Source organism: Pseudarthrobacter sp. H2, assembly GCF_050157045.1.
Classification (GTDB): Bacteria; Actinomycetota; Actinomycetes; order Actinomycetales; family Micrococcaceae; genus Arthrobacter.
The window spans coordinates 2,892,782-2,950,098 of record NZ_CP189594.1 but is presented as its reverse complement, the minus strand read 5'-3'; the positions used below and the strand labels follow the sequence as shown (position 1 = coordinate 2,950,098).

The window sequence follows — 57,317 nt, the reverse complement described above, 5'->3', positions numbered from 1 at the left end:
GGCAACCGCGGGTCCCCAGGGCATCCCTGCACCTGACGAGGCCGGCGCGGGCAACACCATCCAGGACGCCCACCTGCCGGGCGGCACGCCAGGCCGCCACGGCGCGCCCCACAACACCGGTGTTCCGGGCAGCGATGCCGGACGGGACGCCGGAGCCTGACCCGAAGAAGGAGACTAGTTCGTGAATACCCTTGAGAGCCTGCCCGTCACGCTGGACGATGTCCTGGAGGCGCAGAAGCTGCTCGACGGGATTATTACGCGGACGCCGATCGAGTCCTCGCGGGCCCTCGGCGCCATGGTGGGCGGCGAGGTGTTCCTCAAATGCGAAAACCTCCAGCGCGCCGGCTCCTTCAAGGTCCGCGGCGCCTATGTGCGGATGGCCAAGCTCTCCGCCGAGGAGAAGAAGCGCGGCGTCGTCGCTGCCTCGGCCGGAAACCATGCCCAGGGCGTGGCGGTGGCCGCGAAGAGCCTGGGCATCAAGGCCCGCATCTACATGCCGCTGGGCGTCGCCCTGCCCAAGCTCGCCGCCACCCGCAGCCATGGCGCCGAGGTGGTGCTGCACGGACACAACGTCGACGAGGCCCTCGCGGAGGCAAAGCGCTACGCCGATGAAACCGGCGCGGTGTTCGTCCACCCGTTCGACGACGTCGACATCGTGGCCGGCCAGGGCACCGTCGGACTCGAAATCCTCGAGCAGGTGCCCAACGTCGACACCATCCTGATGGGCGTCGGCGGCGGCGGGCTGCTGGCCGGCGTCGCCGCGGCCGTCAAGGCCCGCGCGAAGGAACTCGGCCGCGAAATCCGCATCATCGGCGTCCAGGCCGAAAACGCGGCCGCCTACCCGCCCTCACTGGCCGCCGACGCCCTGGTCCCGCTCAAGCGCGTCTCCACGATGGCCGACGGCATCGCCGTGGGCCGCCCGGGCCAGCTGCCCTTCAGTATCATCCGCGAACTCGTCGACGACGTCGTCACCGTAAGCGAGGACGCCCTGGCCCGGGCGCTGATCTTCCTGCTGGAACGCGCCAAGATGGTCGTCGAGCCCGCCGGGGCCGTGGGCGTCGCGGCGCTGATGGAAGGCAAGATCGAAAACCCCGGAACCGTCGCGGTGGTCCTCTCCGGCGGCAACATCGACCCGATGCTGATGCTCAAGGTCATCCAGCGCGGCCTCTCCGCCGCCGGCCGCTACATGACCGTGCGGATGATGCTGGACGACCGCCCCGGCTCGCTGGCCACGATCGCGCGCATCATCGCCGAAAACGACGCCAACGTCACCGGGCTGGACCACACGCGCGTCGGCGGCTCCATCAGCATGGGCGACGTCTCCATCACGGTCAACCTGGAAACCAAGGGCCACGAACACTGCGAGCAGGTCCTCGCGGCGCTCCGGGCCGAGGGCTTCCAGCCGATCGTGGTGCACTGACGCCATGGCACTGGACGCGTTCAGGGGGGAACGGCGCGGCGCCGGCGATACGCCTGCCGTCCGCGCCCGACGGGGCCTGCTGGTGGTGGGCTCGTTCGTGGCGCTGCTGTACCTGATCGAGATCATCAACACGCTCATGTTCCATTCCCTGAACCGCACGTTCGGCCTGCGCCCGCGCAGCCTGGACGGGATCCTGGACATCCTGACGTTCCCGCTGCTGCACGCCAACCTGGCCCACCTGCTCTCCAACACGCTGCCGCTGATCATCTTCGGATTCCTGGTGTTCCTGTCCGGGCTGCGGGTATTCGTCACCGCGCTGGCCTCCAGCTGGCTGGGCTCCGGTGCCGTGGTGTGGCTGATCGGCCTCAACGTCACCGTGGGTGCGTCCGGGCTCGTCTTCGGGCTCTTCGCGTTCCTGCTGGTCCGCGGCTTCATCAACCGCAACTGGTGGCAGATCCTGCTCTCCGTGGTGCTGTTCATGGCCTACGGCAGCATCCTGTTCGGCGTCCTGCCGAGCGTGGCAAGCTTCGTGTCCTGGCAGGCGCACCTCGGCGGGGCGATCGGCGGCGTCGCGGCGGCGCTCCTCCTGGGCTCCGGCCGGGAGGGCCGGCTGCGCACCCGCCGCTAGGCTGTCGGCCCGCCGCTTGTATGGGTTGGGTTTTTCCTGGCGCCTGCCGCCGTCCGGGGGGACTTTGGAGCCGATCCGGGCACCTGGGCGGCTGAACGACGGCGTGTCCGCGCCAAAGTGCCCCCGGACCGCGCCCCGGGCCGCGCGGGGCCGGCCCTGGGACCGCGCGGGGCCGGCGCGAGGGTGCCGGAACAACAAACGACGCCGGCCCTCCCGCTGCAGGGGAGGGCCGGCGTCGTGGTTAACCGGTGCGCTGAATCCGGGTCTTAGCCGGTGTACGGCTTGGCCGAGATGATCTCGACGGTGATGACCTTGCCGTTGGGGGCGGTGTAGCTGAGCGACTCGCCCTCCTTGTGGCCCACGATGGCTGCGCCAAGGGGGGATTTTTCGCTGAAGACGTCGAGGTCCGAGTCTCCGGCGATTTCACGGGAGCCGAGCAGGAACGTCTCTTCGTCGCCGGCGATCCTGGCCACCACGAGCATGCCGGGCTCGACGATTCCGTCGTCGGCCGGGGATTCGCCCACGTGCGCATCCCGGAGCAGCGCGGTGAGCTGGCGGATGCGGGCTTCGATCTTGCCCTGCTCCTCCTTGGCCGCGTGGTAGCCGCCGTTCTCCTTGAGGTCGCCTTCCTGGCGCGCAGCCTCGATCTTCTGGACGATATCCGCCCGGCCGGGGCCGGAAAGGTGGTCCAGCTCTGCCTTCAGGCGGTCAAAAGCTTCCTGGGTAAGCCAAGCTGCAGTTGCGCTGTTGGTGGTAGACACGGACTTCTCCTTTTTGTGGTCAAACAAGCAAAGACCCCGCCACGGTGGCCACTTTTCAGACTCAGTAACCAGCTCAGCGGGGGAAACGTATTGGTCCATTGTAGTCAATCCTGTGGATAAACCAAAGGTTGCAGCGGCGTGGGTCACACCGCGTTATTCCGCGTTATCCCGTGTACGCCGCGCTCCGCGGATTATCTTTCGGGGCCCGGGACCCAGCAGCCGTCCACGACGCCGGTTACGGCCTGCGACTCGGTGCGCACCAGTGCCCGCTGCACTGTGGTCCGGCCGCCGTCCTCGCCGGCGCCGGCGGCGTTGGGCCCCACATCCACCACTTTCCAGCCGACGACGGCGAACTTGGCATCGAGGGCCTTGACCGCGCATCTGGCATCCGTTGCGGGGTCCTTGGTGACCTGGAAGTCGATTTCCGCGAGGGTGGCGTCGGGGGTGCTGTAGCCGATGTCCTTGAAGCTGACCGCGGGGGTGGCGGACGACGTCGAGATCCACGCCATGAATCCGATGCCGGCCGCGAGGGCAGCGATCAGGATGCTGCGTTTGGCCGTGCGGGTCAGGGCACGCTTCTGGCCGCCGTAACGATTGGCTAGGCTGGTAGAGCCCGGCTCGGGCGCGGCAGGCTGATCCTCGGAACTCACCAACCCAGTTTAGTGTGGATCCGGCGGGGAAATTTCCGCGCCCCCGCCGAACGAAACCTGTAGAAGAAAGAGGAGCCGTCCCACGATGACAGCGTCCCCCAGCCCGTCAGCGCCGCTCCGGCTGCTGGCTGTCCATGCGCATCCCGACGACGAATCCAGCAAGGGCGCCGCCACGATGGCCCTGTACGCGGCCGCGGGCGTGGACGTCCTGGTGGCGACCTGCACCGATGGCTCCCGCGGGGACATCCAGAACCCGGCGGTGGCGGGCCAGCCGCACCCTGCGCGTGACATGGCAGGCGCCCGCCGGCTGGAGATGAACCGGGCGGCCCGGATCCTCGGGGTCCGCCAGCGCTGGCTGGGCTTCGTGGATTCCGGGCTGCCGGAAGGCGATCCCCTGCCGCCCCTGCCGGCCGGCTCCTTCGCGGTGCAGCCGCTGGAACGGGCGGCCGCACCGCTGGTCAGGCTGGTCCGCGACTTCCGGCCGCAGGTGATCGTCAGCTACGACGAGAACGGCGGCTACCCGCACCCGGACCACATCATGGCGCACCGGGTGGCGGTCGAGGCCTTCGAAGCCGCCGGGGATCCCGCCCGGTACCCCGGAACCGGCGGGCCCTGGGAGCCCGCCAAGCTCTACTACGACCGCGCCTTCAGCCCGGACCGCCTCCGGGTGCTCCACTTCGCGCTGGAGGAAGCCGGCCTGCAGTCCCCCTACGCCGGACGCCTGGCGGCCCGGCTTGAGGCGGACGCGGAAGGCCACATCCCGCCGGCACCCTCGCACCCCACCACCACCCAGATCGAGTGCGGGGACTTCTTTGAAGCCCGCGACGACGCGCTCCGGGCGCACCGCACCCAGGTGGACCCGGAGGGCTTCTTCTTCGCGGTGTCCTCGGCGATGCAGCGCCGGATCTGGCCGTGGGAAGACTACTTCCTCGCCCAGTCCCGGATCCCCGCCGAACTGCCCGAAACGGACCTCTTCGCCGGGCTAAGATAGAGGCAACCCAGTAGACGAAGCCCCGCCACCAGTTCCCACAGAAGGTTCCCCAGTGCATTCCTTGTTCCTCGCCCTGACCACAGCCCCGGCGCCGGCCCCGTCGCCGTCGCTGCGTCCGGGACTTTCCCAGGACCAGGTCACCCCCGGCCTGCTGGGCTTCCTGCTGACCGCCTTCATCGTGGTGCTGACCGCGCTGCTGATCGTGGACATGGTGCGGCGCATCCGCCGGGTCCGCTACCGTGCGCAGGTGGAGGAAGAACGCGCTGCTGCCGACGCGGTGACGGACGACGCCGGCCAGGACCCGCCGGCCGGCGGCGCCCCGGGTGCTGCCAACGCCGCCGATTCCCGGCCGGAAACGAACGGCCATGCAGGGCCCGGAAACCGCTGACGGCGGCACATCGCAATCCCTCCCCGGGGGGGCCTTCCCCCAGGCCGCCAACGCCCTGGGCGGAGAACCGTCTGCCTACCTCCGGCAGCACGCGGGCAATCCCGTCCACTGGCGCCCTTTCGGCGACGAGGCCTTCGCCTTCGCCGCCGCCCGGGATGTCCCGGTGTTCCTCTCGATCGGTTACGCGGCCTGCCACTGGTGCCACGTCATGGCCCATGAATCCTTTGAGGACCAGGCCACCGCGGACTTCCTGAACGCGAACTTCGTGGCGATCAAGGTGGACCGCGAAGAGCGCCCCGACGTCGACGCCGTCTACATGGCGGCCACCCAGGCGATCAGCGGCGAAGGCGGCTGGCCGATGTCCGTCTTCCTCCTGCCGGACGGCAGGGCCTTCCACGCCGGCACCTATTATCCGCCCCGGCCGATGCCGGGCCGGCCCTCGTTCCGCCAGGTCCTCGATGCCGTCCATGACGCCTGGCTGGACCGCCGGGACGACGTCGAAGAGAACGCCGGGACGCTGGCCCGCGGCCTCGCCGGTTCACAGCTTGGCCCGGCCGTCCGGCTCGACGGGCCGCCGGAGCCCGTGGACGCCGCGCTGCTCCCGGAAGCCGTGCGCGTGCTGGCCGGGACGGAAGACCCGGGGCACGGCGGCTTTGGCGCCGCGCCGAAGTTTCCGCCCTCCGCGGTCCTGGAGTTCCTGATCCGGCATGCCTCCGCGGCTCCGAAGGCTGCGCCGTCAGCAAGCCCGCCGCCGGAATCATCGGCGGCGGAAACCGCGGCGGTGGCCCGGGACATGGCGGCGCGCACGCTCGCCGCGATGTCCCGGTCGGCACTGTTCGACCAGCTCGACGGCGGCTTCGCCCGCTACTCGGTGACGCAGGACTGGTCCGTTCCGCACTTCGAGAAAATGCTCTACGACAATGCCCAGCTGCTCCGCGTCTACGTGCACTGGGTCCGGCTCGGAGGCACGGAGCACTACCCCGCAGCGGAGGCCGCGGACGTCGCCGAGCGCACGGCCCGCTGGCTCCTGTCCTCGCTGGGGCTCGTGACCCACACAGGGGACGCCGCAGGGGAGGGTCACGACGCCGGGCCGGGCACCGGGGACGCCGCAGGGGAGGCCCCAGGGGAAGGTCATGACGCCGGCGTCGAAGCCCTGGCCTCGTCCCTGGACGCCGACACGGTGCTGGACGGCGTGCACACCGAGGGTGGCACCTATCTCTGGACCCGGGCGGAACTGACCGGGCTGCTGGGACCGGCGGACGGGGCGGCCGTGGCGCAGCTGATGAACGTCCACGCCCGCGGGAGCGTCTCGGCGGACGGTTCCCCGCTGCACCCCGGACGGGCGCCGCGTGCTACGGAGGCCGCCTTGTGGCAGCGGGTCCGGCCGCTGCTGCTGGAGGCCCGGAACCGCCGGCCGCAGCCGGCCCGCGATGACAAGGTCGTGGCCGGCTGGAACGGGCTCGCCGTCGCGGCGCTGGCCGAGGCCGGGGCCGTGCTGGACCGCCCGGAGCTGCTCGCCGCCGCCGAACGGATCGCGGCGTACCTGGAGCGGGTGCACTGGAAGCCAGCCACCGGCGGCGGGGCCGGCACGCTCGTGCGGGTGTCCCACGCCGGGGCATCCCGGGGGATCGGGGGCCTGCTGGAGGACTACGCGTTCTGCGCCGAAGGCCTGCTCGCCCTTTATGGCGCCACCGGCCGCACCCGCTGGTATCAGCTCGCCGAGTCCATCGTGCAGGCCGCGTGCGTGCGGTTCGTGGCCGGCGGAGCCCTGCGGGACACCGCCGGGGAGTCCGAGCAGGTCTTCAACGCCCAGGGCCGGCGTGCGGCGCTGGATCCCTTCGACAACGCCACACCCAGCGGCGCGGCAGCCTTCGCGGGCGTGCTGCTGGCCTACTCGGCCCTCTCCGGCTCCAGCGGACACCGCGCCCTGGCCGGCAACATCCTGTTCCTGCTGCCGCCGCTGGCCACCCGGGCGCCCCGGGTGGCCGGCTGGCTGCTCGCGACGGCGCAGGCCGCGCTGGCCGGCCCGGTGGAGGCCGCCGTCGTCGGTCCGGACACGCCGCAGCGGGCCGCACTGCACCGGGAGCTGCTGCTCTCGACCAGCCCGGGGCTGGTGGTTGCGCCGGGCGAGGGGGCCGCCGGGGAGGCGGTGCCCCTGCTGCGCGGCCGGCAGGCGGCCCCGGACGGCGCGCCGCAGGTCTTCCTCTGCCGCGGCATGGTCTGTGAGCTCCCGGTGGGTTCTGTCGCGGCGGTGCGCGAACGCCTGGCCGCCATGTCCCGCTGAGCCTTCGTGCCGGACCCGGGAAGCCTCAGCCCGGCCCGGTCCAGCCCGGTCCAGCCCGGTTCAGCCCAGGACGGCGATGGCAATCGCGATGAAATGGGCGGCAAAGGCGAACACCGTGAACGCATGGAACAGTTCGTGGAAGCCGAAGTGCTCGAAGCTGAAATTCGGCTTCTTCAAGGCATAGAAGACGGCACCCGCAATATAGAGGGCACCGCCGACGCAGATCAGCACCGCCGACGCGACGCTGGCGGCGAAGAATTCCGGCAGGTAGAACAGCGAGCCGCAACCCAGGGCGATGTAGATCGGCACGTAGAGCCAGCGGGGCGCATGCGTCCACAGCAGCCGGAACAGCACGCCCAGGATGGCCCCGGACCAGATGATCCACAGCAGCACCACCGCCTTGGGCCGGTCCAGCAGGGCCCAGGCCAGCGGCGTGTAGCTGCCGGCGATGACCAGCATGATGTTGGTGTGGTCGAGCCGCTTCAGCACCATCTTCACCCCCGGGGACCAGTTCCCCCGGTGGTAGACGGCACTCACCCCGAAGAGCAGCACCCCCGTGAGGGCATAGACCGCGGAGGCGGCCTTCAGATCGGGCGTGGGGGCCAGGATCACCAGGGCCAGGCCGGCGGCCAGGGCGAAAGGCGCCGCGACGGTGTGGATCCAGCCGCGCCATTTCGGCTTGATCATCAGGAGTTCAGCAATCCGGACCGCAGCACCGTCCACAGCACCGTTTCCGCGCTCCGTGTGCCGGTCAGTGTTCCGGTCAGTGTGCCGTTCCGGCACGGGCTCACGGCTGTTGCTTTGCATGCCGCCATCCTAACTTGCGCGGCCGTAAGTTACCCCTGAGTAGGCAGTGTCCGGGTGGAAAGGGGCGCAGCCGTGCACGCCGCCCAGCCTTCCGGAAGGTAGCCTAGGATCTGCACTGAGTCGTACTTCAAGGAAGCCAGGTGAATCTCCGGATGGAACTGCCCGGGTTCCTTTATGGCTTCTACGAGGGCAGGATCCAGCGCTCGCTGGACCCCGGCCGCATCCCGAAACACATCGGCGTCATGGTGGACGGGAACCGGCGCTGGGCCCGCCAGTTCAACGCCCCCACAAGCCAGGGGCACCAGGCCGGTGCCGACAAAATCCACGAGTTCCTCGGCTGGTGCCAGGAACTCGGCGTGAAGGTCGTCACGCTCTACATGCTGTCCACGGACAACATGAACCGCTCCGGCGAGGAGCTGGACCTGCTGATGGGGATCATTGCCAACACCCTGGACCGGCTGGACGACGACGCCGACATCTCCGTCCACGCCATGGGTGCCCCGGAACTGCTGCCGGACTACCTTGCAGAGCGGCTCAACCACCTGACGGCCCGCACCCCCGTCCGCGAGAAGATCCACGTCAACGTCGCCGTCGGCTATGGCGGCCGCCGCGAGATTGTCGACGCCGTCCGCGAACTGCTGCACGACGCCGTCGCCCGCGGGGAGGACATCGGGAAACTGGCCGACGGGCTCACCGTGGACGACATCTCGCGGTTCCTGTACACGCGGGGCCAGCCCGATCCGGACCTGGTGATCCGCACCTCGGGGGAGCAGCGGCTTTCCGGGTTCCTGATGTGGCAGAGCGCGTACAGCGAGTTCTACTTCTGTGAGGCCCTCTGGCCCGCGTTCCGCAAGGTGGATTTCCTCCGGGCCCTGCGCGACTACGCCGGACGGCAGCGGCGCTTCGGCACCTGACCTCCGCCCCGCAGGGGCATCCGGCCCCCGTTCATCACGAGTTAACGTGCTTGCAACGAGAATCGCCGGAAAATGGCCGCGACAACACCGCGCCGGGGATCTACGTTTGATTCATTGGCAGGCAAACCGCCGGCCAATCGGGGAGGCCAGTACATGGAGCGGATTTTCGCACCGGGTGTATGGGGGGCCGCGTCCGGCCTCCGGGCCGAGCCGCCTCACCCATAACAATTCCGGGCATGCGCCCCGGGGCTGGAGTCGATGTGGCTACTTCTGAACAACTTCCCGACGTCGTTTCGGATCAGGGACGGAAAGCTACCTCTCGCGCCAAGCGAGCCATCCCACAGGCCGGTGCAGCGGATTCTGACGCTGTCGCCGGCCGTGCTGTTTCCGGGGAAGGAACGGCACGCGGGGAAACGGCCCGGAGCTTCGTGATCGACACGTCGGTGCTGCTCTCGGACCCGCGCGCGCTGCTGCGCTTCGCCGAGCACGAGGTCATCCTGCCGATCGTCGTCATCACCGAACTCGAGGGCAAGCGCCACGATCCGGAGCTCGGCTATTTCGCCCGCAAGGCGCTCCGGCTCCTCGATGAGCTGCGGGTGGAGCACGGCGGGCTGGACCGGCCCATCCCGCTCGGCCACGACGGCGGCACGCTGGTCGTGGAGCTCAACCACGTTTCCGCCGAGGTGCTCCCGGCGGGCTTCCGCGGCGGGGACAACGACAGCCGGATCCTCGCCGTCGCCAAGAACCTGGCGAACGAGGGCCGGGACGTGACCGTGGTGTCCAAGGACCTGCCGATGCGTGTGAAGGCCTCGGCCATGGGTCTGCTGGCCGACGAATACCGCAACGAGCTCGTCAAGGATTCGGGCTGGACCGGCGTCGCCGAAGTCGAGGCGAGCGAAGAGGAGGTTTCCACCCTGTACGGGCACGAGCCGGTCTTCATCCCGCAGGCGGCGGAGCTGCCGACCAACACCGGGCTGGTCCTGCTGTCCGGCCGCGGCTCGGCCCTGGGCCGGGTGGGGGCGGACAAGCAGGTGCGCCTGGTGAAGGGGGACCGGGACGTCTTCGGACTGCACGGGCGCTCGGCCGAACAGCGGCTTGCGATCGACCTGCTGATGGATCCGGCCGTGGGCATCGTCTCCCTCGGCGGCCGGGCCGGCACCGGCAAGTCCGCGCTGGCCCTGTGCGCAGGCCTCGAGGCCGTCCTGGAGCGCCGGGAGCACCGGAAGGTGATTGTGTTCCGTCCGCTCTACGCCGTGGGCGGCCAGGAGCTGGGCTACCTGCCGGGCTCCGAGGCGGAGAAGATGAACCCGTGGGCCCAGGCCGTTTTTGACACCCTCGGTGCGCTCGTCAGCCAGGAAGTGGTGGAGGAGGTGATGGACCGCGGCATGCTGGAAGTCATGCCGCTGACCCACATCCGCGGCCGCTCGCTGCATGACGCGTTCGTGATCGTGGACGAGGCGCAGTCGCTCGAGAAGAATGTGCTGCTGACCGTGATGAGCCGGATCGGCCAGAACTCGAAGATCGTGCTGACCCACGACGTCGCCCAGCGCGACAACCTGCGGGTGGGCCGGCACGACGGCATTGCCGCCGTCGTCGAGACGCTCAAGGGACACCCGCTCTTCGGCCACATCACGCTCACCCGCTCGGAGCGCTCGCCGATCGCGGCTTTGGTGACCGAGCTGCTGGAGGGGGCGGAGGTCTAAGTCCCGGTCACCTTCGCGGAGGGCCGTGGCCGGGTTGTCCGGGCCGCGGCCCTTCGCTTTTGCTTGGTTCGCGCGATTCGCCGGGGTTGCGTTCGTCGTGGTTGGGTTCGCCGGACCACGGCCCCTTCGCCGTCGCTTAGACACGACCCATCGGCCCCCACGGTCGCTGGGCGACCTTTGGGGGCCGATGTGCCGCGATGCGCTCCTACGCGAAGGACGCGCGGACCCGCTTGCGCGGTCGTCCCCACTTGCAGGAAGGGCCGTGGCCCGGCGGGTGCATCCGTCACCTTGTGCGCTGTCTTTAGAGCTGCCCTCCGGAGCTGGGCTTCTGCTGGAACCGGAGGTAGCCCGGTCACACGCCCGGGGACACGTCCCAGCTGATGTGCCGGCGCACGTCGGTGAGGTTCATGGATTCGGCGAGGAACAGGTCATCGAGCATGTACTCGTCCACGGCCAGGATCCGGAGCCAGTGGCCGTAGCCGGCTGACGCGTCCTCCAGCCAGCGGCTCGCCACGCACACTCCGGTGCCAGCGTCGATCCTCAGCAGGCTGCGTCCCGGGCGGCACAGCGGCGCGCCGGGGTCGCTGGGGCGGTAGCCGGGGTTGGGGATGACTGTGGTTTCCAGGGCCGGCCTGCCCTCGTGGTCCACCTCGGCGATGGGGCCCAGTTCCACGGCGTTGGAGTTCGGGAATTCGAGCGGGACCGGGGCGTTTCCTGCCAGCTCCACCGGGTCCAGGGCGGCGGCGAAGCGGCCGTTGCCGAAGCCCGGTTCACCGTAGGCGGCCGCCGGGCGCCGGCGGACCAGGCCGCCGTCGTCGTAAACGGGAGTGACCAGCTGCGGGGGCAGGAGCCACGATGTCCTGGTGGACTGGACATAGAAGCCGTCCCGGGAGTCGTTGATGCCAGTGGTGCTGTGGAGGACCAGTCCGTCCGCCGTCTCCAGCCGCAGCGCTCCGGGGCGCCGCAGCCAGGCCCGCACGAGGTCGGGTCCCGTGGCAGGGCCGGCGGAAGCAGCCGGGTCAGCGGCGGTGGCGGGCCGGTCCAGGTATTCGAACCGCAGCGACTGCCACTTCCAGGGCGAGGAACGGCACAGGTTCCGGAACGCTGAGGCCTGTTCCGCCGGGCCTGCGGGGGTGCGCGGCTCACGCCGGTTCCTGCTGTCCCATGCTGACATATCCACAGTTTACGCGCGGGGAAAGCCGTGGCCGGGGAATGTCCAGTAGCATCCGAGGGTGATCCAACGACTCGGCGAACTCTGGGCAGCCCATCCCGTGGCCTTCTGGCTGGTGCTGGCAGCCTGCGCCTATTTTGCGCTCATGGCCGCGCGGCTGACCGTCATCGACGTCCGCCACCATCTGCTGCCGAACCGGATCGTCTTCCCCTCCTACGCCGTTGCGGGGGCCCTCCTGCTGGGCGCCGCCGTCAGCGTCGTGGTGGCCGGCGGCCCGGGCCCTGCGGCCGCTTCCGACGTCGGCGCCGGGCTGTTCGGGGTGCCCGGACTGCGCATCCTGGCCGGGGGCGCGGTGCTGTGGCTGTTCTACTTCTTCCTGCGGGCCGCCTATCCGCCGGGGATGGGCTTCGGCGACGTGAAGCTCGCCGGCGTGCTGGGGATGTATCTGGGGTTCCTGGGCTGGCCGCACGTGTTCGCCGGAACCTTTGCCGCGTTCCTGTTCGGCGGCCTCTGGAGCCTGGCCCTGCTGGCCGTGCGGCGCGGCACCCTGAAATCCAGCATTCCCTTCGGGCCCTTCATGCTGGCCGGTGCCGCCGCCGCCATGATCCTGCTGCCGGGGTCCTGACGCCCCGGTACCCGCCGGGACATGCCCTGCCTTGTCCGCGGCCGGTTTCCCGCGCACACTGGGCTTCGAGGCGCGCCGGGCGCATCAGGGCGAAGTGGCCGCAGCCCGAACACAAGCAGGACGGGGACGCATGATGGGACGACGGGGACCGCGCCCACCCGGAAGGCGCGGCAAGATGCACCAGGTTCTGGCGCTTCCCTTGCTGGCGGCGGTCCTTGCCGGCTGCGGCGGGATGCCGGGTGCGCCGGCTCCCGTGCCGGAACCCGCACCGACTCAAAAAGTGCCGACTCAAGAAGTGCCATCGGCCATCCCGGACGGCCCGGCCAATCCGGGCGGCCCTTCCGGCCCGTCCGCCCCTGACTCGCCGGCGGGCTCCCCGTCCCCGGACAGCTCGGCGCCCCCGACACCGGTCTTGCCGGCCCCCTATTGCGAAGGTGGCCCGCTGGACTGCAGGGTCTACCGCTCGGTCAGCGGGCGGGACTCCTCGGGCGAGCTCGGCTGGCTGAATAAGCAGCCGCTCGTGGTGTCGAGCGTGTTCGTCAACGGAACGTGGACGATTGGAGTCAAGACCCCGTGCAACCAGCTGGGGGTCGAGGTGGAAGTGCGGGCCGGCCAGCTGATCCCGGGCCGGACTATCGCGACGGCTATGGCCTGCCTCGGCCCAGAAAGTGGCTACGAGGAATGGGCCACGCAGCTGTTCAGGCAGCCGGTCACCCTGACACGGGACGGACGCGATCTCGTCCTTCGCAACAGCCACGGGACGGTGGAATTCGAGGACGCCGGCCCAAACCTGCTCTAGCCTCCGCCGCCAGGCCGCTGGCGGCCGGCGCGCGGACAACGGGCAGTCCGATACCGGCTCTGGCGCCGCCGGACCAACAACAGGGCAGGGCGCCGCACCCCAAGGATTGCGGCGTTCCTGCCCTTGCCAGGGTCCGGCCGGCGGGCGCCGGCGGGCGCCGGCGCCCGCCGGCGGTCAGCCGCGCAGGCGCGTGCGCCCGTCGTCGTTCGTCAGCGCGGCGTCCCCCGCATCCCCGGCGCCCCCGGCATCCCCGGCGTCCCCCGCATCCCCGGCGTCCCCCGCCGCGCGGGCGGTGTCCCCGGCGTCGTGCCGTGCGGCGAGGCGTTCGGCTTCGAGTCGCTCGGCTTCTTCGCCGCCCACCGCTTCGCCCCGGGCCACCATGCCGGCGGTGTCCGAGAGCGGAATCTGCTTCAGGGTCAGCGCCAGGACAAGCGCGATTCCGAGAAACGGCAGGAGGTACCACAACACGGGAGCCAGGGAGTCGGCGTAGGCGGTGACAATCGCGTCCTTGAGCTGCGCCGGCAGCTGGCTGAGCGCCTGCGGATCCAGCGTCCGGGTGGACTGCGAGGCCTGGTCGGCCGACGCCCCGGCGCCGGTGAACGCCTTGGTCAGGGACTCGGAGAGCCGCGACGTGAAGATCGAGCCGAACACTGCGACGCCCAGCGAGGCACCCACCTCGCGGAAGTAGTTGTTGGTGCTGGTGGCAGTGCCGATCTGGTCTGCCGGCACCGAGTTCTGGACCACCAGGACGATCACCTGCATGATGGATCCGAGGCCCGCGCCGAAGATGAACAGCTGGACGCAGATGACCCAGATGGGGGTTGCGGCGGTCAGGGTCGTCAGCCAGAGCATGGCGGCGACGGTGAGGATGCCGCCGAGGATGGGGAACATCTTGTACTTACCGGTCTTGGAGATCCGGATGCCGGAGAAGATGGCCATGCCCATCAGGCCCACCATCATGGGGAGCATCAGCAGCCCGGACTCGGCGGCCGACGTGCCGGAGGACATCTGCAGGAACGTCGGCACAAAGGCGATGGCGGCGAACATGCCCAGGCCCAGGGTGAAGCCGATCGCCGTGGAGTTCACGAAGATCCGGTTCTTGAACAGGCTCAGCGGGATGATGGGGTCCTCGGCCCTGCGTTCCACGAGCACGAAGGCGGCGGCGGCCAGCACCATCCCGGCGCCGAAGGCCCAGGTCAGCGGCGAATCCCAGCCTTCGTCCTTCTTGCCGCCGAAGTCGGTGAAGAAGATCAGGCACGCGGTGGCCGCGGACAGCAGCAGCACCCCGGGGATGTCGATGCGCTTCGCCGCCTTCTTGTTCGGCAGCGTGAGGGTGAACCAGGCGGTCGTGAACGCGGCGATGCCGATCGGGATGTTGATGTAGAAGGCCCATTCCCACGTCAGGTGGTCCACGAAGAACCCGCCCAGCAGCGGCCCGGCGACGGCGGAGAGGCCGAAGATGGCGCCCAGCGGCCCCATGTACTTGCCGCGGTCCTTGGCCGGGACAATGTCCGCGATGATGGCCTGGGAGAGGATCATCAGGCCGCCGCCGCCCAGGCCCTGGATGGCGCGGAACGTGACGAAGCCCCAGAAATCGGTGGCGAACGCGCAGCCGACCGAGGCGAGCGTGAACAGTGCGATGGCCACGAGGAACAGGTTCCGGCGGCCCAGGACGTCGCCGAATTTGCCGTAGATGGGCATCACGATGGTGGTGGCGAGCAGGTACGCCGTGGTGATCCAGGCCTGGTGCTCCACGCCGCCCAGCTTGCCGACAATGGTGGGCATGGCGGTGGACACGATGGTCTGGTCCAGGCTGGAGAGAAGCATGCCCGCGATCAGGGCGGAGAAGATGATCCAGATGCGTTTCTGGGTCAGCAGCAGCGGTGCGGCTGCTGCCGGGGGACTGGCGGCGGTGCTCATTGGGGTCCTTCGGGGGAGGGCGAGAGGGAGGGCGTGAAAGGCTGGGAAAAAAGGGTGCGGGCGGCGGCGATGTTCTCCAGCAGCAGGTCCCGGTGCGGGCGGGTGTTGCCCGCGGAGAAGTAGGCCATGCTGGACTTGCGGGCGATCCCGCCGACCAGCGCCACGGCCATCCGGACCACCGGATGGTCCGGGGGGACGCCTTCCCGGGCCGCCAGCAGGCGGGAAAAGTCGGCCTCGCGTTCCTCCGAGACGCCGATGACCCGGAGCATGAGCTGTGGTTCCTTCTGGATGACCCGGATCAGCTGGCGGGTTTCCTCCTCGGAGGAGCTCATCCTCTCGGACATCCGCAGCATCAGGGTCACGAGGTCCTGGAAGAGTGTGGCGGAGATTTCTCCGGGCGGGGACGCGGCGGCGCGGAGGAAGTCCGCGACGACGTCGGCCGGGAACGCGTCGTCGGCGTGGCCGATGATGGCGTCTTCCTTGGACGGGAAGTAGTTGAAGAAGGTCCGGCGGGAAATCCCGGCCCGTTCGCAGGCCTCTTCCACGGTATAGCCGTTGAGTCCCCGCTCGGCGGTCAGGGACCGGGCGACGGCGGTGATCGCCGTCCGCGTGGCGGCGCGCTTCCGCCCGCGGAGACCGCCCTCAATAATTGCACTGTTGCTCACAGAGTGAAGTTTTGCACTTCATTCCAGAAAGTGCAAAATTCTTCGGTTCCCTCCGGTGCCCCTATTGCCTCTTATTGTCGCTGCCCGGCTGTAGCCTGCTCCTGTCCAGCCATCCGCTGGGAACAGTTGGCCCGGGGTGACCGGGCCGGAAATGGGGAAGCATGACCGACTCAGCGCTGACGCACGTTTACGTTCTCCTGGACCGCTCCGGATCCATGAGCGCCATTGCCGACGACACCGTGGGCGGGTTCGCGGCCTTTGTCCGGGAACAGCGGACCGTGGCCGGCCGCTGCAGGCTGTCCCTGGCACAGTTCGATGACAGCTATGAGCGGGTCTACGCCGCGGTGGACATCGCGGACGTTCCGCCCCTTGTGCTGCAGCCCCGCGGCAGCACGGCCCTTCATGACGCCATGGTCCGGCTGATCGGCGAAGCCGGCGAGGAACTGGCGGCGCTGCCGGAACACGAGCGTCCCGGCACGGTGCTCGTGGCGGTCCTGACCGACGGTCATGAGAATGCCTCGCGCGAAGCCACGGGAGCGGCGGTGAAGGCCCTGGTGGAAAGGCAGCAGAGCCAGTGGGGCTGGCAGTTCACCTATCTGGGCGCCAACCAGGATGCCGTGCTGACCGCCCGGGGCCTGGGGATCCGGGCCGAAGACGCCCTGACCTATGCTGCCGGCAACGTTGACGCGGCCTTCTCGGTCCAGTCGGCGAAAACCCGCCGGCTGCGGGAGGCCCGGATCGGCGGGGCAAGCCTGGCGGACGCCTCGGCGGCGGCGGCCTACACGGCGGAGGAACGCCGGGCTGCCGGCGGCGGGCCGGGCGGGAGCTAGGCGCAACGGACGACGGCGGCCGACGCCCTCCGCTGGGAAGGTGCCGGCCGCCGTCGGACGGGAGCGGGCCCGGGGGACCTGGCTCCCTGGGTCCCGGGGTCCCGGGGTCCCGGAGTGCTACGCCTTGTGCGGGGGACGCGTCATGGACATGACGTCCAGGGCCGTGTCCAGCTGCTCTTCGGTCAGTTCGCCGCGCTCGAGGAAGCCCATGGCCACCACGGTCTCGCGGATGGTCAGGCCCTCGGCCACGGCCTTCTTGGCGATCTTGGCGGCGTTCTCGTAGCCGATGAACTTGTTCAGCGGCGTGACGATGGACGGCGAGGCCTCGGCGAGGAAGCGGGCGCGCTCGACGTTGGCGGTGATGCCGTCGATCATCTTGTCCGCCATGACGCGGCTGGTGTTGGCCAGCAGGCGCACGGACTCGAGCAGGTTCGCGGCCATCACGGGGATGCCGACGTTCAGCTCGAAGGCGCCGTTGGTGCCGGACCAGGCGATGGCGGTGTCGTTGCCGATGACCTGGGCGCAGACCATGATGGAGGCTTCGCAGATGACCGGGTTGACCTTGCCGGGCATGATCGAGGAGCCCGGCTGCAGGTCCGGGATCGAGATCTCGCCGAGGCCGGTGTTGGGGCCCGAACCCATCCAGCGGAGGTCGTTGTTGATTTTCATGAAGGAGATCGCGATGTTGCGCAGCTGGCTGGAGGCCTCGATCAGGCCGTCACGGTTGGCCTGGGCCTCGAAGTGGTCGCGGGCCTCGGTCAGCGGCAGGCCGGTGTCGGCCGCGAGCAGCTCGATCACGCGCTCCGGGAAGCCGGCAGGGGTGTTGATGCCGGTGCCCACAGCGGTGCCGCCGAGCGGAACCTCGGCAACGCGGGGGAGGGAGGCGTTAATGCGCTCGATGCCGTAGCGGACCTGCGCGGCGTAGCCGCCGAACTCCTGGCCCAGGGTCACGGGGGTGGCGTCCATGAGGTGCGTGCGGCCGGACTTCACGACATCCTTGAACTCGACGGCCTTGCGGCTGAGCGAATCGGCCAGGTAGCCGAGGGCCGGAATCAGGTCGTTGATCAGGGCGGACGTGGCGGCGACGTGGACCGAGGTCGGGAAGACGTCGTTGGAGGACTGCGAGGCGTTGACGTGGTCGTTCGGGTGGACCACCTTGTCGCTGCCGGCGGCCTTGAGGGCGCGGGAGGCCAGCTCGGCGAGGACCTCGTTGGTGTTCATGTTCGAGGACGTGCCGGAGCCGGTCTGGAAGACATCGATGGGGAAGTCGCCGTCGTACCTGCCGGCGGCAACCTCATCGGCGGCGGCGGCAATCGCCTGGGCGATCTCGTCGTCGAGCACTCCCAGTTCCGCGTTGGCCTGGGCGGCGGCCTTCTTGACGCGCGCGAGGGCCTCGATGTGGGCGCGTTCCAGGGTCTTGCCGGAGATCGGGAAGTTTTCCACCGCACGCTGCGTCTGGGCGCGGTACAGGGCGTTCACGGGGACGCGTACTTCGCCCATCGTGTCGTGTTCAATGCGGAATTCGTCGGCGTTCAACGTTTCTATGGAAGTCATGGGGCTAGCTTATTGGCGGGAGGCGCGTCACCGAAAACCGTGAACGCCCCGCTGCGGCCTCCCGGCCGGGGCCCTAGAGCTCGCCGATGCCGGAAACGACGTCGGCCCGGCCGTCAGCGAGGCTGTAGGCGAGCCCGATCACCGCGGCCCGGCCGCTCCCGACGGCGTCCGAGATCACCCGCGAACTGTCCACGAGCCGCTGCGAGGTCTGCTTGACGTTTTCGACCACCATGTCGTTGATGTCGTCCTGATTGTTACGCAGCGAGGTCAGCACGGACGGCGTGATCCGCTCGACCAGGCTGCGCATGAAGCCGACCGGCATCTGCCCGGTTTCGACGGCGGTCTTGGTGGCGGTGACGGCGCCGCAGCTGTCATGGCCCAGGACCACGATCAGCGGAACGCCCAGCACGCTGACGCTGTATTCCAGCGAGCCGAGCACGGCGTCGTCGATCACCTGGCCGGCCGTGCGGACGACGAACGCGTCCCCCAGGCCCAGGTCGAAGATGATTTCGGCGGCGAGCCGGGAATCCGAGCAGCCGAAGATCACGGCGAAGGGGTGCTGGTTCTCCACGAGCGAGGACCGGCGGGAGGCGTCCTGGTTGGGGTGGGAGGAGGCGCCGGCAACGAAACGCTCGTTGCCTTCGCGCAGGCGGCGCCAGGCAAGGGCGGGAGTCAGGTATGTGGCCACGGGCTTACTTTACGGTGCCGTGGCGGTGGAGGGTGAAACTGTTTCCTGCGGCGGGTTTCCCGGTGACGCGGCCGGCGCAGGCCCCGCGTCAATTGACTTCACGACGGCGGTGGCGAGCACGGTGAACTCGTCCAGCTGCGCCGTCCCGGTCAGGATGACGGTGCTGCCGCCGTGGACGAGCACCATGGACTTCTCGCCCTTGCCGGTGTCGCGGAGTTCCCATTCCAGGCCGCCCGCGGTCCTGGTCCCGGTCACGGCTGCGTTCTTCGTCTGCTGCAGCAGCCAGGTGGGATTGGACTGCCGCGTCTGCACGAGCCCGATGAAGGACTCCCGGGGCGTGAGGTAGCCGACCTCCCAGGTGGGGACTCCGCTGCCCGATCCGGACTCCCAGCGGGCGTAGTTCGGCCGGAATGTGTCCCCGGTCTCCGGCGCCGCCGGTGTGAATCCCGCCACATCCGCGGCATGTTGCGCCACGGCGCCGACGTTGATGTCCGGCCGGTAGCCGCCGGTCTTCGGTGCCGGGTTCAGGAGGACGACCGGCAGGAACACGGCGATGCTCACGGCCAGGGCAACGATCATGCCGATCACCGAGGCGTTGGCGCGTTTCGCCGCCGCGGCGCGGAGGACGGGCTTGACCGGCGCCTGCGCGGCCGCGCCGGAGCCCTCCGGTGCGGCTCCGGCGGACGGGAAGGCTGGGGCGGCGGGGGACGTGTCCTGCAATTCACTCACCCTTCTATAATCGCCCATCCGGAGCCGATCTCACATTCGGCATGGACGGCCGGCCCGGAAGGTGTGCTGCTTCACGCACGAGTCATTCAATGCCCTGTGATGCTGCCCCGACTATGATCAGTATCAGACGAATCACCGCCACGGACCGATACTGCCGTGCGGGTTCAACGATCCACTCGAAGAAGAGGTTCACGTGACACCAGCGACCATGCCCCAGCAGTACTCCACGCTTTCCCCGTCGCTCGCCGTCGGGATCGACGAGCCTGACCGTAACCTTGCCCTGGAACTGGTCCGCGTCACGGAAGCGGCAGCCATTGCCGGCGGCCACTGGGTCGGCTTCGGGGACAAGAACAAGGCCGACGGCGCCGCCGTCGACGCCATGCGCTCCTTCCTTCACACCGTCCACTTCAACGGAGTTGTGGTCATCGGCGAGGGCGAGAAGGACGAGGCGCCAATGCTCTTCAACGGCGAGCACGTCGGCGACGGCACCGGCGCCGAATGTGACGTCGCCGTCGACCCGATCGACGGAACCCGCCTGGCGGCCCTCGGCATCAACAACGCCCTGGCCGTCCTGGCAGTGGCCGAGCGCGGCACCATGTTCGACCCCTCCGCCGTGTTCTACATGGAAAAGCTCGTGACCGGCCCGGAAGCGGCCGACATGGTCGACCTGCGCCTGCCCGTCAAGCAGAACCTGCACCTCATCGCCAAGGCCAAGGGCGTGAAGGTCAACCAGCTCAACGTCATGATCCTGGACCGCGACCGCCACCGTGGGCTCGTGGAGGAAATCCGCGAGGCCGGTGCCCGCACCAAGTTCATCATGGACGGCGACGTCGCCGGCGCCATCGCGGCCGCACGCGCCGGCACCGGTGTCGACGCCCTGATGGGCATCGGCGGAACCCCGGAAGGCATCGTCGCGGCCTGCGCCATCAAGTCCCTCGGCGGCGTGATCCAGGGCCGGCTGTGGCCCACGAGCGACGAGGAGAAGCAGAAGGCGATCGACGCCGGCCACGACCTGGACCGGGTGCTGTCCACCAACGACCTCGTCTCCAGCGACAACTGCTACTTCGCCGCCACCGGCATCACCGACGGCGACCTCCTCAAGGGCGTGCGCTACTCCAAGGACAAGGTCCTCACGCAGTCCATCGTGATGCGCTCCAAGTCCGGCACCATCCGCTTCGTGGACGGCGAGCACCAGGCCAGCAAGTGGGAGGGCTACGCCCGCAAGAGCTAGCACCCTTCCACGCTTCGCACAGCGCGAACGCCGCCCGGCGCAGCGCGAGCGTGCACTTGGGGCCCCGGATCCAGCCGATCCGGGGCCCCACGTGTACGCTCGGCCGGGTTCTGGCGGCCGAGCGCGGCCCGGACCTTCTCGACGACGAAGGGCCGGTCGCCGTCGAGGTCTTCCTTGGAGACCCTGATTTCCTTCCAGCCGAGGCTTTCGGTCACCGCCTGGCGCCTGATGTCGACCCGGTACTGCCGGGGATCCCCGTGGTGTGCACCGTCGTACTGCAGGGCAATCCGGTGCTCCGGATAGGCCGCATCGGGCCAGACGGCGGGCTGGCCCCAACCGTTGCGGATGACATGGTTCAGCACCGGCTCGCCCAGGCCGGCCCGGCACAGGACCAGGCGCATGCGGGTTTCCTGCGGCGAGTCCGAACCGACCCGGATGTCCTGCAGTGCCACCCGGGCGGTCCGGAGTCCCCGCATCCCCGGATGCGCGGCGACCATCCGCTGAAGGTCTGCGACGGTGGCCAGGGCAACGCGGGGCACCGGGAAATCCGGTCCGTGTTCGACGACGATCGAGTCCCCGGCCGCGACCAGTTCATCCGGCGTCAGCAGGGCTGCAAGGTCCAGCCAGGTCCGGGCCGGGGAGGTGACGCGCAGGCCGTCCACGACCATGACCTCCCCTGGCCGGAAGGTCAGGCGGTGGCCGACGACGTTGTGCCGGCGCGGTTTGCTGCCCTCCCGTTCACGCGCCACGTGGATCCGCCAGTCCTCCTGCATCCACGACGGGAGGCCCATGGCCCAGACCCGGCCGCCCGAATGGTGGGTAATGGTCGAGTCGTCGTCGAGCGCGGTGAAGGCCCGCAGGTTCGCGGTAGGCCCGCCGCTGCTCTCCGCGGGGATCCTGATGCCGCGGGAGGGGATGAAGACGTCGGGCCGGCGCGTTCGTTTCCGCGATACGCCGAGGCTGTCGGCAGCGCGGGCGGTGAACGACCCGGCCAGGAGTTCAGGCGGCAATGGCAGGCGCGGCATGCTTCAGTGTGCCCGGTCCGGGCCCCGCGGATCCGGTTATCCACAGGCTTGGCTTTCCCGGCTGCGCGAACGGACACTTGAGGCCCGAAATCCTCGGTTTTCCGGGCGCCAAGTGCCCGTTCGCGCGAAGGGGGTAGGCGCGAAGGGGGGAGGCGGCCGGGCGAGGAGGGGCGGGGCGAAGGGGGGAGGCGGCCTACTTCCGGAGTTTGCCGAGCAACTGCCGGGCGGCCTGGGCAGCGTGCCGGGCGAGCTGGTAGGCGCCGTACCGGAGCTTCTTGACGGGCAGGTCCCAGGTCCCGGGGTAGGCGATTTCCCGTCCGCCGAACGATTTCTTGAACGCCGTGAAACCGGCCCATTTGTGCCCGGGCTGATCCGCCGGTGCCACCCCCCACAGGTCCACGTACTTGAGGCCCTTCTCCTTGGCATCCGCCATGAGCGTCACGAGGAGCGGAATGCCCGCGCTGAGCTTCCGGTGGGAGTCGTCCAGGGCCGCATGGGCGTAGGTGCGGGTATCGGCCGAGTCATAGGCCAGGGCGGCAGCAATCGGTGCACCCTCCAGTTCGGCGATGAACAGCGTGGCGGCCCCCGCGGGCATCAGGGACCTGGCGACCTGGCCCAGATACTCGTCGCTCTGGGGTTTGAAGCCGTTCCGTGCCGCCGTCAGATGCAGGAAATCCAGCAGCACGCGGATGTCCTCCGGATCCTGCGAGGTCCGGAAGGTCACATCCTTCTTGTGGATGTTGCGGTACAAGTTGCGGTTGACCGGCTTCATGTCCGCCAGGACGTCCTTGAAGTCCCGGTCCAGGTCCACGATCCAGCTGAGCTCGGGCTGCTGGTTCGTCGGGGCGGGCACCAGGCCGCGGCGGCGCAGCACGGCGCCGGCGTCGGCCGCCCCGAAGCCGGCGCTGACGGGCTCGACCCGGACAAACACGGCCCCGCACCCGCGGGCCAGATCCGTCAGGGCCGCCAGCGCGGCGTCGAACGCGGCCAGGGTTTCGGCCACCGGCCCGTAGGGCGCATACAGCAGCTTCCCGGCCGGGTTGCTCTCCTCGACGGCGAGGAAGCGCCAGCCGGGCCCCGCCTGTTCGTGGACGGTGCGGCCCAGGGCGCGCTGGAAGTCGGCCCACGCGGGGCCCTGCAGGAAATAGTCCACGGTTCAGGCTTCCAGGGCGGTGGTGACGGCAAAAGCAACGGCGGTCCCGGCAGCGCCGGAGACGGCATGCACGTTGACCGGGGCCTCGGCCGCGGGCAGGAACGCGCTCGCCCCGCGGCCCAGGTGAAGGTCCCCCTTGGGCGAATCGAGGAGGACGGAGCCGGCGACCACGAGGATCACGGCGGCTCCGGACTGCGCCAGCGGGACGGGCCCGGCGCCGGGCTCCAGTTCGATCCGCTGCAACTGGAATTCCCGGAACGGCGGGCGGAAGAGTTCTTGGCCCAGCAGCGTGGTCTCGGCGGCCAGCAGCGGCACCCCGACGGCCTCGAAGGCGACGGTCTTGAGCAGCTCCGGAACGTCCACGAACTTCGGGGTCAGCCCGCCCCGGAGCACGTTGTCCGAGGACGCCATGACCTCGATCCCGAGGCCATGCAGGTAGGCATGCACATTGCCCGAGGGCAGGTACACGGCTTCGCCCGGGGCCAGCGAGATCCGGTTCAGCAGCAGGGAGATCAGCACGCCCGGGTCGCCGGGGTACCGGTGGTTGAGGTTGGTCACGGTGGACAGTTCCGCCACGTACCGCCCCATGGGCGCGCCGGAGATCAGGGCCGCGGCCACCATGGCGGTGGCATGGGACACGTCCTCCCCGCCGGCGATGATGCGCTCGAAGGCGGACCTGAGGGCCGCCGGCTCGTCGGGCCCGGCGAGGTCGTCCAGCAGCCGGACCAGCAGCGGCGGAAGCTCCAGGCCTGCGAGGTCAAAACAGGCGCCCAGATGGAGGAAGACCGCGCGGGATTCGGCGGCGGGCCGGAAACCGCACAGCGCCTCGAACGGCGTCAGAGCGAGGATCATCTCCGGCTTGTGGTTGTCGTCCTTGTAGTTGCGCCCGGCGGCGGAGTGTTCGACGCCGGCGGCCTCCTCCCGCGCGAAGCCTTCCCGCGCCTGTTCCAGCGTCGGGTGCACCTGCAGGGACAGCGGGGTCTCGGCGGCGAGGACCTTGAGCAGGAACGGCAGGCGGGGACCGAACTCGGCGACGCTCGCGCGGCCCAGATGGTGCTCCGGGTCGGCGGCGATCAGCTCATCGAGGCCCAGCCGTCCGCCGTCGCCCGCTCCGCCGTCGCCCGCTCCGCCGAGGCCCCTGGCAGCGGCAGGTGCCAGTGCCACCGAGGGCGAATCCGGGTGCGCTCCGATCCACAGCTCGGCCTCGGGGCCGCCGGACGCGGGCCTGCCCAGCAGCCCGGCGATGGCCGTCGTGGAACCCCAGGCATAGGGCCGGAGGACGTTCTCGAGTTCGTACACGGGCGGGCGTCCTTCTCTTGTCAATGAAGCCTCATCGGCGGGGGCCGGTTCCTAGAGCGGTGCGCACTGGCCGTTGGTGGCGACCAGGTCGCGGATCGACTGTTCGTCCCCGTCGCGCTTGAACTGGTTGAGCATTTCCTCGGTGATCGGCTCGCCGTCGGGCGTGGTGGTCACCGGGGTGAAGTCCGACGGCGGCGGCGTCGTCGCGGGCTTGGTGAGCGGGGCGGCCCCTGCCGCGGAGAGCGGTCCGGCCGCGGTGCCCGGCCCGCGGACGGTGTCGTCGGCGGCGCCGGCCGAGGAGGCGGCCGCGAGGAGCTGGTCGACCCGCTCGTGGATCTGGTCGAAGTCCGGGACCGTGGAGAAGGAGGCGTCGAAGTCCGGCGGGCCGATCGTCAGCCGGCTCATGTCCTGGCCCTTGGCCTTCATGGCAAGGTCCACGAAACTGCCGAGCTGCCCGGCGGAGATGTTCGAGTCGACCACCTTGGTGCCGGCCTTGGCGATGTCCTCGAACTTGGACAGCAGGGTCGCGGGATCCAGCTGCTTCAGCATCGCCTGCTGGACACACTGCTGCCGCTGGATCCGGGCATAATCATCCACGAACTCCCGCGAACGGCCGTACCAGAGAGCATGGTAGCCATCCAGCTTCTGGTCGCCCGCGGGGATCCAGCCAGTGGGCATGCCGTGGATGCCGTTGGCCTCATCGATCATGTCCCCGCTCAGGGGGACCCAGCCGCCGGCCTTGATGCGGATGCCGCCCATCGCATCGATCAGCCTGGAGAAGCCCTCCATGTCCACGAGCACGTAGGCCTGGACCTTGATGCCCAGCGTTCCGGACACGGCCTCGAGCGTCGCCTGCGCGCCCGGGTCCTCGACGCCCGGGTACAGGTCCTGGTGCTTATTGGTGACTTCGGTATTGATGGCGTTGATGAGGCATTCGTCGCCGCAGTCATAGCCGTCCGGGTACAGCTTGCGCATCGGCGAGCCCTCGCTGAACTGCGCGTTCTGCAGATTCCGGGGCACCGAGATGATGGCGGTCTTGCCGGACTTGGCGTCGACGCTGATCACGGACAGGCTGTCCGGACGGCGGCCCGTGCGGTCCGCCCCGGCGTCGCCGCCCATCATCAGGAAGTTGTACCTGCCCTCGGAAGGCTCGATGGCGGGGCCGTTGGAGAAGATGCTGCCGATCGCGTCGCGGCCGACGTTGAGCAGGTAGGCAGCGTAGCCCAGCGAGCCGCTGCTGAGGACCATGGCCAGGACAAGGGCCACGACGACGGCGGGCCGCACGCGGGGCGCGAGCAGCACCGGCCGGATCAGGCGGAGCGTGTTGATGAACAGCGCGGCCCAGCCGAGGGCCAGCGCCGCGAGGCCGAGGACCAGCAGGAGCGAGGCCAGGGGACTGGTCAGCAGGCTGATCAGCGTGGAGCGGCTGAGCAGCAGGAGCAGGACCGCCGCGACGGCCAGGGCCCACACCGTGAAGGTGACCCGCAGCGCGGACCTTCCCAGCCGGCGGCTGCCCGCGACCGTCTGGGCGCTCCCCGGGACCAGCAGCGTCATCAGGATCAGGACGAACGCCCGCTTGGCCAGGACCGGGGCGGCAGCGCCCGAGGGGTAACGGACCGGGTCCGTCAGGGCCTGCCTGGGCTGCGGCTGCTGGCCGTCCTGCCGCGAAGGCGCGTAACTGTTGGTCATGTGGTGATCCTTAACGGCTGCCCCGCGTGGCGGCGTTGTCATCGGAGAAAACTTCGCGCACCTTGTGCCGCAGTGCAGCACCCTTGCGCGCGGCGACGTCGTTGAGTTCCCGGGCAAAGTCCAGCAGCTCGGCCCGGAGCCTGGCCGCGAGGTCGTCGGTTCCGGCGGCAAGCACCCGCACTGCCAGCAGCCCGGCGTTCCGCGCGCCGCCGATGGAGACGGTGGCGACGGGCACGCCGGCGGGCATCTGCACGATGGACAGCAGCGAGTCCATGCCGTCGAGGGTCTTCAGCGGCACGGGCACGCCGATCACCGGCAGCGGGGTGACGGAGGCGAGCATGCCCGGAAGGTGGGCGGCCCCGCCCGCGCCGGCGATGATGACGCGCAGGCCGCGCTCATGTGCGGTCTGCCCGTAGCGGATCATCTCGGTGGGCATCCGGTGGGCGGAGACGACGTCGGCCTCGAAGGGGATGCCGAATTCCGCCAGCGCCTCGGCGGCGGCTTCCATGACGGGCCAGTCCGAGTCCGAGCCCATGACGAGGCCCACGATCGGGGCGGCGCTGTCGGAGTCCGGCCCTGCGGCCTCCTGTCCTGCGGACTCCCCTGCGGGGGTGCTGGTGCTCATGCGGTCTCCTCGGAGGTTCCTGGTGCGGCGACGGAGCGGGCGCGTCCGTTCCGGATGATGTCGGCCACGGTGGTGGCGCGCTGCCGGACGGAGTCGACGTCGGCGGCGGAAGCGCCCACAAGGTTGACATGGCCGATCTTCCGGCCGGGCCGCACGGCCTTGCCGTAGCAGTGGACCTTCGCCGCGGGATCGCTGGCGAGGGCGGCCGGGTAGGCGGAAAACAGGTCCTGGTTGTCCCCGCCCAGGAAGTTCTTCATCACGACGACGGGACCGAGTAGGTCGGTGGCGCCGAGGGGCAGGTTCAGGATGGCGCGCAGGTGCTGCTCAAACTGGCTGGTGACCGAGCCGTCCTGGGTCCAGTGTCCGGTGTTGTGCGGGCGCATGGCGAGCTCGTTGATCAGGAAGCCGGCGCCCACGCCCGGAGTCTCGAACAGTTCCACGGCCATGACGCCGGTCACGCCGAGCTCATTGGCGATCCTGACGGCGGCGTTTTCGGCTGCCGCGGCCACCTCAACGGGGATGTCCAGGGCAGGGGCGATGACTTCGTCGCAGACGCCGTCGACCTGGATGGTGTGCACCACCGGCCACGCCCGGGACTCACCGTCCGGGGTCCGCGCGACCAGGGCAGAGAGTTCGCGGCTGAACTCCACCTTGGCTTCGGCCAGCAGGGGGGACATGGCGTCGAACCACGCCGAGGATTCCGCGGCGTCCTGGGCCGAGGCGACGATCCGCACGCCCTTGCCGTCGTAGCCGCCGCGGGGCATCTTCAGGACCACGGGCCAGCCGGTGTCCTCGCCGAAGGCGATCAGCTCCGATACGTCGGCCACCGGGGCCCACCGCGGGTTGGGCAGCTCCAGCCTGTCGATGGCCGCGCGCATCACCAGCTTGTCCTGGGCATTGACCAGGGCGTCCGGGCCGGGGTGGACGTTGACGCCGGCCTCGAGCAGGGCGCGGAGGTGCTCCGTGGGGACGTGCTCGTGGTCGAAGGTCAGCACGTCCAGGCCGCGGGAGAACTCGAGCAGGTGGGCCAGGTCCGTATGGTCGCCGACCGGCGCGTTGGCCACGGCGGAGACGGCAGAGACGTCGTCAGCCTCGGCAAGGACACGGAGCTCGAAGCCCAGGGCGGTGGCGGCAGGGGCCATCATGCGGGCAAGCTGGCCGCCGCCAACAACACCGATTACAGGAAAAGTCACAAGTCCCAGCCTACCGAAAACCTCGCGGATTCCCGGCTTTTGCCCTGCCCGCCCCCGGAACCGGCGGCCGCGGGAGCGCATCCGGACTGCCCCGGACGGCTCTCGGACTGCCCCGGACGGCCTCGATTTGCCCCGGACAGCTGCCGGAACGCCCGGGACGCCCCGGACGGCCTCGATTTGCCGGAGATGGCCGTTATGCACCCCGCATAGCGGCCATTTGCGTCATCTCGGCGGGGCGGGAGGGCGGGCGCCTCCGGGCGGCTTCCGGGGGTCCCGTGGGCGGGCTCCCGGGAATCGGCGCTAAAATAGTCAATTGGCCCACCGGCCGACAGTTCCAAGGCCACGGAGGGTCATGACTAATTCACTTACTGAACGCATGCGCGGACTTGCCTCGCTTTTCTGGCGGGAAGTGGCCAAGTTCGGCGCCGTCGGCGGCATCGCGTTCATCATTGACAACGGGCTCACCTTTTACCTGATGCACGGACCCATGATCGACAGCAATGCCAAGGCCCGCTTTGTCGGGGCCAGCGTCGCCACCATCTTCTCGTGGATCGCGAACCGCTTCTGGACCTTCCGCCACCGCCGGCAGGACAATGTGGTGCGCGAGTTCCTGATGTTCATCCTCATCAACGGGATCGGTATCGGCATCTCGACCGGGCTGACCGCCGCGGCCCAGTACGGCCTTAACATCACGGACAAAAACGTGGTGTTCCTTGCGGGCGTCTTTGGCATCCTTGTGGCAACGGTGGTGCGGTTCTTCGCCTACCGCTTCCTGGTCTTCAACAAGGAACTCGACGACGAGCCGGAGTTCTCCCACGACCACGAGCTCATCGACCGGCATCCGCATACCCAGCCCGGCGTTACGGTCCCGAAGCAGCCCGTCCCGGATCCGGAACTGCCCGACCTGAAGTCCTAGGCGGCCTGGACAGGGCCCTGCCAGCCCCGCCCGGACGGCCAGGCCCGCCCGGAAGGCGCCAGCCCCGCCCGGACGGCCAGGCCCGCCCGGAAGGCGCCAGCCCCGCCCGGAAGGCCAGCCCAAGTGGTTGGCCTTCCGGCTTTCAGCGGGGTGGCGGCGGCACTGCGTGACCGTGGACGCGTTCGTCGGCGAGCAGTTTTTCGGTCACGTCGACGTCGGGATGCACCAGCACCACCGAACCGCCGCTCTTCCAGGCGCCCAGGGCCTGCGCCAGGGCGCTTTCCAGGCCGTGGCCGGCCGGAACCAGCAGCCGCGGGGCGCCGTCGTGGACTGCCGCGAAGCCGTCCAGGAGTTCCCCGTGGGTGTGCACCGCACCTGCGGCGGTCAGCACCGCGCGCCTGGCTGCCTCCGGGTCCACGTGCGGCATGAAGACGTCGCCGTGCGAGCGCACCTCGGCGGCATAGTCCACGGCGCCGGAGGGCAGCTCGCCCTGCCACCGCATGGCCAGTGCGGGCAGGGCGACCGCGAGGACGGCGTCGAAGCCGCCCTCCGCCGTGCCGGGGCCGGGGTCTGCGGTGGCCAGCAGTTCCGCCGCGGCGTCGTCGAAGACCACCTCCATCCCGAGCTGCCAGGCGGCCAGGGCCAGGATCACCGATTTCCAATGGGCCGGCAGATCCAGCCGCAGGCGGGTTCCCGGCTCGGCGTCGAGTTCGTCCTGGAGCAGGTTGCTCGTCTTCGCCACCCAGTTGTCCAGCACCCGGCCCGAAAGCTCGACGCGTTCGGCGTCCGGTCCGTACCAGGTGAGCCTGGGGGAGGTGGACTGGCCGGAACGCAGGGCCGTCATCAGTTCAATTGCCGGGATGCTCATCCCTTCATCTTGCCACGGCCCCTCCCGGCATGATGTGTGCCACAGGCCCGCCGCAGCGCCTGGGGTCCCGGTGGAGTGCCGCGAGCTAAAATTCCCCGGAAATTCACCGAAAAGACGCCGGAAATGGTCAGTATCCTGATGATTCGGTACCGCCTGTGGCGCGGGGCCGAAAAATTCCCGGGCGTGGCGTGCCCCCGCTTTGTGTCGCCGGTGATTATTATCCCCGGCGCGGCTTGACTCCCGGATACTTACACACGTGTAATTAGTTATCGAAGGCCAAGGCGCATCAACCGGACCACAGTTCAGGGTCCGGGTCTCAGTCAAAGGCTGCAAAATCAGAGAGGGAACGCCAATGGGGCTAGCAGAGCGTATCCATGAAGAGGCCGTCGTTGCTGGGCAGGCCACGGCGAAATACCGTTCACGCGGCGTGCCGACCGACTGGTATGTGGATCCGGCCGATCCGGACGCAGCAGACCGCTACAACGAACACACCAGGGATTCCCTGCAGGAGGCGGCCACCGCCTTCCTTGCGGCGCACGACGAACTGGTGTCCGGGCCGGACGAGGACAACGACCCGCTCGACCCGCCGCTGGAACTCCACGCCGTCAGCACCGCGCAGCCGGTCTGGATCGGCTTGCCTTCCCACCAGGATTTCGACGACGACGGCGAGCTCGGCTGGCAGACCGACGCGCTCTGCGCCCAGACCGACCCGGAGGCCTTCTTCCCCGAAAAGGGCGGCTCGACCCGCGACGCCAAGAGGGTCTGCGGAGCCTGCAACGTGCGTTCACAGTGCCTCGAATATGCCTTGTCCAACGACGAGCGTTTCGGCATCTGGGGCGGCCTCTCCGAGCGCGAGCGCCGACGGCTGAGGAAGCGAGCGATCTAATTCTTCAGGAAGTACGGGTCACCGCCGTCGTGGTCTCCCACGACGGCGGTGACTTTCTCCCCAGGACCCTGGCAGCTCTGGCGGGCCAGACCCGGCCGGCGGATTCATTCATCGGGGTCGATACGGGTTCCCGGGACCACTCGGCCGCCCTCCTCCAGCAGGCATTCGGCACCGCCAACGTCACCGTCTTCGAGGACGCCAGGTCCGGCATGGGCGGCGCCGTCGAGGCCGGCCTGCGCTCCCTGTCGCCTTGGCCGGCGGACAGCAGCGCGCCCGGGGCGCCGGGTCCGGAATGGATCTGGCTGCTGCACGACGACGCCGCACCGGCGCCCGAGGCCCTCGCCGAGCTTCTCCATGCCGTGGAGCGGGCACCGTCCGTCACCGTGGCCGGCTGCAAGCAGTTGGACTGGCACGCCGGGCGGCGGCTGATCGACGTCGGCCTGTCCACGAGCCGCTGGGCCGAGCGCCTGACGCTGATCGACGCCGACGAACTGGACCAGGGGCAGTACGACGGCCGCAGCGACACCTTCGCCGTCAACTCCGCCGGCATGCTGATCCGCCGCGATGTCTGGGAGGATCTCCGGGGCTTCGACCCGGCACTTCCGGGTAGCGGCGACGACATCGACTTCTGCTGGCGCAACCGGCTGGCCGGGCACCGCGTGGTAGTGGTCCCCAGTGCGAAAATGTTCCATGTTTCCCCGCGCCCCCACGCCCTGGGCAACGCGGCGGCGGCGCGCAAGGCCCAGGTCCATCTGCGGCTCAAGCATGCGGCCGGCTGGAAGGTCCCGCTGCACGCTGCCGGCGCGCTCCTGGGGAGCCTGTTCAAACTCGTCCTCAGCATCGCCGTCAAGGATCCGGGCCACGGGTTCTCCCAGCTGCTCGCGACCTTCGCCGCGCTGGGCCGGCCCGCCGCCGTGGTCCGCGGACGGCGCAACGCGGCCCGCACCCGCCGCATCCGGCGTTCCGTTATCCAGGGGCTGCAGACGCCGCGCCGTGAGGTCTGGTCCCACCGGCGCTCCCTGATGGAGGCCCTGGGCGCCGATGACCGAAGCGCGCCGTCCGGGCACGACCCGCTGGCCGAACAGCCCAGCGGAGACTCTGCCGACGACTTCGCCGCCCTGACCACCTCCGAGCGCGGCTGGGCAGGAAGCGGCGCGCTGCTCGCGGTGCTCATCGCCGCGGCAGCCTCCCTCACCGGGCTGCTCAGCCTGTTCCGGGCCGAGGCCGTCTCCGGCGGCGCCCTGGTTCCCGTCTCCGCCAGGCTCGCCGACATCTGGAACCATGCCTCCGGCTGGTGGATCGCCCTCGGCGCCGGCCTGCCGGGCCACGGCGACCCCTTCGGCTACGTCCTCTGGCTCCTGGGCGTGCTCGGCGCCGGCGACGCCAACGGTGCGCTCATCTGGCTCCTGATCCTTGCCATGCCGCTGTCCGCCCTCGGCGCCTGGTTTGCCGCCGGTGCCCTGACGCAGCGGCGCCGGCTCCAGCTGGCCGCCGCCCTCGTCTGGGCCGCCTCGCCGGCCCTGCAGGTGGCGCTCAACCAGGGCCGCCTCGGCGCCCTCCTGGCCCACGTGATGATGCCCCTGCTCGTGCTCGCGCTTCTGCGGGCCACCGGCACGGCCGCGGGCCGCGGCCATTATGCCGTTCCGGCCCCGGGGGAGCGGCGCCTTACCCAGGCCCCTCCCGCTAGGCCCGGCATCAACGGGACGCCCTCGTGGACCGCCGCGGCCGCCGCGGGCCTCGTGCTCGCCGTGGTCACCGCCGCCGCCCCCTCGCTGCTGGTGCCCGCAGTGATCGTGGTGGCACTGTGCGGGGTCCTGCTGGGCCGCCGCGGCCGCACCGTCTGGTGGGCGCTGCTGCCGAGCCTTGCCCTGTTCGTGCCGTTCGTTTTTTCCGTCATCGACCGCCCCCGCGCCGTGCTGGCGGACCCGGGAATGCCGCTGGGCTTTGACGCGGCACCGCTCTGGCAGCAGGCGCTGGGCCAGCCACTGAACTTTGCGGCCGACGGCGGCCTCACCGGACTGGCTGTTTTTGCCGGTTCGACTGCCGGTGCGGCTGCAGGTGCGGCTGCAGGTGCGGCTGCCGGTCCAGTTCCGGCAGTGCCGTGGGCGCTGCTGCTGGCCCTGCTCTGCGGGCTGCCGGTGCTGCTGCTGGCACTTGCCGCCATGTTCCTGCCCGGCCGCCCGGCAGCGGGACGGCCACCCCGGGTGGCACGCTGCCTGTGGGGTGCGGCGCTCCTGATGCTGGCCGGAGGCTGGCTCGCCGGCCACGTCGCCACCGGTGTCGGGACCGATGTCCTGGTCACCCCGTTCACCGGACCGGCCGTGTCCGCCGCGGCGTTTGCGCTGCTGGGAGCCGCCCTGATCGGGGCCGAAGGATTGCTCGACTCGGCCGGACGGGCCGCCGGGGCGGCCCTGGCCCGCAAGGTCCTGATCCGCAGCACGGCCGCCGCCGCCATGGCCCTCCTGTTTGCCGGCCCGCTGGCAGGCCTGACCGTCTGGGCCGCGCAGAACCTGCTGCAGCCCGCCGCGGCATCGTCCGCCGGCACTTCGGCCTCCGCAGCCGGCACAGGCGGCCTCGGCACGCCCCGGCTCGTCCAGCCGGCCAAGGCCCGCACGCTCCCGGCCACCGCCATCGACCGCGGCGACGGGCCGGAACAGTCCAGGACCCTGGTGATCTCCGCCGGCGAAAACGGCAGCTACCAGGGCTCGGTGATGCGGGGAGCCGGCACCACCCTGGACGCACTGTCAACAATCGCCGCGGCCCGCAACATCATGGGCGAGCCGGGGCAGGAGAGGATCCGGGACGATGATGCCGCCGCCGGTTCCGTCCGCAGCATCGTAGCGATGATCGTCGCGGGACAGGGCGTGGACCCGCGCGCTGACCTCGAGCGGCTCGGCGTCGGTTTCGTGGTCCTGCGGGCCTCGGACACCTCCGCCCAGCTGACGGCCAGCCGGATGGACGCCGTCCCGGGGCTGGTCGCCGTCGGCCGGACCGACGTCGGCTGGCTCTGGCGGATCAGCCCGCTGAACCAGCCGGTGATCCAGGCCGCCGACGTCGCACACCGCGTGCGGATCGTCGACGGCGCCGGGGCCGCCATCGGCCTGCTCCCCTCCGAGGCAATCGCGGCCGCAGCCGAGGTGCCGGGCGGCCCCGAGGGCCGGCTGGTGGTCCTCGCCGAGCGCGCCGATCCGGGCTGGAGCGCCTGGCTTGACGGCCGGCGCCTGACCGCCACGACGTCGGGATGGGCGCAGGCGTTCACGCTGCCCGCCGGGGGCGGCAAACTCAGCATCCGCTACGAGGCGCACTGGGCCCTCTGGGCCGGGTTGGCGCAGGCCGTCGTGATCGGCCTGACCATCCTGCTCGCCATTCCCATGCCGGCCCGCCGGCCCAACGCGGGCCTCTCCAGGGACGAAGGCTCCCTGCGTAAGGAACACCAACATGCACGAGGATGAAACCCGGCTGCGCCGGACAGAACCGCCCCGCCGGACAGAACCGCCCCGCCGGACAGAACCGCCCCGCCGGTCAGGATCGCGGCGGCGCGGGACGGCGGCAGGAATCGTCTCCGCCCTGGTCCTCGCCGCCGCCGGCGGCGGACTGGCCTACGCGGCGTCGCTGTCACCCCAGAACCCCGCGAGCAGGCAGCTCGAGGCGCCCCTGGCGGCCGTTCCCGCCGGCAGCAGCACCGGCGTCTGCCCGGGCCCGGCGCGGCTGCTCGAAGGCACCCCCGTGGGCACCGATCCGCAGTTCGGCCCGGAGTCCGCCAGCGCCAAGACCTCGGTGAACGCAATCGTGCTCAGCTCCCGTGCGGGGGTCCTTCCCGGCAGCCGGCTGGCGCCGCTCGCGGGCAGCCCCCTGGTGGAGCTCGCCCCGGCGGCCGCAGCCGCCGTTCCCGCCGCGACCCCCGCCCCCGCGGCGGGGCCGCCGGTGCTGCTGGCGGGCGTGGTGTCCCAGCGCGAGGTCGACGCCGTGAGCGTCCTGCGCGCCGACGCGCAGGAGAACCTGCAGGCGGCAGCCGGCGCCGTGCTGAACTACACCGCCGGCGACGGAGACCTCAGGGGCTCGGCGGCCGCGGCCTGCCAGCAGCCCGCCAACGATCTGTGGCTGGCCGGAGCGAACACGGCCCTGGGCCGCACCGCGGTCCTCAACCTCAGCAATGCCTCCGGCACCCCGGCCACGGTCAGCCTGGATCTCTTCGGCGCCAAGGGCCCGATCCAGGCTCCCGGCAGCCGTGGCCTCCTGGTGGGGCCGGGCAGCACCCGCTCCGTCACCCTGGCGGGGCTGGCTCCGGGACAGGAACGGCTCAGCGTCCGGGTGCGCAGCGCCGGCGGGCCGGTGGCGGCCGTCATCCAGCAAAGCGTGCTCCGCGGACTCACGCCGGGAGGCGTCGATTTCATCGCCCCGGGCACGGCCCCGGCCACCCGCCAGGTGATCACCGGCGTCGACATCCAGGACCCGGCCGGCCTCGCGGCCCTGACCGCCAAGCCCGGCTTCGCCGATGCCGGACCGGCCCTGCAGCTCACCGTGCCCGGACCGGCCGACGCCGTCGTGGAAATCAAGCTGTACGGCCGCGACGGCCGGAAGGCTCTTCCGGGCGGCGGCGCGGTCACGGCAAAGTCCGGTGCCGTCACGGAAGTTTCGCTGGCCGGCGTGCCGGCCGGCCCGTATACCGTCTCCGCAAGCTCGGATGTCTCCTTCACCGCCGCCGCGCGCGTCACCAGGGGGCTCAAGTCCGAGGACGCGGCCGACGTCGCGTTCTCGCCCGCCGCCGCCAGGCTCGGCAGCCAGCACGTGATTCCGGTGCCCCGGACGGGGGACCGGTACCTGGTGTTCGGGGCACCGGACGGCAGGGCCAGGATCTCCTATACGCCGGTCACCGCGGACGGGAAGGTCCGGACCGGGGCCGCCGCGGACATCGCCGGCGGCACGACGGCATCGATCAAGGTCCCCGCCGAGGTGGAGGGGTCACCGCTCGTGGGCTACCTCGTGTCCGCCGCGGGCGAGGCCGCGTACGGCGCCGTGCTGCTGGAGCACGACGGCCGGCAGGATATTTCAACCATCGCCGTCGCCCCCGGCGCCACGGGCCAGGAACAGGTCCCGGTCACGCTCGGATATTAGGGCACATCAGTACCGGCGGCGGTAGACCGGATCCAGTGTTTCGGGCGGCACGCCGAGCATCTCGGCCGTGTGCTCCACGACGACGTCGTGCACCAGGTCCTGGAGTTCCTCCCGGCTGCCGCACACCTGTTCAACCACCCGGCGGTACAAGGTGATGACCGGGCCTTCCTCCGGCATGGCGGGCGTGTGCGCGCCCATCGGCGCGGGGGTGCGGTCCGCGACAAGCGTCTCCAGGCCCGGGGGGATTTCCTCCACGGCAAAGCGGACGCCATCCAGGGTCTTGCCCCAGATGTCCTGCAGCCGCTGGGCGGAGTCCAGGACCAGGTCGTCGAAGATATCGGAGCGGGTCCGGTAGCCGGGCAGGGTGGGCAGCATGAGTTCGCCGCGCAGTCCCCGGCCATGCCTGTTCCTGCGGCGTTGCCGGAAACTCTTCCCCTTGAGGGCCTGCCCTGGGGCGGAACCGGCGGCGGCGCGTCCGGCATCGGGGTCAGCCAACCGGACCGTGAAACCTGGATCTGGGTGCGATGACTGCATATCTTGACTCTAAACCCGGCGGATGATTTTCGCGATACGGTCCGGGCTGCGACCCGCCGTCGAACGGCCGTCGAACGGCCGTCGAACGCCCGCCGGCAGGGTCACGGCCTGTCCGCGCCGCGGCGGCCGGACTGGATCCCCGCGCCGGATCCCTGTACCGGATCCCCGTACCGGCGTTTCAATGCGCCGTTCCGGCGGGCGGGGGGAGTAGTCTCTGATGTCGTGGGTGCAATTCGTCTCTGTTCAAGGTCAGCCTGCCGCAATTCAGCGGTAGCCACTTTGACGTACGTCTACGCCGACTCCACCGCCGTCCTGGGGCCCCTGGCAACGTACGCCGAGCCGCACTGCTACGACTTGTGCGGGCAGCATGCCGACTCCCTGACCGTCCCCCGCGGCTGGGAGGTGATGCGCCTGGCGATGCCGGCAACCCCGGCAGGTCCCGGTCCCGACGACCTGCTCGCCCTCGCCCACGCCGTCCGTGAGGCGGCCGCCCGTCCCGCAGCCGCGGAGCCGGCCAAGGGGCAGCGCACCCTGCACCCGGCGCTCGAGGCCCCGGCCGTTGCCGAGGGCACCCGCCGGGGGCACCTGCGCGTCCTGCGCGAGCCCTCCTGAGCCGAGAACTGGCGGTAGGCTGGGAACTGCAAAATCCGTAAAGCCACCGGCGCCTGTCGCGGCGCCCACCAGGGAGCGTCCACCATGCCCAAGCTCAGCCCCGAACTGTTGTCTGTCCTGCGATGCCCCGTCACCGGATCGCCGCTGGTGCAGGACGGCGATGAACTCGTCACCACCTCCGCCGATGAGTCCGGGCAGAAGCTGCGCTACCGGATCGAGGACGGCATCCCCCTGCTGCTGCCGCGGCACGACGCCGCGCCCCTTCCCGCTTCCGACTAGGCACCCCACCGAGCTACCAGCCGGCTACTACAAAGGATTCACATGACTTTCGATTACAAGATCGCGGACCTCTCCCTGGCCGAGGCGGGCCGCCACCAGATCCGCCTCGCCGAGCACGAGATGCCGGGACTCATGTCCCTGCGCGAGGAGTTCGGCGCCAGCCAGCCGCTGAAGGGCGCACGCATCGCCGGGTCCCTGCACATGACGGTCCAGACCGCGGTGCTGATCGAAACCCTCACTGCGCTTGGCGCCGAGGTCCGCTGGGCTTCCTGCAACATCTTCTCCACCCAGGACGAGGCCGCGGCGGCCGTCGTCGTCGGCGCCGGAACGGTCGAAGACCCGCAGGGTGTGCCCGTGTTCGCCTGGAAGGGCGAGACGCTCGAGGAGTACTGGTGGACGGCGCAGCAGATCCTGTCCTGGCCGGGCGCCGACGCCAACCCGGACCTCGGCCCGAACATGATCCTGGACGACGGCGGCGACGCCACCATGCTGGTGCACAAGGGCGTCGAATTCGAGGCCCTCGGCGCCGTCCCGGCCGCTGCTGCGGACGAGTCCGAGGAAGGCCGCATCTTCCTGGACGTGCTGCGCGCGTCCCTGCAGGCCGATCCGCAGAAGTGGACCCGCGTCGGCTCCCGGCTGCTCGGCGTCACCGAGGAAACCACCACGGGTGTGCACCGCCTCTACCAGCTGGCGGAGCAGGGCAGGCTTTTGTTCCCGGCGATCAACGTCAACGACTCGGTCACCAAGAGCAAGTTCGACAACAAGTACGGCATCCGCCACTCCCTGCCGGACGGCATCAACCGCGCCACGGACGTCCTGATGGGCGGCAAGGTCGCCGTCGTCTGCGGCTACGGCGACGTCGGCAAGGGCGCCGCCGAGGCGTTCCGCGGCCAGGGCTCCCGCGTGATCGTCACCGAAATCGACCCCATCTGCGCGCTCCAGGCGGCCATGGACGGCTACCAGGTCGCGAAGCTGGAATCCGTCCTCAGCGAGGGCCACATCTTCATCACCACCACGGGCAACAAGGACGTCATCATGGCCGAGCACATGGCCGGCATGCGGGACAAGGCCATCGTGGGCAACATCGGGCACTTCGACAACGAGATCGACATGGCCGGACTGGCCCGGATCCCCGGCATCACGAAGGTCGAGATCAAGCCCCAGGTGCACGAGTGGGTCTTCGCCGCCGACCCCGCCACGGGAGAGGGCAGCCGCTCCATCATCGTGCTCTCCGAGGGCCGCCTGCTGAACCTGGGCAACGCCACCGGCCACCCCTCCTTCGTGATGAGCAACTCCTTCGCCAACCAGACCATCGCCCAGATCGAGCTGTTCACCAAGCGGGACCAGCCCGAGGGCGAGCGCGAGTACCAGAACCAGGTCTACGTGCTGCCGAAGATCCTGGACGAGAAGGTCGCGCGCCTGCACCTTGACGCCCTCGGCGTGGAGCTGACCGAGCTGTCCAAGGACCAGGCCGGGTACCTGGACCTGGACGTCGCCGGCCCGTACAAGCCGTCGCACTACCGCTACTAAGAGGTAGGCGCCGCACGCTTCACGACGCGCGGCAGCGCCCTGGAACAACGCTCGGGTTACAAAGAAGGGGCTCCGGACCACCACGGTCCGGACCCCTTCTTTGTAACCCGATCGTGGCGGAACGCGCCCGGGATTCCACGGTAAATCGCCTATGCTGGCAGGATGACGCGTGGAATGACCCTGGACCTGTGATGGCCCGGAAGCCCTGGGGCACCGGCCGCAAGATCGCCTTCGTGGCGGCGGTCTGCGCCCTTGCCGCCGGCGGCGGCGCCTTCGCGGCGGCGGGCCCGGGACTGACTCGCGCCTCGATCGCTTCGGAAGCCTCTTCGCCGGCACGGACGACGCCGGGCCTTGCCGTCCCCGTCGTCGCGCCGGCGCAGCTCACCGTGTCACCGGCCGACGACGCCAAGCCGGTCAATCCCGCGGCCCCGGTGTCACTGAAAGTGCGCGACGGCCGGATCGAGCGGGTTGCCCTGACGAGCGATGCGGGCGATGCCGTGGACGGGACCCTGGACGCCGGCGGCACCGGCTGGACGGCCTCCGGGGCGCTGAAGTTCAACACGCGCTACACCTACACCTACACGGTGGTTGACAGCGTCGGACGGAAAACCACTACCACCCGGACCTTCAGCACCGTGTCCGCGGCGAACGAGGCGGACGCCGCGATCTACCCGCTGGACGGCATGAAGGTCGGCGTCGCACAGCCCCTGCAGATCACCTTCAGCGAACCCGTGCTGAACCGGGACGCCGTCGAGAAGGCCATCCGCATCACCTCAACCTCGGGCCAGGCCGGTGACTTCCACTGGTTCAGCAACAACATGGTCAGATACCGGCCGGAAAGCTTCTGGGCGGCGAACAGCACCGTCACCATGGACCTGCAACTGTTCGGGGTCGACCTCGGCAACGGGCAGATCGGAAACTTCAACAAGAAAGTGACCGTCCACATCGGCGACAAGAAGGTGGCGGTTGCCGACGCCGCCGCGCACACCTTCTCCGTCAGCATCAACGACCAGCCGGCCGGCTCCTGGCCCGTCACGATGGGGGATCAGCGCTTCCCCTCCGCCCGGGGATACCTGGTCCTGATGGAAAAGCACCGGTACGACCACTTCGTTGCCGCCAGCATCGGCCTGAAGCCCGGAGACCCGGCCAACTACGGCGAGCTGGACGTCGAGTACGCCACCCGCCTCACTCCCAGCGGCGAGTACATCCACCAGGCCCTGGACTCGGCCCTGCCCTACATCGGCAACACGAACGTCTCGCACGGCTGCATCGGCATGACGGCGGACCGGGCCGCCTGGGTCTTCAACAACATGACCAGCGGCGACGTCGTCCAGGTCATCAACACCGAGGGGGACTTCGCCAACTTCGATGACGGCTTCGGGGACTGGAACATCCCGTGGGCCCAGTACGCGAACTGAGCCGGCTCGTGCCGGCCGGATCGAATGCCGGCCGAATTGCCGCGGCCCCGGGGTGGCACCTCGTCCCGTCCGGTGCGCTGGCGGTAGGCTCAGGGTCAGATAAGCAGCGCTGCCCGGCAGGCCAGGCAGCGCGGAAACCTACGGAAGCGAAACAGCAGTGACTGACGCAAGTCCCACCCCGCCGTACCGGCAGGAGCCGCACCTGGATCCGGCCGATGACTCCGATGAACCCGCCTTTGACTGGATGAAGTCCGCCGCACCGGGCAAGAGTGCCGAAACGGCGGCCGAGGCCCCGGACCAGGCCGCGCCGGACGAGGCGGCGCGGGAGGAATCCGCGACCGGGGCCGCCCGGGACGAGGCGGCGCGGGACGAAGCCACGCCGGAGAAGGGCCTGCCGGCGGAATCCGCGCCCGGGACCGCTTCCTCCGCCCCGGACCAGGCGGCGCGGGACGAGGGCCTGCCGGCGGAATCCGCGACCGCAACCGCTTCGTCCGCCCCGGACCAGGGCGCCGGATCCTCGGCCTTGTACCGGCAGGGACGCCGGGTTGACCGCACGGCTGAGGAAGACGCCGTCGGGCCTTCACACAGGGGGCACGACGCCGTTTTCCATGAGCCGCTGCCGACCTCCGCCCTGCAGGTCCGCCCTCCGCAGGCCGACGTGGAACGCCGGAATGCCGAACGCGAGCTGGCGGCACGAGCCAAGCCCATCACCCCCCGGGTGATGCAGGTCCTGCTCGCCGTCTTCTACCCGGTCATCCTGCTGGTGCTGGCCGTCCGCGCCGTGACCAGCCCGCTGTTCCTCTGGGTTGAATACAACCGTCCAGGCTTCCCGGGCGACGGCTACGGCTTCAGCACGGACGACCGCATGACCTACGGCTCCTACGCGGTCGATTACCTCAGCAACTGGTCCGGCCCGCGCTACCTCGGCGAGCTCGTCAGCCGCAGCGGGGACAAGCTGTTCAAGGACGGCGAAGTCAGCCACATGGCGGACGTCAAGCTCGTCATCCTGTCAACCTTCGGCGCCGGCGCCCTGCTGATCCTGCTGAGCCTGGTAGCCGTGATCTACCTGCGGCGCCGCGGCACCGGGGGAGTGCGGCGTGGCCTGTTCGCCGGTTCGATCATCACCTTGGTCATCATCAGCGGCCTCGGAGCGCTCGCCGCCCTGGGCTGGGAGCAGTTCTTCACCGAATTCCACCGCGTCTTCTTCGCCAACGGCACCTGGACCTTCTCCCTGCAGGACACGCTGATCCGGCTGTTCCCGGGACAGTTCTGGGTGGATGCCGGGATCGTGATCGGGGCCCTGGTCCTGCTCGCAACCCTCATCACCCTGGTCCTCACCTGGCCGACCCGCAAGCGCCGCGGCCTGCCCCGGGCCGCCCGCGGCAAGGGAAGCCGTGCGAAGGAGTCGAAGGACAGGGACAGGGACACGGACAGGGACAGGGACACGGACAGGGACAGGGACAACGGCACGGACGCGGACGACGCCGACGGCCGCGTCGTGGCGGACGGGCCTTCGGCCCACGATGCCACGGAGGCACGTGTGGCTTCCGCAGATCCCTCCAGCCACACGGACCCGGCACGGGGACACTCCAGCGCACTCTGAGCTGCCTGCCCCCGTGGTCTTGATGCCCGCCCCTGCCTCAACGGCCACCTGCTACGCCTGAGCAGACAGGGGCACGCGCCGGCAGCCTGACCCCCGACGAACCCAACGAAAATGCCCACCGGACCCAGGGAATGCCCCGCGCCGGGGCCGGCGGGCGGGCATATTCCCGTTATGCCCGGTCCCGGGCGCGAGCACTGGACATGTCCTCCCGCGGGAGCAGCCCGGCGCACCAGCGACCATACCGCTAGATCCAGGACGGCATCCACATCCTGAGCCGCCAGTCCTGGTAGCTGATAATCTCGGCGGTCCAGACCGGGTAGAAGAACGCGGAGAGCAGCACGGCCGCGACGACGAACAGCATGACGAGGTACAGCCCCGAACGCCGGCGCCAGGGCGGGTCCGTCCGGCGCCCCAGGACCAGCCCGAGGCAGTAGGCCAGGGCCAGCACCAGGAACGGCTCGAAGGACACGGCGTAGAAGAAGAACGTGGTGCGCTCGGGGTACATGAACCAGGGCAGGTAGCCTGCCGCCACGCCGGCGAGGATGGCGCCGGCGCGCCAGTCGCGGCGGCCGGCCCACCAGAAGAGCAGGATGCCCAGGGCGATGGCCGCGCTCCACCAGATCAGCGGGTTGCCCACGGAGAGGATGGCGGTGGTGCAGCTGGCCGTGTCGCAGCCGGGGCTGCCCTGCTTGGGGGATTCGTAGAAGAAGGAGGTGGGCCGGCCCAGCACCAGCCAGCTCCAGGCGCTCGCCTCGTAGGGGTGCTCCGAGCTGAGCCCCTGGTGGAACTTGTAGGCCTCGAGGTGGTAGTGGGCCAGGGACCTGACGGCGTTGGGCAGCCAGCCCCATTCGGCCGAGGGATTGGCCTCGGCCCAGTGCCGGTAGTAGGCGTCCCTGGAACGGAACCAGCCGGTCCAGGTGGCGGCGTAGACCAGGGCGGCCACGGGGACGATGGTAAGGAAGGCCCCGATGCCGTCCCTGAGGATGCCGCCGCTGATCCAGCCGTGCACGCCGGCAATCCGTCGCGCGCTCAGGTCCCAGAAGACCGTCAGCAGACCGAACACGGCGAGGAAGAACAGCCCGGACCACTTCGTGCCCACCGCCAGGCCCAGGCAGACGCCGGCCGCGAGGCGCCACCAGCGGATGCCCAGCCACGGTCCGGCGGCCAGCTGGAGCGGGGAGGGGCGGGCCGTGGCGGAGGCGGCCGCCTGGCGGCCGAGCCGTTCCGCGAGCCGGCGCCGGCCGTCGTCGCGGTCCATCAGCAGGGCCCCGAAGGCTGCCAGGAGCCAGAACATCAGGAAGATGTCCAGCAGGGAGGTCCGGGACATCACCAGATGATGGCCGTCCACCGCCAGGAGCACGCCGGCCACGGCCCCGAGGGTCAGCGAGCGGAAGAGTTTCTGGGCGATCAGCGCCAGCAGGAAAATGGACAGCGTCCCGGTCAGGGCGGCCCCGAACCGCCAGCCGAAGGGGTTGTCCGGGCCGAACACCCACATGCCCGCGGCGATCATCCACTTTCCGACCGGCGGGTGCACGACGTATTCGGGGGTGTCCAGCAGCACCCCCGGATTGCCGGCGGTAAAGGAGTCGTTGGCCTTCTCCGGCCAGCTCCGCTCGTAGCCGCTGACCAGGAACGAGTACGCGTCCTTGACGTAATACGTCTCGTCAAAGACGAGCTTGCGGGGGGTGTCCAGCCGGACGAACCGGAGGACGCCGCCGAGCGCGGCGGTGATGGCGGGAATGAGCCAGAACCACAGCCGGAGCGACGGCGGATAGTCCCGCCAGCTCCGGATGCTGCCGATCAGGCGCTCGTTCAGCGCCCCTGGCGTAAACGCCTCCGAGGGGCGGCCGATCCAGCGGTGCCCCGCCAGGTTGCGTCCTGTGCGGGTTTTGCCGGTACCGGAGTCTGGCGGGGCCGATCCGGCGGAACCGGCCTCGAGCGTCCGCGTGGGGGTCTGCGTCACGTTGCCCATGCTACCTTTTACGGCTGTCCCCTCCGGCCGGCAGTAGGCTGGTCGTGTGGACCATGACCCGAGCACCGCCCCGAAATTTCCTTCCGACGACGCCGGCGCAGTCCCGGCGCCGGCCACCGTTCCGTCCGGCGGCCCCGGCAGGATTGTGCTGGCGGCGACCCCGATCGGCAACGTCGGTGACGCATCGTCCCGGCTCATCGAGCTGCTCTCGACGGCTGACATCGTCGCCGCGGAGGACACCCGGCGGCTGCACCGGCTGGTCCAGACGCTCGGCATCACCGTGGCCGGCCGGATCATCAGCTACCACGAGCACAACGAGGAAGCCAAGACCGGCGAACTGCTGGAGGCCGTCCGCTCGGGAAAGACCCTCGTGATGGTCACCGACGCCGGAATGCCGTCCGTCTCGGACCCCGGCTTCCGGCTCGTCGAGGGGGCGGTGGCCGCCGGACTCACCGTCACCGCCGCCCCCGGGCCTTCCGCCGTGCTGACGGCGCTTGCACTCTCCGGCCTGCCGACGGACCGCTTCTGCTTCGAGGGCTTCCTGCCGCGCAAGGCGGGCGAACGGGCCTCCCGGCTGGCGGACCTGGACGCCGAGCGGCGCACCATGGTGTTCTTCGAGGCACCCCACCGGCTCGAGCCCATGCTGCGGGCGCTGCGGGAACAATTCGGCGCCGAACGCCGCGCCGCCGTCTGCCGCGAACTGACCAAGACCTATGAAGAGGTCATCCGCGGTACCGTGCTCGAACTGCTCGAATGGGCCGAGGGCAATGAGGTCCGCGGCGAAATCGCCGTCGTGGTGGGCGGTGCCCCGGAACGGGACCCCGGCAAGCCGGAAGACCATGTGGCGGCCGTCAACGGGCTCATCGCGCAGGGAATCCGGCTGAAGGAGGCCGTGGCCGCGGTCGCCGAGGATGCCAGGGTCAGCAAGCGGGAGCTCTACTCGGCTGTCCTCGCCGCCCGCTGACCGGACGGACGGCGCTTGTGCAGCTGCACAGCGTTCACCGTTGCGCGTAGTGCGGGAAGGCGTAGACACCCCGGAGAATCCGGCAGTACGGTGGCAGTAATCCAGCAGAATCCCGGTCGGGGCCCCTGAGGCCGCTTCGCCGGGATCCGGTTCCATTGGCCCGGTGCTGAACCCCGATCCTATCCATACGAAACTGCTGACGAGGGAGTCATCGTGACTGTAACTGCCCAGCCCATTGTTACCGCGGAGCGTGAGAGCGCCCTGCTGGCCTCCGTTCCGACCGGCCTGCTGATCAACGGAAAGTGGCGTCCGGCCGCGTCCGGGAAGACGTTCGACGTCGAGGATCCCTCCACTGGCAAGGTCCTGCTGAGCATCGCGGACGCCGGACCCGAGGACGGCGCCGCGGCGCTGGACGCCGCCGCGGCCGCGCAGGATTCCTGGGCCAGGGTTCCGCCGCGTGAGCGCGGGGAGATCCTGCGCCGCGCGTTTGAGCTGGTGACCGAACGGGCGGAGGATTTCGCGCTGCTGATGACCCTGGAGATGGGCAAGCCGCTGGCCGAGGCCCGCGGTGAGGTCAGCTACGGCGCCGAATTCCTGCGCTGGTTCTCCGAGGAAGCCGTCCGCGCGTTCGGCCGCTACTCCGTCTCCCCGGACGGGAAGACCCGGCTGCTCGTGACCAAGAAGCCGGTGGGCCCCTGCCTGCTGATCACGCCGTGGAACTTCCCGCTGGCGATGGCCACCCGGAAGGTCGCCCCGGCCGTCGCGGCGGGCTGCACCATGGTGCTCAAGTCCGCGAACCTGACCCCGCTGACCTCGCAGCTGTTCGCCGCCGTGATGATGGAGGCCGGCCTGCCCGCCGGCGTCCTGAACCTGATCCCCACGTCCACGGCCGGCGCCACCACGGGCCCGCTCATCAAGGACTCCCGGCTGCGCAAGCTCTCCTTCACCGGGTCCACCGAGGTCGGCCGCCGCCTGCTCTCCGACGCCTCCGAAACGGTCCTGCGGACCTCCATGGAGCTCGGCGGCAACGCCCCGTTCGTGGTGTTCGAGGACGCCGACGTCGACGCCGCCGTCGCCGGGGCGATGATCGCCAAGCTGCGCAACATGGGCGAAGCCTGCACCGCGGCCAACCGCTTCATCGTCCACGAATCCGTCGCCGACGAGTTCGCCAGGAAGTTCGCCGCGAAGATGGCGGACATGACCACCGCCCGCGGCACCGAGTCCGGCTCCAAAGTCGGGCCGCTGATCGACGCCAAGAGCCGGGACAAGGTCCACGCGCTCGTGGCCGACGCCGTCGCCTCCGGTGCCGTCGCGGTGACCGGCGGCGCCGCCGTCGAGGGCCCCGGCTACTTCTACCAGCCCACCATCCTCACCGGCGTCACGGAGGGAACCCGGATCCTGTCCGAGGAGATCTTCGGCCCCGTCGCCCCGATCATCACCTTCGCCTCCGAGGACGAGGCCGTGCGGCTCGCGAACAACACCGAGTACGGACTGGTGGCCTACGTCTTTACCAGGGACCTCAACCGCGGCATCCGGATGGGCGAGCGCCTCGAGACCGGCATGCTGGGCCTGAACGCCGGCGTCATCTCCAACGCCGCGGCACCGTTCGGCGGGGTCAAGCAGTCCGGCCTGGGCCGCGAAGGCGGTCTCGAAGGTATCGAGGAATACCTGTACACCCAGTACATCGGCATCGCCGACCCCTACGCCGGCTGATATGAGGTGAACTGGCGCTGCCGCCCGGCGGAATCTCCCCACTTCTCGCCGCGTCGGGTCAGGTAACGACGGCGCGTCCCGGCGACACGCCGTCGGGCACCGCCAAAGGTGGGGAGCATGCCTATCCGGTTAACTCAGCTCTGGCGGTGTTGGCCCGGTCCGACCGCGATTATTTCGTCCTCGGAATCACCGGGGCTTTCCGGGGCCGCGAAGCCAAAGCCGGGGAATTTCGGCGCACGCCTGTCCGTCCGCAGGTCTGCTCCCCGCGGTCCGGGGGACTTTGGCGCCGACACGCCGTCGCCGGACCGTGATTCCGTGCCGTGGGACGTCAAAGTAGCCCCGGACCGCGGCCGCCGGCCAACCTACGGGCAGCCCGGACCGGCTAACTCCGGCGCACCCGGCGGACGGCGTTGCGGATCCTCAACCAGGAATCCGCAGCGCCGCGCCGGGTGCGCTGTGCCGTGTCTGAAACGGCACGGACGGCGGATCCGGCCGAACGACGCCAGGCGGACAGGACCGACGGCGGCAGCCAGGCCGCGCGGAAACGCACCCAGGGCTTCGCGTTGGCCGCCAGTGCGGCCTGCACCAGGGCGATCCGGGCGGCGGCGGACCCGGTGTCGCTGCCACCCGCACCGCCGTCGGGACCCGCACCACCGCCGGCACGCGCACCGCCGCCGGCACGCGCAGCCGTGGCGGGCACGGCGGCCGGGCGCCCGTATTCGTGGCGTTCAAAGTCCTCGGTCAGGGAGGCCACGGCCCGGTGTCCTGGCGCGTCGGCGCCGTCCGGTTCTCCCAGCGCCGCCGGGCCGCGCAGCCGCTCGGCGAAGTGCCGGGGCGTCTCGCTGGACCGGGGCGCCACTCCGTAATCCGCGGCCAGGTCCCGCAGTTCCGCCCAGGCGAGGACTGCCGCAGGTGCCGCCGGGCCGTCACCGCCTGCGCTCCCGAGCCGCCGCCGCCGGCGGCCGCGGCGTGCCAACCGGGGCGATGCCGCCAGCAGCCCCAGCAGGAGGAACGCCACGGCGGTGTACAGGGCCGGCAGCAGGGGGCTGCCGGCTGCCCCTGCTGCGCCGCCCGGAAGCGGCACGGGGACCGCGCCGGGCGCCGGTGCCGGGGTGGTTTTCTCCTTGGGAACCAGGCCGTCATTGAATTCGTTGGTGCTGGCGCCGCCGGACGTCGAGGATCCGGTGGCGTAGGCCGGGACCAGGCCCCGGGACGGCGTCGGTTCGAAGGCGACCCAGCCGAGGCCCTGGAAGTACAGCTCCGGCCAGGCATGGGCATCACGGGAGTCGACCTCGAATTCTGGCAGCGGCCCCTGCCCGGCGATGGACACGGTGGCGCCGGTCGGCCGGCCCGGGGCATAGCCGACGGCGATGCGGCTGGGGATTCCCTCAAGCCTGGCCATCACGGCCATCGCGGAAGCGAAATGGATGCAGTACCCGCTTTTCTGGGTGAGAAAGTCCGCCAGCACGGACAGGCCGTTGCCGTCGTAGCCGCCCTGCACCGGGGACTGCAGGGAATAGCCGAACTCGCCCGAGCGCAGGAACTGCTGGAGGGCCATCGCCTTCGCATACGGGGTGGCGTCACCGGCGGTCACGGAATCGGCCGTCTTCCGCACGATCTCCGGAACGTTGGCCGGCTGCCGGGTGAACTGGTCCGGTATCCCCTGCGCCGGGGCCGAGGACTGCGCCAACAGCTCGGGCGTGAGCCGGGGAGTAACGGAGAGGACCACGTACTGCTGGTCGCGCGAATTGGTGTCGACTCCCTTGACGCTGAGCGTGGCCGGGTCCCAGCTCCACCGGCCGGTGAGTCCGTTGACCGCCTCGGGGGCATACGGTGCGGGGAGGTAGGGGCTCGTGAACTGGCCCGTGTCGACGGCCGTGACCACCCGCAGCTCCGTCGCCGCCAGCTCCAGTCCGGAGTCCATCCGTCCGGTGCCCAGCTGCCGGGTGGACTGGCGGTCATCGGGCCCCCACAGGTCACCCTCGAAGCTGTCCACGGTCACGGACCGCAGATAGGGGGTGGTCGGCGCGTTCGTGGCATAGGTGATCCGGCCGTTGCCGGCGGAACTGCGCAGGCTGTTGCCCAGGCTGATCATGGGATTAAGCCCGCTGGCCGCGCCAAAGGGGTTCAGCCGCGAGCCCTGGGGGAAAGTTCCCTTGTCGAAGCCGGGAATGGCCAGCGGCAGCAGCAGTGTCAGGGCCAGTGCCACGGCGCCGGTCAGGGCGGCGCGCCTGAACTGGCCCGGATTCCGGGCGGTGTCGGCCCGGGTGCGGGGATCCGGGGAGTACCACTGGCTGCATCCGAGAACCAGCAGGTAGCCCACTGCCGCGCCGGCGAAGCCCAGGATCCCGACGCTCTGCGGTTTGATGATGGCCGGCACCACCAGGATGGCCAGGATCCCGAGCCCGCTGGTGGCCGGCAAGGCCAGCGGGAAGGCCAGGACGTCCACGAGAATCACCATCAGCCCCAGGACCGCGCAAATCACCATGACGATTCCGGCGTTGGGGGCCACCGGGGAGCTTTCGGCCAGGACCGTTTCGCTGGCCCTGCGCAGGAACTTCCCGAGCTGGTCCATGGTGTCGGGCGAAGGAATGAACCCCGCCATGCTGTGGTGCCGGAAGAAGGTGAACGTCAGGACCAGGACGAGCGCGGCGCCGCCGCCGGCAGCCACCACCACGGTGCGGAGCCGCAGCGCCCGGAGCGCTGCCAGGGCAAAGGCGACGGCGATGACCGTGGTGAAAACGGGGGAGTACCACGCCCAGCCCCGCAACACCCCGTTGAGTCCGAGGGCCGCACCGGCGACGGCAACGGCGACGCCCAGGCCCGCCGCCCACGGCTGCGCGCCGGCCCCTTCAAAGCGGGGCGGGATGCCGGGGCCAGGCCGGTCCCGTGTGCCAGGCCCGGAAGCGCCGGTGCTGCGCTGCGCCGACAGGGTCATCGCCGGCCCCCTGTGCCGCGGCGGTCATCGGCGGCCGGGAACATCTGCGGGTAGCCCTCGTCGTCCTGGTCGAACGCCGACCACGCCGCAGGCAGCGCCGTCGAGGCGGAGACGGCGAGGGCCCGCCAGCCGCCGAGGCGCAACGCCTCGAGGACCTCGCCGGACTCCTCGGCCCGGTCCGTGACCACGAGGGCAAAGGCATTCGCCCCGAAGCCGGCGGCGGGGGACAGGGCCTGGGCCTCGGCCAGCGAGAGCCGTCCCAGGATCGCCAGGACGGGCCCGCGCAGCCGGTGGGCGGACAGCTTGTCCATGAGCCTGTCATCAAAAGGCTGCGGTCCGGCCTGCGCCGCGGCGGGGGCGCCCCGACGGAACCGGCCGTTGAGCCCCCTGCGGGGCAGGTGGGGGCCGGAGAGCTGGATCGCGGCCAGGCTCTCGGCCACGGACTGCAGCCCGGAGGCGCCGATGTACTCCTCGGCCTCGGGGTCGGGAGCCGACGCCGACTGCAGGAACGCCGGGGCGCCGGCGGTGTCGAGGAACCGCAGCGCGTAGTTGCGCTCCGAAAGATGCGTGCTGACCGAGACCGCCGCCGTCACGGCCCACTCGAACGCGTCGCTGGTGACGAGTTCGTGGCCGTCCGGAGCCCCGCCATGCACAGGAGCCCCGCCATGCACAGGAGCCCCGCCATGCACAGGAGCCCCGCCGTGGGGATGCCCGCCATGCGGATGTGCGCCGCGGGAAAAGGCCGCGAGACGCTGGTCCAGGATGATGGTCGCTTCCGGGGTGGTGACCGATTCCTCCTGGCGGACCATGAGTGTTCCGTGGCGTGCCGTCGCGGCCCAGTGCACCCGGCGCATCGGATCGCCGTGACGGTATTCGCGGGTCATGACGTCGTCGTCGCTGGGATTGGCGCGGATCCGCGTGGCCGTGACGCCATCGTTGCCCCGGGCACCGGCGAGGCCGGTCGCGGGCAGCTCGACGGCGGCGGGCGTCACCGTGAGGATGTCGCCGTCGTCGATGGCGTGGCGGTACAGGGACAGCCCGAAGGGGTCGCTGAATTCGGCCGTGACCGGCCCGATCAGGAACTGGCCGCGCTGCCGGGACCGTAAATGGTATTCGTAGCGGCTCGTGCCGCCCACGGCCGAGCGTGCCGGGAACCGGAAAGCGGGGGATTCCCCCAGCCGGGCCGGCAGATGCTCTTCCATGATTGCGTGGCCGGCCCCGGTGCCCGTCCGGGCGACGGCGAGCCGGACCGTCGTCGCCGCCGCGGTGTCCACCGTGGCCGGGTTGAACTCCCGGTACACCTGAAACCTCGGCTTGAGCACGCGCGTCCCGGCCAGTGACACCAGCGGCAGGACGATCAGCAGGATGGCCAGCGCCAGCAGGTCACGTCGTCCCATCACCTGCGCGCCCAGCAGGGACACGGCGCCCGCCGCCAGCAGGCCCCAGCCGCGCGTGCTGAAGAGGTGCCGTGGGAACCGATCCATGAATGACATGGCGGAGCCGGTCCTAGCGGCGGTCCGGCAACGTCGGCGGCGGGGGCTCCACCATGCCCCGGCCGGCACGGCCGGCCGGGGACGGCGCCGCCGCCTCGGGGCTGACCGGGATCCTGGCCAGGACGGACCGGATGACGCTTTGGGGCGTTTCGCCCGTGCTGACGGCTTTCCGGTCGAGGATGATCCGGTGGGCCAGGACGGCTTCGGCGACGCTGACGACGTCGTCCGGCAGGACAAAGTCCCGTCCCGCGAGGGCGGCGGTGGCCTTGGCGGCGCGCAGCAGCTGCAGCATGGACCGGGGACTCGCGCCCAGCCGGAGCATCCCGCTCTCGCGCGTGGCGCGCCCGAGGGATACCGTGTAGTCCTTGATCGGCTTGGACACGTAGACCTGCTGCACGGTGGCGATCATGGAGGCCACTTCCGCGGCGGTGACGACGGCGGTCACCCGGGTCAGCGGCGACGTCGCCTGATGGGTCTCGAGCATTTCCATCTCGGACTCCTTGTCGGGATACCCCATCGAGATCCGGGCCATGAAACGGTCCCGTTGCGCCTCCGGAAGCGGGTAGGTGCCCTCCATCTCGATGGGATTCTGCGTTGCCACCACCATGAAAGGCTCGTCCAGCCTGTAGGACTTGCCGTCAACGGTGACCTGGTGCTCCTCCATGCACTCCAGCAGGGCCGACTGGGTCTTGGCGGAGGCACGGTTGATTTCGTCGCCGATCACGATATTGGCAAACACGGCGCCGGGCCGGAACTGGAACGTCCTGGACGCCTGGTCGTAGATGGACACGCCCGTGACATCGGAAGGCAGCAGATCCGGGGTGAACTGGATCCGGCTCACCGTACAGTCGATGCTGCGGGCCAGGGTCTTGGCCAGCAGCGTCTTGCCGACGCCCGGGACGTCTTCGAGCAGGAGGTGCCCCTGGGCCAGCAGCACCGTGAGGGCCAGCCTGGCGGCTTCGGCCTTGCCGTCGATCACCGTGTTAATGGCAGTGAGGATGCGCTCGCTGGCACCGTGGAACGCCTGGGCGTCCATGGCGGCCGGCAGCTGCGGCACGGTCCGCAGTGCTGCTGCGGATTTTTCCACGGCGGGGCGGTCCGTGAAGTCCTGGCCCTTGCGGAAGACTTCGTCTACGGAGGTGCGGTGGTAGTCCATCGGCAACCTTTCAGCCCTGGCGGGTCCCGGGACGGATCGGCACCGTCTGCCGGGCCCCTCATCGGGTGTTCGCCTGTGTTCCTAACAGACTACTAACACAACTGCCGGGGCTGACAGAGAGTTCCGCGTAAATCTCGGACCCGCCGCCGGACGGGAGGCCCGGCGGGCCGGAGGCCGGCCGTGCCGCCGTCGCCGGGTCAGGAACAGGCGGGAATAAGGTAGGAGGATGGACATCCCCGTTACCCCCCTCCCGTTCCGCGCGCCCGGCACCGACGGCACCGGGCGCCACGGCTATCCGCCGGCGCCCGCCCCCCTGCCCGTTCCCGTCATGGACAACCACACGCATCTGGATTTCCCCGGTGCGGGCCCCTCGGTCGGCGTAAATGGCGGCGTAAAAGTCGGCATCAAGGCTGCCCTCGACGCCGCCGAGGCCGTGGGTGTCCGGGGTGCCGTGCAGGTGGGGTGCGACCTGGAATCCTCCAGGTTCACAGTCCAGGCCGTCGACCTGGACCCGCGGCTGCTGGGCGCCGTCGCGATTCATCCCAACGATGCGCCGGAATATGCGGCGCGCGGGGAACTGGAGGACGCTTTGACGGAGATCGAGGCGCTGGCCGCGCACCCGCGGATCCGGGCCATCGGGGAAACCGGCCTGGATTTTTTCCGGACCCAGGGGGAGGGGCTGGCGCACCAGCGGTATTCCTTCCGCCGCCATATCGATATTGCCAAGCGGCTCGGACTGACCCTGCAGATCCATGACCGGGATGCCCACGACGACGTGGTGCAGGTGCTGCGCGAGGAGGGGGCGCCCGAGCGGGTCGTATTCCACTGCTTCTCGGGCGGGGAGGAGCTGGCCAGGACCTGCAACGAGGAGGGCTGGTACATGTCCTTCGCCGGAACCCTGACGTTCAAGAACGCCTCCGATCTCCGCTCCGCGCTGGCGGTCGCCGTGCCGGAGCGGATCCTCGTCGAGACCGACGCCCCGTTCCTCACGCCGCATCCGCACCGCGGACGTCCGAACGCGAGTTACATGGTCCCGTACACGGTCCGGGCCATGGCGGACTTGACCGGAGTGGAGCTCTCCGCATTGTGTGCCCAAATCGCCGGAAATACGTTGCAGGCATACGGATCCTGGGACTGAAAAAGGCGGTCTGCGGGCACTTGGGGGCCATACCGGGTATGCACAAATCCTTGGCGCTTTATAACGCTACGGTTACAGTGGACAACTGTTAGCCGGGGTCGGGGAAGGCCTTCGGACAATTTCACTCCTCCAGGGCGTGCAGCGTGGCCACAAACCACATGCACGCTCTCGTTTGTGAGTGTGGCAGTGCACACATCTGCCGCGAACAGCCGGACGCGTTCCGGGCTGCTCCTGGGGTGTTCGCGGAGGGTGGTCCTGTGCACTTTTCCCCGTGCCCGGATGGTCAAAGAGATATGGGCAATCGTGGTCAAGTTCTTCACATCGGACGGCAAGTTCAGCTTCGTCAAGGTCGGCGGGCAGCTCGTAGTGCTGGTGGCACTCGTGCTGGGCCTCGTGGCCTTCGTCGGCAACAACAAGACAGTCACCCTCAACGTCGACGGGAAAGTGAGCTCCGTCCAGACCTTCGGCGGCACCGTCGGCCAGGTGGTCAAGGGTGCCAAGGTTGAACTGCAGCCCGCCGACAGGGTTTCGCCTGCGGCAGACTCCCATGTGCAGGACGGGTCCGTCATCAACGTCAACCTCGCCAAGGCCGTCAAGGTCAGCCTGGACGGCGCGGAGCGGACCATCAACACCACCTCGCCTAACGTCGAGGCCCTCGTGACGGAACTCGGCGTGGCCAGCGCCTCGGAAGTGTCCGTCCCGAAGGACGCCCAGCTGTCCGTGTCCGGTTCCTTTGTTGCCATCTCCACGCCAAAGACCGTCAGCATCGTCGCGGACGGCAAGGCCGCCACGGCCACCACGACGGCGGCCACCGTGTCCCAGGTGCTTGCCGACGCCGGCATCTCGCTGGGAGCGGGCGACCGCACCTCGCAGCCCGGCAATGCCCCGGTGGTCGGCGACATGGTCATCAAGGTTTCCCGCGTGGACGCCAGCCAGACGGCCGGCGCCACCGAGGCGGTCCCCTTTGAAACCCTCACCACCGAAAGCGCCGATCTGGTCAAGGGCGAAAAGACCGTCACCCAGGCCGGCGTGGCCGGCACCACGAACAAGAGTTTCAAGCTGGTCCTGGTGGACGGCCGCGAAGCGTCCCGGACCCTGGTCTCAGAGACCGTCACCGTCCAGCCGGTCACCGAGAAGGTCACGGTCGGCACCAAGGAGAAGCCCAAGCCTGCGGCCGGAGCCAACACCGGCGCTGCAGCCCCGGGGATGATGAACGAAGCCATGTGGGACAAGATCGCCCAGTGCGAGTCCACCGGCAACTGGTCCATCAACAACGGCAACGGCTACTACGGCGGCCTGCAGTTCGACATCCAGACCTGGCTCGGCTCCGGCGGAGGCGCGTACGCCCCGAACGCCAGCCTTGCTTCCAAGGCGCAGCAGATCGACATCGCCAACCGGGTCTACGCGCAGCGCGGCCTCGGGCCCTGGGGCTGCGGCTGGGCCGCCTCCCGCTAGAACAGCGGGGAGCCGGCAAAGTTCCTCCGGTCCAGTCCGGCAACGGCTGCCGCGGCGGCTGACCACGCCCGCGGTGCCCGGCACAGGCCGGGTCCGGATCCCCGGACCCGGCCTTTTCCGTGCCCGGCCCGTGCCGGATCCGGCAGGGGCCGGACCGGCCCCCGAAGCGGACGGGATAGGATACCTAGGTGACTGAACCGACTCCCTCCGCGCCCGGCGCTACGTCCGGAAAGGCGCCCGGCAGCGCGCCTGCACCGCTCATGGGCGCCTCCGACATCCGCCGGCTGGCCGAGGAAATCGGAGTACGTCCCACCAAGACGCTGGGCCAGAACTTCGTCATTGACGGCAACACCATCCGGCGGATCGTCGCCGCCGCCGATATCCACGCCGGGGAAACGGTCCTCGAAGTCGGCCCCGGACTCGGATCGCTGACCCTGGGCCTGCTGGATGCCGCCGGGTCCGTGGTCGCCGTCGAGATCGATCCGGTCCTCGCCGCCAGGCTCCCGGACACGGTCAGCCAGTGGCGGCCCGGCGCCGCCGGTAACTTCCACCTCGTCCTGGCCGACGCCATGAAGGTCACGGACCTTCCGGTGGAACCCACCGCGCTCGTGGCGAATCTTCCCTACAACGTTGCCGTCCCGGTGGTCCTGCATCTCCTGCAGCACTTTCCGAGCCTCCGCCACGGCCTGGTCATGGTCCAGGACGAGGTCGCCGACCGGCTCGCTGCCGGCCCCGGGTCCAAGACCTACGGGGTCCCCTCGGTCAAGGCCGCCTGGTATTCCAGCATGCGCAAGGCCGGCGTGATCGGCATGAACGTCTTCTGGCCGGCACCCAAGATCCACTCCGGCCTCGTCGCGTTCACCCGCCGGGAACCCCCGGTCACCTCCGCCACCCGGCAACAGGTCTTTGCCGTCATCGATGCGGCCTTCGCGCAGCGCCGCAAGACCCTGCGTGCCGCGCTCGCGGGCTGGGCCGGAAGCGCCGCCGAGGCCGAACGCTGCCTGCGGGCCGCCGGCGTCGACCCCACCGCCCGCGGCGAAGTGATCGACATCGCGGCCTTTGCCAGGATCGCCGAAGCGCACAATCGGCCGCAGGCCTGAGCGCAGGCCTGAGCACAGGCCTCAGCACCGGCCTGAGCACCGCGCCGCAGCGCCGCAGCGCCTCAGCCAAGGGCCGGAGCACCTCGGCAGCGCCTCAGCAGCGCCCGGGACGCGCACCGCCCCGGCCGGGCCCATGCTTGGACCCGGGCACGCCATGCCATAGCGTGTAGCCATGAACGCAGTGAGAGGGCGCTTTGCCGCTAGGACCGTCCGGGTCAAGGCCCCCGGCAAAGTCAACGTCTCCCTGGACGTCGGACCGTTGCGCGCGGACGGCTACCATTCGGTGGCGAGCGTGTACCTGGCCGTGTCCCTCTACGAGGAAGTCGCGGCCACGAGCACGGAAAACGGCGCAATAACGGTCAGCATCAGCCCCGCCAGCACCCTGGACCTCGACGGCGTCGACATCCCCCTCGACGAACGCAACCTGGCCTACAGGGCGGCGGCCATCATGGCCGACGTCTCGGAACACTCCACCGGTGTCCATCTCGAAATCACCAAGCGGGTGCCCGTCGCCGGGGGCATGGGCGGAGGCTCGGCCGACGCGGCCGCCACCCTGCTCGCCTGCGACGCGCTGTGGAACAGCGGGCTCTCCCGCGACGAACTTGCGCACCTGGCCGCCGAACTCGGCGCCGACGTGCCGTTCTCGCTCCTGGGCGGAACCGCCGTCGGACTGGGCCTGGGCGATGAGCTCTCGCCGGCGCTCGTCAAGGCCCAGACGGACTGGGTCCTGGTCGCGGCCGGCTTCGGCCTGCCCACCCCGGAGGTGTACCGGACCCTGGACCGGCTGCGCACGGCAGAAGGCGCCGCGATCGAGGAACCCACCGGCGTGGATCCGCGGATCCTCAAGGCGCTGCGCGGCGGGGATGCCGACGCCCTGAGCCGGGTCCTCGTCAACGACCTCCAGCGCGCCTCGATCGAGCTGGCGCCCGGGCTGCGGGACACCGTGGGACTGGGCGAATCCTGCGGGGCGATCGCCGGAATCGTCTCCGGTTCCGGCCCCACCGTGGCCTTCCTCACGCACAGCCCCGCCGCGGCCGCCGGGCTGGCTGAGGACCTCCGCCACCACGGCCTCGATGCCATCGCCGTCCACGGCCCGGTGCACGGGGCGCGCATCATCTCCGATACGCTCCTTTAATAGCTTTGACCCAAGTCTGTCGACAAATAACCTGTCGAAAAATAACGAAGAAAGCAGTTCCCAGTGGCACACCTGCTCGGCGGCGAGAACCTCACGGTCTCGTATGCAACCCGTACCGTCCTCGATGGCATTACCCTCGGCCTTGAAGAGGGCGACCGGATCGGCATGGTGGGCCGCAACGGTGACGGCAAGTCGACCCTCATGCGCCTGCTCGCGATGCGGTCCACTCCGGACACCGGCCGGGTGACCAAACGCAGCGAAGTGAACATCGGATACCTGGACCAGAGCGACGTGCTCGACGGCGACCTCACCGTCGGCGCCGCGATCGTCGGTGACCAGGCCGACTACGAATGGGCCCGCAATCCCCAGATCCGCGAAGTCATGGGCGGACTCGTGTCCGACGTCGACTGGCACGCCAACGTCCACGCGCTCTCCGGCGGGCAGAAGCGGCGCGTGGCGCTGGCCAAGCTGCTGATCGAGGACCATGACGTCATCATGCTCGACGAGCCCACCAACCACCTCGACGTCGAAGGCGTCGCATGGCTGTCCCGGCACCTGAAGACCCGCTGGCGGGCCAACCAGGGCGCCTTCCTCGTCGTCACCCACGACCGCTGGTTCCTCGACGAGGTCTGCACCAAGACCTGGGAAATCCACGACGGCATCATGGACCCGTTCGACGGCGGGTACGCCGCCTATGTGCTGGCCCGCGCCGAGCGCGACCGCTCTGCCTCCGTCGTGGAGAGCAAGCGC

49 protein-coding genes (2 of these 49 running past the window's edge) are annotated in these 57,317 nt (G+C 70.0%); 28 read left to right on the top strand and 21 right to left on the bottom strand.

From position 1 onward, the window contains the following. The 3 genes in view from ACQCSZ_RS13840 to ACQCSZ_RS13830 are tightly spaced (at most 21 nt apart) and all read left to right on the top strand, a layout consistent with a single transcriptional unit that may run on beyond the window. A protein-coding gene (locus ACQCSZ_RS13840) for an AI-2E family transporter (RefSeq protein ID WP_427004337.1) crosses the window boundary here: on the top strand, positions 1–160 show its final stretch. The gene continues 1,169 nt to the left of window position 1, outside the view; 160 of the gene's 1,329 nt are visible here — the last part of the coding sequence; its start codon lies beyond the left edge, outside the window; the stop codon is at positions 158–160. Positions 161–181: 21 nt separating this feature from the next. Further along, positions 182–1,420 (top strand): threonine ammonia-lyase, encoded by a 1,239-nt coding sequence (gene ilvA / locus ACQCSZ_RS13835; protein ID WP_427004336.1) that lies wholly within the window; start codon positions 182–184, stop codon positions 1,418–1,420. 4 nt (positions 1,421–1,424) lie between these two features. Next, on the top strand, positions 1,425–2,048 hold the full coding sequence (locus ACQCSZ_RS13830; RefSeq protein ID WP_427004335.1) for a rhomboid family intramembrane serine protease: 624 nt from the start codon (positions 1,425–1,427) through the stop codon (positions 2,046–2,048). A gap of 266 nt (positions 2,049–2,314) precedes the next feature. On the opposite strand, the gene greA is transcribed toward ACQCSZ_RS13830, so the two are convergent. Both greA and ACQCSZ_RS13820 read right to left on the bottom strand, forming a co-directional pair. Next, positions 2,315–2,809, bottom strand: a complete 495-nt coding sequence (gene greA, locus ACQCSZ_RS13825; protein WP_427004334.1) for a transcription elongation factor GreA — start codon at positions 2,807–2,809, stop codon at positions 2,315–2,317. Between the two features lie 191 nt (positions 2,810–3,000). Next, positions 3,001–3,459 carry a DUF4307 domain-containing protein gene (locus ACQCSZ_RS13820; protein WP_427004333.1) on the bottom strand — a complete coding sequence of 153 codons (459 nt, stop codon included), beginning with the start codon at positions 3,457–3,459 and terminating at the stop codon, positions 3,001–3,003. A gap of 85 nt (positions 3,460–3,544) precedes the next feature. Here ACQCSZ_RS13820 and mca point away from each other — a divergent pair, with 85 nt between their 5' ends. The 3 genes from mca to ACQCSZ_RS13805 are packed head-to-tail and all read left to right on the top strand — an operon-like array spanning position 3,545 to position 7,122. After that, the gene (mca, locus tag ACQCSZ_RS13815) at positions 3,545–4,450 is read left to right on the top strand and encodes a mycothiol conjugate amidase Mca (RefSeq protein WP_427004332.1); all 906 of its coding nucleotides are present in this window, start codon (positions 3,545–3,547) and stop codon (positions 4,448–4,450) included. Between the two features lie 52 nt (positions 4,451–4,502). Beyond that, the gene (locus ACQCSZ_RS13810) at positions 4,503–4,838 is read left to right on the top strand and encodes a hypothetical protein (protein WP_427004331.1); all 336 of its coding nucleotides are present in this window, start codon (positions 4,503–4,505) and stop codon (positions 4,836–4,838) included. Further along, positions 4,816–7,122, top strand: coding sequence for a thioredoxin domain-containing protein (locus ACQCSZ_RS13805; protein WP_427004330.1), 2,307 nt, complete (start codon positions 4,816–4,818; stop codon positions 7,120–7,122). The genes ACQCSZ_RS13810 and ACQCSZ_RS13805 overlap by 23 nt, the downstream gene beginning before the upstream one ends. 60 nt (positions 7,123–7,182) lie before the next feature. Here the strand turns inward: ACQCSZ_RS13805 and trhA are convergent, their stop codons facing one another. After that, positions 7,183–7,824, bottom strand: a complete 642-nt coding sequence (gene trhA / locus ACQCSZ_RS13800) for a PAQR family membrane homeostasis protein TrhA (protein ID WP_427008341.1) — start codon at positions 7,822–7,824, stop codon at positions 7,183–7,185. 257 nt (positions 7,825–8,081) lie between these two features. Between trhA and ACQCSZ_RS13795 the strand changes: the two genes are divergently transcribed. Together ACQCSZ_RS13795 and ACQCSZ_RS13790 are read left to right on the top strand one after the other, a co-directional pair. Continuing rightward, positions 8,082–8,843, top strand: coding sequence for an isoprenyl transferase (locus tag ACQCSZ_RS13795; RefSeq protein ID WP_427008340.1), 762 nt, complete (start codon positions 8,082–8,084; stop codon positions 8,841–8,843). Positions 8,844–9,103: 260 nt separating this feature from the next. Continuing rightward, positions 9,104–10,546, top strand: coding sequence for a PhoH family protein (locus ACQCSZ_RS13790; protein WP_427004329.1), 1,443 nt, complete (start codon positions 9,104–9,106; stop codon positions 10,544–10,546). A gap of 352 nt (positions 10,547–10,898) precedes the next feature. Here ACQCSZ_RS13790 and ACQCSZ_RS13785 read toward each other — a convergent pair whose 3' ends face one another. After that, complete coding sequence (locus ACQCSZ_RS13785) at positions 10,899–11,720, bottom strand: hypothetical protein (protein ID WP_427004328.1); 822 nt, start codon at positions 11,718–11,720, stop codon at positions 10,899–10,901. A gap of 58 nt (positions 11,721–11,778) precedes the next feature. Here ACQCSZ_RS13785 and ACQCSZ_RS13780 point away from each other — a divergent pair, with 58 nt between their 5' ends. Beyond that, a complete protein-coding gene (locus ACQCSZ_RS13780; protein ID WP_427004327.1) occupies positions 11,779–12,342 on the top strand; it encodes a prepilin peptidase in 564 nt (187 codons plus the stop codon). 175 nt (positions 12,343–12,517) lie between these two features. Further along, a complete protein-coding gene (locus ACQCSZ_RS13775) occupies positions 12,518–13,141 on the top strand; it encodes an META domain-containing protein (protein WP_427004326.1) in 624 nt (207 codons plus the stop codon). A gap of 174 nt (positions 13,142–13,315) precedes the next feature. On the opposite strand, the gene ACQCSZ_RS13770 is transcribed toward ACQCSZ_RS13775, so the two are convergent. Further along, positions 13,316–15,061, bottom strand: a complete 1,746-nt coding sequence (locus tag ACQCSZ_RS13770) for an MDR family MFS transporter (RefSeq protein WP_427004325.1) — start codon at positions 15,059–15,061, stop codon at positions 13,316–13,318. Then, positions 15,058–15,726, bottom strand: coding sequence for a TetR/AcrR family transcriptional regulator (locus ACQCSZ_RS13765; protein WP_427004324.1), 669 nt, complete (start codon positions 15,724–15,726; stop codon positions 15,058–15,060). The genes ACQCSZ_RS13770 and ACQCSZ_RS13765 overlap by 4 nt, the downstream gene beginning before the upstream one ends. 161 nt (positions 15,727–15,887) lie before the next feature. On the opposite strand from ACQCSZ_RS13765, the gene ACQCSZ_RS13760 reads away from it, so the two are divergent. After that, on the top strand, positions 15,888–16,556 hold the full coding sequence (locus ACQCSZ_RS13760; RefSeq protein WP_427004323.1) for a VWA domain-containing protein: 669 nt from the start codon (positions 15,888–15,890) through the stop codon (positions 16,554–16,556). 117 nt (positions 16,557–16,673) lie between these two features. Here the strand turns inward: ACQCSZ_RS13760 and ACQCSZ_RS13755 are convergent, their stop codons facing one another. The 3 genes from ACQCSZ_RS13755 to ACQCSZ_RS13745 all read right to left on the bottom strand — a co-directional run bounded on the left by ACQCSZ_RS13755 (position 16,674) and on the right by ACQCSZ_RS13745 (position 19,527). Then, entirely contained in the window at positions 16,674–18,110 is a 1,437-nt protein-coding gene (locus ACQCSZ_RS13755; RefSeq protein ID WP_427004322.1) for a class II fumarate hydratase, read from the bottom strand. A gap of 73 nt (positions 18,111–18,183) precedes the next feature. After that, positions 18,184–18,798 (bottom strand): carbonic anhydrase, encoded by a 615-nt coding sequence (locus tag ACQCSZ_RS13750; RefSeq protein ID WP_211877609.1) that lies wholly within the window; start codon positions 18,796–18,798, stop codon positions 18,184–18,186. Between the two features lie 9 nt (positions 18,799–18,807). Next, positions 18,808–19,527 carry a DUF4245 domain-containing protein gene (locus ACQCSZ_RS13745; RefSeq protein ID WP_427004321.1) on the bottom strand — a complete coding sequence of 240 codons (720 nt, stop codon included), beginning with the start codon at positions 19,525–19,527 and terminating at the stop codon, positions 18,808–18,810. 208 nt (positions 19,528–19,735) lie between these two features. Here ACQCSZ_RS13745 and glpX point away from each other — a divergent pair, with 208 nt between their 5' ends. Next, positions 19,736–20,758, top strand: coding sequence for a class II fructose-bisphosphatase (gene glpX / locus ACQCSZ_RS13740; RefSeq protein WP_427008339.1), 1,023 nt, complete (start codon positions 19,736–19,738; stop codon positions 20,756–20,758). Here the strand turns inward: glpX and ACQCSZ_RS13735 are convergent. The 6 genes from ACQCSZ_RS13735 to ACQCSZ_RS13710 all read right to left on the bottom strand — a co-directional run bounded on the left by ACQCSZ_RS13735 (position 20,755) and on the right by ACQCSZ_RS13710 (position 27,694). After that, entirely contained in the window at positions 20,755–21,783 is a 1,029-nt protein-coding gene (locus tag ACQCSZ_RS13735; protein WP_427004320.1) for an endonuclease domain-containing protein, read from the bottom strand. The genes glpX and ACQCSZ_RS13735 overlap by 4 nt on opposite strands. Before the next feature lie 193 nt (positions 21,784–21,976). Continuing rightward, complete coding sequence (locus tag ACQCSZ_RS13730) at positions 21,977–22,936, bottom strand: lipid II:glycine glycyltransferase FemX (protein ID WP_427004319.1); 960 nt, start codon at positions 22,934–22,936, stop codon at positions 21,977–21,979. A 3-nt stretch (positions 22,937–22,939) separates the two neighbouring features. Next, positions 22,940–24,235, bottom strand: a complete 1,296-nt coding sequence (manA, locus tag ACQCSZ_RS13725; protein WP_427004318.1) for a mannose-6-phosphate isomerase, class I — start codon at positions 24,233–24,235, stop codon at positions 22,940–22,942. Positions 24,236–24,286: 51 nt separating this feature from the next. Further along, positions 24,287–25,924 (bottom strand): LCP family protein, encoded by a 1,638-nt coding sequence (locus tag ACQCSZ_RS13720; protein WP_427004317.1) that lies wholly within the window; start codon positions 25,922–25,924, stop codon positions 24,287–24,289. A gap of 10 nt (positions 25,925–25,934) precedes the next feature. After that, positions 25,935–26,459, bottom strand: coding sequence for a 5-(carboxyamino)imidazole ribonucleotide mutase (purE, locus tag ACQCSZ_RS13715; RefSeq protein ID WP_427008338.1), 525 nt, complete (start codon positions 26,457–26,459; stop codon positions 25,935–25,937). Between the two features lie 86 nt (positions 26,460–26,545). After that, entirely contained in the window at positions 26,546–27,694 is a 1,149-nt protein-coding gene (locus tag ACQCSZ_RS13710; protein WP_427008337.1) for a 5-(carboxyamino)imidazole ribonucleotide synthase, read from the bottom strand. A gap of 400 nt (positions 27,695–28,094) precedes the next feature. On the opposite strand from ACQCSZ_RS13710, the gene ACQCSZ_RS13705 reads away from it, so the two are divergent. Beyond that, positions 28,095–28,658, top strand: a complete 564-nt coding sequence (locus tag ACQCSZ_RS13705; protein WP_427004316.1) for a GtrA family protein — start codon at positions 28,095–28,097, stop codon at positions 28,656–28,658. A gap of 142 nt (positions 28,659–28,800) precedes the next feature. Here the strand turns inward: ACQCSZ_RS13705 and ACQCSZ_RS13700 are convergent, their stop codons facing one another. Then, complete coding sequence (locus tag ACQCSZ_RS13700; protein ID WP_427004315.1) at positions 28,801–29,526, bottom strand: TIGR03089 family protein; 726 nt, start codon at positions 29,524–29,526, stop codon at positions 28,801–28,803. Positions 29,527–29,878: 352 nt separating this feature from the next. Here ACQCSZ_RS13700 and ACQCSZ_RS13695 point away from each other — a divergent pair, with 352 nt between their 5' ends. The 3 genes from ACQCSZ_RS13695 to ACQCSZ_RS13685 are packed head-to-tail and all read left to right on the top strand — an operon-like array spanning position 29,879 to position 35,527. Beyond that, positions 29,879–30,412 carry a WhiB family transcriptional regulator gene (locus tag ACQCSZ_RS13695; protein WP_211877619.1) on the top strand — a complete coding sequence of 178 codons (534 nt, stop codon included), beginning with the start codon at positions 29,879–29,881 and terminating at the stop codon, positions 30,410–30,412. 29 nt (positions 30,413–30,441) lie between these two features. Next, the gene (locus ACQCSZ_RS13690) at positions 30,442–33,864 is read left to right on the top strand and encodes a glycosyltransferase (protein WP_427004314.1); all 3,423 of its coding nucleotides are present in this window, start codon (positions 30,442–30,444) and stop codon (positions 33,862–33,864) included. Next, on the top strand, positions 33,851–35,527 hold the full coding sequence (locus ACQCSZ_RS13685) for a DUF5719 family protein (RefSeq protein WP_427004313.1): 1,677 nt from the start codon (positions 33,851–33,853) through the stop codon (positions 35,525–35,527). The genes ACQCSZ_RS13690 and ACQCSZ_RS13685 overlap by 14 nt, the downstream gene beginning before the upstream one ends. Before the next feature lie 6 nt (positions 35,528–35,533). Here the strand turns inward: ACQCSZ_RS13685 and ACQCSZ_RS13680 are convergent, their stop codons facing one another. Beyond that, on the bottom strand, positions 35,534–36,061 hold the full coding sequence (locus ACQCSZ_RS13680) for a metallopeptidase family protein (protein WP_427004312.1): 528 nt from the start codon (positions 36,059–36,061) through the stop codon (positions 35,534–35,536). A gap of 222 nt (positions 36,062–36,283) precedes the next feature. On the opposite strand from ACQCSZ_RS13680, the gene ACQCSZ_RS13675 reads away from it, so the two are divergent. The 5 genes from ACQCSZ_RS13675 (at position 36,284) to ACQCSZ_RS13655 (ending at position 41,503) form a co-directional block, all read left to right on the top strand. Continuing rightward, complete coding sequence (locus ACQCSZ_RS13675; RefSeq protein WP_427004311.1) at positions 36,284–36,673, top strand: DUF3499 domain-containing protein; 390 nt, start codon at positions 36,284–36,286, stop codon at positions 36,671–36,673. 84 nt (positions 36,674–36,757) lie between these two features. Beyond that, positions 36,758–36,952, top strand: coding sequence for a Trm112 family protein (locus ACQCSZ_RS13670; protein ID WP_211877625.1), 195 nt, complete (start codon positions 36,758–36,760; stop codon positions 36,950–36,952). Positions 36,953–36,994: 42 nt separating this feature from the next. After that, positions 36,995–38,482: an adenosylhomocysteinase gene (ahcY, locus tag ACQCSZ_RS13665; RefSeq protein ID WP_427004310.1), complete on the top strand. Its 1,488-nt coding sequence runs from the start codon at positions 36,995–36,997 to the stop codon at positions 38,480–38,482. Between the two features lie 191 nt (positions 38,483–38,673). Next, the gene (locus ACQCSZ_RS13660; RefSeq protein WP_427008336.1) at positions 38,674–39,900 is read left to right on the top strand and encodes an Ig-like domain-containing protein; all 1,227 of its coding nucleotides are present in this window, start codon (positions 38,674–38,676) and stop codon (positions 39,898–39,900) included. A 157-nt stretch (positions 39,901–40,057) separates the two neighbouring features. After that, positions 40,058–41,503: a TIGR01906 family membrane protein gene (locus ACQCSZ_RS13655; protein WP_427004309.1), complete on the top strand. Its 1,446-nt coding sequence runs from the start codon at positions 40,058–40,060 to the stop codon at positions 41,501–41,503. 244 nt (positions 41,504–41,747) lie between these two features. On the opposite strand, the gene ACQCSZ_RS13650 is transcribed toward ACQCSZ_RS13655, so the two are convergent. Then, positions 41,748–43,475: a dolichyl-phosphate-mannose--protein mannosyltransferase gene (locus tag ACQCSZ_RS13650; RefSeq protein ID WP_427004308.1), complete on the bottom strand. Its 1,728-nt coding sequence runs from the start codon at positions 43,473–43,475 to the stop codon at positions 41,748–41,750. 46 nt (positions 43,476–43,521) lie between these two features. On the opposite strand from ACQCSZ_RS13650, the gene rsmI reads away from it, so the two are divergent. Both rsmI and ACQCSZ_RS13640 read left to right on the top strand, forming a co-directional pair. After that, positions 43,522–44,439, top strand: a complete 918-nt coding sequence (gene rsmI, locus ACQCSZ_RS13645; RefSeq protein ID WP_427004307.1) for a 16S rRNA (cytidine(1402)-2'-O)-methyltransferase — start codon at positions 43,522–43,524, stop codon at positions 44,437–44,439. A 213-nt stretch (positions 44,440–44,652) separates the two neighbouring features. Further along, positions 44,653–46,152, top strand: a complete 1,500-nt coding sequence (locus ACQCSZ_RS13640) for an NAD-dependent succinate-semialdehyde dehydrogenase (protein ID WP_427004306.1) — start codon at positions 44,653–44,655, stop codon at positions 46,150–46,152. A gap of 382 nt (positions 46,153–46,534) precedes the next feature. On the opposite strand, the gene ACQCSZ_RS13635 is transcribed toward ACQCSZ_RS13640, so the two are convergent. From ACQCSZ_RS13635 to ACQCSZ_RS13625, 3 genes are read right to left on the bottom strand one after another with little or no spacing between them, the layout of a single operon-like run. Beyond that, positions 46,535–49,090, bottom strand: a complete 2,556-nt coding sequence (locus tag ACQCSZ_RS13635) for a transglutaminaseTgpA domain-containing protein (RefSeq protein ID WP_427004305.1) — start codon at positions 49,088–49,090, stop codon at positions 46,535–46,537. Beyond that, the gene (locus ACQCSZ_RS13630; RefSeq protein ID WP_427004304.1) at positions 49,087–50,583 is read right to left on the bottom strand and encodes a DUF58 domain-containing protein; all 1,497 of its coding nucleotides are present in this window, start codon (positions 50,581–50,583) and stop codon (positions 49,087–49,089) included. The genes ACQCSZ_RS13635 and ACQCSZ_RS13630 overlap by 4 nt, the downstream gene beginning before the upstream one ends. A 13-nt stretch (positions 50,584–50,596) precedes the next feature. Beyond that, entirely contained in the window at positions 50,597–51,739 is a 1,143-nt protein-coding gene (locus ACQCSZ_RS13625) for an AAA family ATPase (RefSeq protein WP_427004303.1), read from the bottom strand. 226 nt (positions 51,740–51,965) lie between these two features. Between ACQCSZ_RS13625 and ACQCSZ_RS13620 the strand changes: the two genes are divergently transcribed. From ACQCSZ_RS13620 to ACQCSZ_RS13600, 5 genes are all read left to right on the top strand, one after another. Then, positions 51,966–52,877: a TatD family hydrolase gene (locus tag ACQCSZ_RS13620; RefSeq protein ID WP_427004302.1), complete on the top strand. Its 912-nt coding sequence runs from the start codon at positions 51,966–51,968 to the stop codon at positions 52,875–52,877. Positions 52,878–53,156: 279 nt separating this feature from the next. Further along, positions 53,157–54,332: a transglycosylase family protein gene (locus ACQCSZ_RS13615; protein WP_427004301.1), complete on the top strand. Its 1,176-nt coding sequence runs from the start codon at positions 53,157–53,159 to the stop codon at positions 54,330–54,332. Positions 54,333–54,520: 188 nt separating this feature from the next. Continuing rightward, the gene (gene rsmA / locus ACQCSZ_RS13610) at positions 54,521–55,432 is read left to right on the top strand and encodes a 16S rRNA (adenine(1518)-N(6)/adenine(1519)-N(6))-dimethyltransferase RsmA (protein ID WP_427004300.1); all 912 of its coding nucleotides are present in this window, start codon (positions 54,521–54,523) and stop codon (positions 55,430–55,432) included. 172 nt (positions 55,433–55,604) lie between these two features. Then, a complete protein-coding gene (locus ACQCSZ_RS13605) occupies positions 55,605–56,567 on the top strand; it encodes a 4-(cytidine 5'-diphospho)-2-C-methyl-D-erythritol kinase (RefSeq protein ID WP_427004299.1) in 963 nt (320 codons plus the stop codon). 63 nt (positions 56,568–56,630) lie between these two features. Then, positions 56,631–57,317: the 5' portion of an ABC-F family ATP-binding cassette domain-containing protein gene (locus ACQCSZ_RS13600; RefSeq protein WP_427004298.1), read on the top strand. It continues 1,143 nt past the right edge of the window; 687 of the gene's 1,830 nt are visible here — the first part of the coding sequence; it begins with the start codon at positions 56,631–56,633; its stop codon lies beyond the right edge, outside the window.

Bases quoted from the DNA above. Each gene is read 5' to 3' on its own strand.
- ahcY (WP_427004310.1), top strand. From the start codon at position 36,995: ATGACTTTCGATTACAAGATCGCGGACCTCTCCCTGGCCGAGGCGGGC.
- ACQCSZ_RS13605 (WP_427004299.1), top strand. From the start codon at position 55,605: ATGAACGCAGTGAGAGGGCGCTTTGCCGCTAGGACCGTCCGGGTCAAG.
- mca (WP_427004332.1), top strand. From the start codon at position 3,545: ATGACAGCGTCCCCCAGCCCGTCAGCGCCGCTCCGGCTGCTGGCTGTC.
- glpX (WP_427008339.1), top strand. From the start codon at position 19,736: ATGCCCCAGCAGTACTCCACGCTTTCCCCGTCGCTCGCCGTCGGGATC.
- ACQCSZ_RS13805 (WP_427004330.1), top strand. From the start codon at position 4,816: ATGCAGGGCCCGGAAACCGCTGACGGCGGCACATCGCAATCCCTCCCC.
- ACQCSZ_RS13830 (WP_427004335.1), top strand. From the start codon at position 1,425: ATGGCACTGGACGCGTTCAGGGGGGAACGGCGCGGCGCCGGCGATACG.
- ACQCSZ_RS13635 (WP_427004305.1), bottom strand. From the start codon at position 49,090: ATGACCCTGTCGGCGCAGCGCAGCACCGGCGCTTCCGGGCCTGGCACA.
- purE (WP_427008338.1), bottom strand. From the start codon at position 26,459: ATGGGCTCGGACTCGGACTGGCCCGTCATGGAAGCCGCCGCCGAGGCG.
- ACQCSZ_RS13720 (WP_427004317.1), bottom strand. From the start codon at position 25,924: ATGACCAACAGTTACGCGCCTTCGCGGCAGGACGGCCAGCAGCCGCAG.
- ACQCSZ_RS13650 (WP_427004308.1), bottom strand. From the start codon at position 43,475: ATGGGCAACGTGACGCAGACCCCCACGCGGACGCTCGAGGCCGGTTCC.
- ACQCSZ_RS13615 (WP_427004301.1), top strand. From the start codon at position 53,157: ATGGTCAAAGAGATATGGGCAATCGTGGTCAAGTTCTTCACATCGGAC.
- ACQCSZ_RS13795 (WP_427008340.1), top strand. From the start codon at position 8,082: ATGGAACTGCCCGGGTTCCTTTATGGCTTCTACGAGGGCAGGATCCAG.
- ACQCSZ_RS13700 (WP_427004315.1), bottom strand. From the start codon at position 29,526: ATGAGCATCCCGGCAATTGAACTGATGACGGCCCTGCGTTCCGGCCAG.
- ACQCSZ_RS13755 (WP_427004322.1), bottom strand. From the start codon at position 18,110: ATGACTTCCATAGAAACGTTGAACGCCGACGAATTCCGCATTGAACAC.
- ACQCSZ_RS13680 (WP_427004312.1), bottom strand. From the start codon at position 36,061: ATGCAGTCATCGCACCCAGATCCAGGTTTCACGGTCCGGTTGGCTGAC.
- ACQCSZ_RS13705 (WP_427004316.1), top strand. From the start codon at position 28,095: ATGACTAATTCACTTACTGAACGCATGCGCGGACTTGCCTCGCTTTTC.
- ACQCSZ_RS13770 (WP_427004325.1), bottom strand. From the start codon at position 15,061: ATGAGCACCGCCGCCAGTCCCCCGGCAGCAGCCGCACCGCTGCTGCTG.
- ACQCSZ_RS13775 (WP_427004326.1), top strand. From the start codon at position 12,518: ATGCACCAGGTTCTGGCGCTTCCCTTGCTGGCGGCGGTCCTTGCCGGC.
- ACQCSZ_RS13620 (WP_427004302.1), top strand. From the start codon at position 51,966: ATGGACATCCCCGTTACCCCCCTCCCGTTCCGCGCGCCCGGCACCGAC.
- ACQCSZ_RS13710 (WP_427008337.1), bottom strand. From the start codon at position 27,694: ATGATGGCCCCTGCCGCCACCGCCCTGGGCTTCGAGCTCCGTGTCCTT.
- ACQCSZ_RS13660 (WP_427008336.1), top strand. From the start codon at position 38,674: ATGGCCCGGAAGCCCTGGGGCACCGGCCGCAAGATCGCCTTCGTGGCG.
- ACQCSZ_RS13630 (WP_427004304.1), bottom strand. From the start codon at position 50,583: ATGTCATTCATGGATCGGTTCCCACGGCACCTCTTCAGCACGCGCGGC.
- ACQCSZ_RS13735 (WP_427004320.1), bottom strand. From the start codon at position 21,783: ATGCCGCGCCTGCCATTGCCGCCTGAACTCCTGGCCGGGTCGTTCACC.
- ACQCSZ_RS13760 (WP_427004323.1), top strand. From the start codon at position 15,888: ATGACCGACTCAGCGCTGACGCACGTTTACGTTCTCCTGGACCGCTCC.
- ACQCSZ_RS13695 (WP_211877619.1), top strand. From the start codon at position 29,879: ATGGGGCTAGCAGAGCGTATCCATGAAGAGGCCGTCGTTGCTGGGCAG.
- ACQCSZ_RS13685 (WP_427004313.1), top strand. From the start codon at position 33,851: ATGCACGAGGATGAAACCCGGCTGCGCCGGACAGAACCGCCCCGCCGG.
- ACQCSZ_RS13670 (WP_211877625.1), top strand. From the start codon at position 36,758: ATGCCCAAGCTCAGCCCCGAACTGTTGTCTGTCCTGCGATGCCCCGTC.
- ACQCSZ_RS13785 (WP_427004328.1), bottom strand. From the start codon at position 11,720: ATGTCAGCATGGGACAGCAGGAACCGGCGTGAGCCGCGCACCCCCGCA.
- ACQCSZ_RS13625 (WP_427004303.1), bottom strand. From the start codon at position 51,739: ATGGACTACCACCGCACCTCCGTAGACGAAGTCTTCCGCAAGGGCCAG.